Here is a 49621-nt window from a genome sequence, read left to right as displayed (position 1 = left end):
CCTCCCCCCCTCCCCCCCCCCCCCCACCCCCTCCCCCCTCCTCTCCTACCACCCCCACTTTTTCCCAGCCCCACGCGGCGCCCCCCCCTCCCCCCCCCCGCGCCGTTGCAGTCTCGCGGAACGGGTCAGGCGGTGAGGCGGGTGCGCAGGGCAGCGAGCTCGGCGTCGGTCAGGCCGCCGGACTGCAGGTACGCCGCCGAGCCGCCCTGCGCGTCGACCCACGCGAAGGCCTGCTCGATCGCGGCGGGGGGTGTCGCCGCGATGAGGTCGCGGATCTGGTCGGTCAGGGGGATCCCGAACTTCTCGACCATGGCATACATCTGCTGCGCCCACGGTCCCGCCAGGTTCTGCTGCGACGCGGCGTAGTCGGCGACGACGGCGGAGCGCTCCACGCCGACGGCATCGAGCACGAGCGCCGTGCTGACGCCCGTGCGGTCCTTGCCCGCCGTGCAGTGCACGAGCACGGCGGTCGGCGGGTCGACCGTCGCAGCGCCCACGAGGCGCGCGAGCTCCGCGAACGAGGGCGCGCCGTGCTGCAGCATGCTGATGTACATGTCGCCCAGGGCGGGGATCGCGGCGAGCATCTGCTGCATGGCCTGCGCCTTCGCGGCGGGGTCGCCCCCCTGCGCGACGGCCTGCAAGCCCTGCTGCGCGAGGCCCGTCACAGCGCCCTCGAGCAGGGGCAGCTCGACGACGTGGAACGACCTGCTCGTCGGCAGCCGGTCGGGCGCCATCTGCTGCTCGGTCGGCGTGCGGAAATCGACGATGACGCCGATGTCGCTCGCGGCGAGCTGCTCGAGCCCCTCGGGAGTGAGGGCGCTGAGAGCGTCGGATCGATAGAGGATGCCACCGGTCGACGTGCCGCCGCCGGTGAGCGGCATCCCGCCCGTGTCTCGGAAGTTGAAGGTGCCTGCCAGCGTCGTCGTCATGCGCTCAGCCTATTGAGCACGCGCCTCGATTCCGCCCTCGTCCAGGGTGAAACGGGGGTGAAACGGGGATGACTCGCGGCGGAACGGGCGTCAGGGTTCCAGGCGTGTCGGGCCCCGGAAGAGGTACGTCACTTCGCGGATCGAGTCCTGTCCGAGCAGCAGCATGAGCACGCGCGCGAGGCCCATGCCGAAGCCGCCGTGCGGCGGGGCGCCGTAGCGGAAGAAGTCGAAGTAGAACTCGAGGTGCTCGGGGTCGAGACCCTTCTCCTTCGCCTGCTCGATGAGCACGTCGACACGGTGCTCGCGCTGCGCGCCGGTCGTGATCTCGACGCCGTTGAAGAGCAGGTCGTACGACTTCGTGAGCCCCGTCTCTTCGTCGCGCATGTGGTAGAAAGCGCGGATCTCGGGGTGGTAGTCGGTGATGAAGACGAACTGGTGTCCGTAGGTCTCCTGGACGTATGCCGCGATCTGGCGCTCGCCCTCGGGGTCGAGGTCGCCGTCGGTGCGGGGGATCTCATAGCCGCGCGAGGCGACGATGTCGCGCGCCTCGGCGAGCGGGATGCGCGGGAACGGGATCGCCGGCACGGTGATCTCGAGTCCGAACAGCTGCTCGATCTCTTCGCCGTGCTTGTCCTTGACCGCCTGGATGGCGAACTGCAGGAGCTCCTCCTGCATGCGGGCGACGTCTTCGTGCGAGTCGATCCAGCTGATCTCGGCGTCCACCGACGTGAACTCCGTCGCGTGGCGCGACGTGAACGACGGGTCGGCGCGGAAGGCGGGCGCGACCTCGAAGATCTTGCCGAAGCCGGCGACCTGCGCCATCTGCTTGAAGAACTGCGGCGACTGCGCGAGGTACGCCGTCTGGTCGTCGAAGTACTCGAGGGCGAACAGTTCGGCGTTGGACTCCGACGCCGACGCCATGAGCTTCGGCGAGTGCACCTCGATGTAGTCGCGCTCGATCCAGTAGGTGCGGAAAGCGTGCTCGAGAGTCGTCTGCACGCGGAAGATCAGGTTGTTGCGGCGCTGGCGCAGGTCGAGAAAACGCCAGTCCATGCGCTTGTCCAGGCCGCTGTCGGCGGCGATGGGCGTCTCGGGCAGTGCCGCCGCCGAGATGTCGAGGGAGCCGATCTTGATCTCGACGCCGCCGAGCTTGACGCGTTCGTCGTGCTTGAGCTCGCCGTGCACTGTCAGGAAGCTGCCCGTCGCGAGGTTCGAGATCGTGTCGGTGAGCGCGAGCGCTGCCGCGTCCTGCGCGGTGCCGTCCTCGGCCGGGCGGGTCGCGGGATTGACCAGCTGCACGGCGCCGGTCTCGTCACGCAGGATGACGAATTGCACCTTCTTCTGATCGCGGACGGTCTCGACCCATCCGGACACCGAGACGGGCCCGCCTTCGCGGGCGTGGAGCTGGGAGACGAGAGTGCGTTCGGTCACGAGGGTTCAGTCTACGTGCGGGTACGTTCGAAGGATGCCGCCGCACTCGCCAGAAGAAGACGCCAGCACCGAGTCTTCGCGCTCCCGCGACCTCTCGCAGTCGGATGATCGTCCCACGGACGTCCCGCCCCTGCCCGTCGACACTCCCCGCCCGGATCGGCGGTTCCGGCCGGGCCACGTCATCCTCAACGTCATCCGCGGCGCGCTCATCGGTCTCGCCGAGCTCGTTCCCGGGATCTCCGGCGGCACCGTGGCCCTCATCACGGGGGTGTTCGAGCGTCTCATCGACGGGGCATCGCACGTCGTGTCGGCCTTCAAGCGTCTGATCGCCGGTCCTGACCGCGGCCGCGGCTTCATCGCCGAGATCCGCCGGGTGGACTGGTGGCTCGTCGTGCCCGTCCTGGCGGGGATGATCGCGATCGTCCTGACACTCGCCGGCCCGGTGGAAGCTCTCGTGAGCGGCAACGTCGAAGCCTCGCGCGGGCTGTTCTTCGGCCTCGTCGCCGTCAGCATCATCGTGCCGCTGCGACTCATCCCGAAGGAGGCCCGCGGTGCTGCGGCCCACGTCGGAGGCATCGTTCTCTTCGTCGTCGCCGCTGTGCTCGCCTTCGTCCTCGTCGGGCTCGCCGGTGCGGAGGCTGCGGTCGACCCGCCGCTGTGGGCCGTCGCGATCGCGGCCGCGATCGCGGTCTGCGCGCTCGTCGTGCCCGGCCTGTCCGGGTCGTTCTTCCTGCTCGCGGTCGGTCTCTACACGCCGACGCTGCGTGCCGTCGCCGAGCGCGACCTCGTCTACATCGGCATCTTCATGCTGGGTGCGATCGTGGGTCTGGTCAGCATCGTGCGCGTCGTCAAGTGGCTGCTCGACCGTCATCGTCGCCTGGCGCTGCTGGCGATGGCGGGACTGATGCTGGGATCCCTGCGCGCGCTGTGGCCGTGGCAGGCGACGGCGGGCGACTCCCATGGCGTGGGTGCGCTGCTGCTGCCGACCGACCCCATCGGTCTGCCGATCCTCCTCGCGGTGGTCGGCGCCGCAGCCGTCGTCGCCCTCTTGGTCGTCGAGCATCAGCTGCATCGCCGCACGTCGGCGCCGACTCGCGTGCCCAGCCTCGACATCGAGTGAGCGCGGGCGCCGACGACCCGCGCTCAGCGGCCCCACAGACGGCGCCCCCGTAGACTGGTCGGGTGCCCGCCGATCGCCTTCATCTCGTGCGCCACGGGGAGGTCCGCAATCCTCGCCGAGTGCTCTACGGTCGGCTTCCCGGATTCGGGTTGAGCGCCGACGGGCGAGGCATGGCGCGGCAGGCCGCCGAGTACGTCAGAAACCTCGAGCGCCCCGTCACGGCGCTCATCTGCTCGCCTCTGCAGCGCACGCGCGAGTCGGCCGAGCCGTTCACCGAGCTGTTCGGCATCGAACCCGTCATCGACGACCGCGTCATCGAGCCGACGAACGTCTTCGAGGGCAAGCGCATGACGCGGGCGCTGGCCAATCCGTGGAACTGGCGCCACCTGCGCAAGCCCGCCCTGCCCAGCTGGGGCGAAGCGTATGCCGAGGTCGTCGCCCGCATGGACGCCGCCATGACCGACGCGTGGAACGCCGCGCCCACCGGTGATGTCGTCATCGTCTCGCACCAGCTGCCCATCTGGATCTCGCACCTCGCTGTCGCGGGACTGCCCCTGCGCCACGACCCCCGGTCACGACGCTGTGCGCTGTCGAGCGTCACGTCGTTCGAGCTGGTGGACGGCACCTGGGCCGAAGTGTCGTACGCGGCGCCCGCGACGACGGCCGGTGCGATCGACGTGGGGGCGGTGTGATGCGCGATCTGCCGGCACGCCGACGCGGCCGACGGCTGCGAGCCGCGGCATCCGCTCTTCTGGCGCTGACGCTCACGGCGTCCTTGGCCGCGTGCACGCAGGACCCGCTCGCGGAGCAGTACCGCGAGGGCAGCAACAAGGGCTACATCTCGGGCGATTTCCGCGTCGACGAGATCCCCGTCGACGAGCGGACGGAGCCCATCGATTTCGAGGGTGTGCTCGACACGGGCGGCACGACGACATCGGACGACTACCGCGGCGACGTGCTCGTCGTGAACTTCTGGTACGCGGCGTGCGCGCCCTGCCGGGTCGAAGCGCCCGTGCTCGAAGCCGTGCACGAGGAGTTCCAGGTCGACGGGGTGAACTTCCTCGGCATCAACCTGTACGACGGCGCCGAGGCCTCGCGCGCGTTCGCCGACACGTACGGCGTCGGCTATCCGAGCGTCCTGACGACCGAAGACGGCTCGATCAAGCTCGCCTTCGCGGGGCAGACTCCGCTGAGCGCAGTGCCCGTCACCCTCGTGCTCGACCGCGAGGGTCGCGTCGCGGCACGGGTCATCGGCATCGTCGAAGAGGAATCGATCCTGCGGTCGCTCGTGCGCGACGCCATCGGAGAAGCGTGAACCCGGCCGCCGCCGTCGCCGACGGCTCGCTGCTCGTCGCCGTGCCGATCGCGATCCTCGCCGGTCTCATCTCGTTCCTCTCACCGTGCGTCCTGCCGCTCGTGCCGGGCTACCTCGGCTTCATCGCCGGCGCCGCCGCGCCGCGCCGCCCCCGCCCGACGCCTCGCGCCGAAGACGGCGCACTCCGGACGGCAACGGAGACCGAAGCGGATGCCGCACCCCCGCGCGGCCGACTGCTCGCGGGCGTGCTGCTGTTCATCGCGGGGTTCGCGGTCGTGTTCATGGCGCTGAACTTCTTCGCCGGCACGGTCGGGATCTTCTTCCTGCAGTACGCCGATGTCATCACGCGCATCCTGGGCGTCGTCGTGATCCTCCTCGGTCTCGTCTTCATCGGCGTGTTCGGATTCGCGCAGCGCATCGCGCGCCCGCAGGTGCGCGGGAACATCGGGCTCGTCGGGGCGCCGCTGCTCGGCCTCGCGCTCGGCATCGGCTGGGCGCCGTGCATCGGGCCGACGCTCGCCGTCATCCTGAACATGTCCTTCGACGCCGCGTCGGCCGGACGCGGAGCGCTCCTCGGGCTCGCGTACTCGCTCGGTCTCGGCATCCCGTTCGTGCTGCTCACGCTCGGGTTCGGCTGGGCGACGCGCTCGGTGTCGTTCCTGCGCCGCCACATCCGCACCGTCAACATCGTCGGCGGTGTCCTGCTGATCCTCGTCGGGCTGCTCATGGTGACGGGCGTGTGGTCGATGTGGATGGCTCAGCTACAGGGGGTGTTCCAGAGTGTCCCGACGATCCTCTGACGTGTCGGATTCGCCCGTCGAGGGCACGCTGCGCCCCGCCGATCACGCGGATGCCGCGTCGACCGACATCCAGCAGCCGTCGCTCGGCGTCGTCGGCTGGATGCGCTGGATCTGGCGGCAGCTGACCTCGATGCGCACGGCCCTCGTGCTGCTGCTGCTGCTCGCGATCGCCGCCGTGCCGGGCTCGCTCGTGCCGCAGCGCAGCGCCGACCCCAACGGCGTCACGCAGTACTACACCGACAATCCCGACCTCGCCCCGGTCCTTGACAACCTGAGCATGTTCGACGTGTACACGTCGCCCTGGTTCTCGGCGATCTACATCCTGCTGTTCGTCTCGCTCATCGGGTGCGTCATCCCGCGCACGAAGCACCACTGGAAGGCGATGCGCTCGCGCCCGCCGCGCACGCCCGCGCGGCTCGAGCGCCTCGCCGCGCACCGCGTGAGCACGGTCGACCTGGCTGCCGGTGCGGACGCCGCGGGTGCGGCATCCGTCGCCGTCGACCTCGCCGAAGAGCAGCTGCGCAAGAGCGGCTACCGCGTGCAGCGGTACGACACGCGCGGTGTGCCGTCGGTCTCGGCCGAACGAGGCTACCTGCGCGAGACGGGCAACCTCGTCTTCCACTCGTCTCTCGTCGGCGTGCTGCTGGCCGTCGGGATCGGGGGAGGCTTCACGTACACGGGACAGACCGTCATCATCGAGGGCCGCACCTTCGTCAACACCCTGCTGGACTACACCTCGTTCAACCCGGGACGCTTCGTCGACGCCGACGGCCTGACCCCCTACGCGCTCACGCTCGACCGGTTCGATGTGACCTACATCCCCTCGGGCGAGCAGGGCGGCGGTCAGGCCGGCGACTTCGTCGCGAACCTGACGGCGCAGCAGGTCGACGGCGACCCGCACCCCGTCGAAGTGCGGGTCAACCACCCGCTCGACATGGCCGGCGACCGCATCTACCTGATGGGCAACGGCTACGCCCCGGCCCTGACGATCCGCGACGCCGACGGCGAGGTCGTCTTCTCCGAGGCGGTGCCGTTCCTGCCGCAGGACGCCGCCATGACCTCGCTCGGCGTCATCAAGGTGCCCGACGGGCTGCCCGAGCAGATCGGCCTCGTCGGGTTCTTCTACCCGACGCAGGTGGAGCTGCTCTCGGGCGCCTTCACGTCGAGCTACCCCGCGCTGATCAACCCCGTCGTGACCCTCGAGGTCTACCAGGGAGACCTCGGCATCAACGACGGTGTCCCGCGGTCGGTGTACACGCTGGACACGTCCGAGATGGAGGAGCTCGCGGGGCGCACGAACGGCGACTCGATCGAGATCGCGCCGGGGGAGACCGTCGATCTTCCGGACGGCCTCGGCACGCTCACGTTCGAGAACGCCGCGCCCGAGGGCGCCGAAGGCTATGACGGGTCGGTGCAACGCTACGTGTCGCTGTCGATCCATCGCGACGCGTCGGCGACGTGGGTGCTCGTGTTTGCCGTCCTGGCGACGCTGGGTCTGCTCACGGCGCTGTTCGTGCCGCGCCGTCGCGTCTGGGTCAAGGTCCGTCCCGACGGTCAGACGCTGCGCATCGAGTACGCCGGTCTCGCGCGCGGCGAGGATCCGACCCTCACGACGGCGGTCGACGAGGTCGCCGAACGCCACTCCGCCGCGCTCGCACAGCGAGGCCCCGGCCGGGATGCGGCATCCGCGGCGCACGTAGACTGAGAGTCATGTCCGACGCCATGCTCAGCCTCGATTCGGTCTCGGTGCTCCTGGTCTGGACGGCCATCGCGATCTACGCTCTCGCGTTCATCGCCTACGCCGTCGACCTGGCACGCCGCTCGGCCTCGACCGTGGCATCGCACGATGCCGCACGCGAACTGGTGGGAGCGGGGTACGCCGGGTCCGGGCGCGCGTCGGCGACGGCGACCATCGAGGCGCCCGTGTCGCAGCGACCCCGCATGCTGTGGGCGCGCATCGGCACGTCGCTCACGGTGCTGGGCTTCCTCTTCCAGACGGCGGGCGCCGTGACGCGCGGCATCGCGGCCGAACGGGTGCCGTGGTCGAACATGTACGAGTTCGCGCTGACCGGCACGTGCCTCATCATCGGGGTGTACCTTGTCGCGCTGTTCCGGTACGACCTGCGCTTCCTCGGCACCTTCATCACGGGCCTCGTCGTCGTGCTGCTCGGAGGTGCGACCCTCGGGTTCTATGTCGAGGTCGTGCCGCTGATGGACCCGCTCAAGTCGGTCTGGCTCGTCATCCACGTCTTCGTCGCGTCGCTGGCGACGGCCCTGTTCGGCCTCGCCTTCGGCCTGTCGATCACGCAGCTGATGCAGGCGCGGCGCGAACGGCTCACGGCCGCTGCGGCGGCATCCGACGATCTCGGAAAGACCGGACCGGGGTTCCTGCGCACGCTGCCGAATGCCGACACGCTCGAGACGCTCGCCTACCGCTTCGCGATCCTCGGCTTCATCTTCTGGACGTTCACCCTCATCGCCGGCTCGATCTGGGCCAACGACGCGTGGGGCCGCTACTGGGGCTTCGACACGAAGGAAGTGTGGACCTTCGTCATCTGGGTGCTTTACGCGGGCTACATCCACGCGCGTGCGACGCGCGGCTGGCGCGGTACGCGGTCGGCGTGGCTGTCGATCATCGGCTTCACGGCCGTCGTGTTCAACTTCACGATCGTGAACATGTTCTTCAAGGGGCTGCACGCCTACTCCGGCCTGAGCTGACCCCCTCGGCTGTTCCCCGGCTGTTCCCCGGCTGTTCCCCGGTCGTTCGTCGAGCGGGTCGTTCGTCGAGCGGGTCGTTCGTTTGCCTCAGACTGTCGACGTCACTGGGCTGCAGCATCCATGTGAGGCAAGTGAACGAGCGGGAGTCCTGTTCATTTGCCTCGAACAGTCGGTGCATCGGGCACGCGGGAGCGATGTGGGGCAAACGAACTGATCGTGGAATGTCTGGGGCGAGCGGACTGATCGTGGAATGCCTGGGGCAAACGAACTGATCGTGGAATGTCTGGGGCGAGCGGACTGATCGTGGAATGCCTGGGGCAAACGAACTGATCGGGGGATGCCGCGGGCACGCGCGCCGTCGCGGCGGTCAGGCGATCGCGGGTGCGGCCTTCAGGAGCGCGCGAGCGCTCGTCGTGCGGCGGCGGGCGACGGCGAGGACCGTCGCACCGAAGGCCAGCACGGCCCAGACCAGGAGCCCGGCCCAGCCTGCGCCGAGCCCTTCGGCCGAGGTGAGCGCGGCGACCATGCCGTTGTATGCGGGGGCGGTCGGCAGCAGTGCGGCGATGCCCGACAGGGCACCGGGCACGGTCGAGACGACCCCGGTCGCGACGGCGAGCACGCCGACGAGAGCCGAGATCCAGCGTCCGGCTCCGCCGAACACGGCCACGAGCGCCTGGTTGACGGCGGCGAAGGCGATGCCCGCGACGACGGCGACGCCCGCGAACGCCCACCACTGACCCCAGTCGTACGAGGCGGCGAGCTGCACGACGCCCGCGACGAGGATGCCCTGCGCGGCGCCGAGCGCGGCCGCCGGAAGGAACGCCCGCAGCGCGAGCGTCGCCGACGACTCGCGAGCCGAGAGCGCCCGGCGCGAGACGGCCTGGAGGGCGATGAAGGTGCCCAGTCCGCCGAACCACAGCGCGAGCATCGCGAGCAGCGGGATCGCCGACGCGCCGAAGATCGATGTGCCCACCCCGTCGGCTCGGACGGGGTTCGCGACGACCTCGGCGAGGCTCGCCGCCTCGGCCTCGGTGTAGGTCGGAACCTCGTCGACCGTGGTCCCGAGCCCGGTCGCGAGCTCGTCGGTGCCGTCGGCGAGCTGCTGCACGCCGTCGGCGAGCGAGATCGCGCCGGTTCCCGCCTCGTCGATGCCGCCCGCGAGCTGCGAGGCGCCCGAGGCGAGCTGCCCCGCGCCTGCCGCCGACTGGTCGATGCCGCCGGCGAGCTGGGCGACGCCTCCGCCGAGCGAAGCGACGTTCGTCGAGATCGTGCGCAGCTGACCGGCGAGCTGGGCGGGCGCCTGCTGGGCGAGCTGCGCGAGACCGCCGGACGTGTACTGCGTGAGCGCGACAGCGCCGGGGTTCGCCTGCGTGCCGTCGCCGGTGAGGATCACGGATGCCGTGCCCGCGGACAGCGCGGCATCGGCGAGCTGCGCGCAGAACTCCGCGGACTGCGTGCACGAAGCCGCGAGGGTCTGCAGGCTCGCCGCCGCCTCGCCCGCGCTCGTCGCGGCCATTCCCGTCGCCGTGGCCGCGCCGTTCGCGACGCTCGTGAGTTCGGCCGGCACGATGCCCGTGGCCTCGAGCTCAGCCGCACCGGCATCGACACCGGCCGCCAGCCGGCTCGCGCCGGTCGCGGCGTCCCGGGCGCCGGTCCCGAGCTGCCCGAGCCCCTGCTGCAGTGCCGTCGCTCCCGACGCGAGTCCCGTCGCCCCGTCGGCGAGCTGCGGCATCCCGTCGGCGAGCTGGGACGCTCCGTCAGACGCCTGGGTCGCGCCGTCCGCGAGCTGCGTCGCACCCGACGCTGCGTCGCCGAGCTGGTCGCCGAGGGTCGTGAAGCCGAGCAGGACGTTCTCGAGATACACCGTCGAGAGCTGCTCTCCCATGACGGATGCCGCAGCCGAGGCCACCTGCGCCGTGATGGCGTCGTCGACGATGAGGCTGTCCGGGGGCGTCTGCACTTCGATCGTCGCTCGCTCGGGCGTCTCACCGGGGCGGGTCGAGGTCGCCGCGGCCGAGAAGTTCGACGGGATCGTGATGACGGCCGCGTACGTGCCGTCGGCGAGTCCCTCGCGGGCATCGTCGGCGTTCGAGATCGTCCAGGAGAGGTTCGAGGGCTGGTCGTCGGAGCCCTCGACGAGCCCCGCGGTCAGTTGCCGGCCGAGCGGCACGAGCTGGTCGTCGATCGTGACGGCCTGGTCCTCGTTCACGACGGCGGCCTGCAGCCCGTCGAGCCGCTCGACGGGGTTGTAGAGCGCCGCGACGAGGATGCCGCCGATGATGACGGGCAGCAGGAGCACGCCGAGCAGCGTGAGCCAGGTCACGGGGCGGCGCGAGCGAGCGCGTTCGATCGGGGCGTGGAGTGTCATGAGGTCACCTCTGCGGTCGCCGTGCGCGCTCCGGCACGCAGAGCGAGAGTGGTCAGGTCGGGCCGATGGGCGTCGGCGAGGAGGGCGAGGGCAGGACCCTCGGATCGTGCGGTCGCCACGACGGTGAGCGCCGTGCGGGCGGAGCCGGCGGCATCCCGCAGCAATGCCGCGACCTGGTCGCGCGCGGCGGCGTCGAGGGCGTCGAGCCCGTCGATGACGACCAGCTGCGTGCGTCCGCGCAGCGCGCGGCGGACCTCGCGCACGGGGTCGTCCGCGTCGGCGAGCAGTGCGACGCCGACGTGCGCGCGCACCCACGCGCCGCGGCCGGGCAGCAGATGGCCGGCGACGCGCAGGCGCCCGTCGCTCGGGGTGAGACGGCCCGCCACCGTGAGCGCGAAGGCTCGCGCCGCGCGCGGGTCGCCCGTGGCCAGCAGGGTCCCGCCGGGCTCGACGCGGAACGATGCGTCGTCGTACAGAACGACCTCGCCCGCCGTGCGGCCGGTCTCGGCGCGCACCGTGACGCGCTCGCCGACGACGGCAGCCGTCGTGGCGGGCTCGGGCCAGTCCGCGAGGGCGAGCTCGCGCTCGACCGCTTCGCCCTCGATGTCGAAGTGGGGCAGCAGCCGGTCGAGCCAGCGCGGCATCCACCAGGCCTTGTCGCCGAGCAGCGCCATGAGCGCCGGGATCAGGGTCATGCGCACGAGGAACGCGTCGACCGCGATGCCGACGGCGAGACCGAGCGCGATCGGTTTGATCGACGAGTCCCCTTCGGGCACGAATGCCGCGAAGACGGCGAACATGATGAGCGCCGCCGCGGTGACGACGCGTGCCGAGGCGGTGAACCCCGACCGCACCGCACCGACCGCGGTGAGCCGGTCGGCGCGACCCTTGCGGGCGCGCGAGGCGTGCACGTAGTCCTCGCGCATGCGCGAGACGAGGAACACCTGATAGTCCATCGCGAGGCCGAACAGCACGCCCATCAGGACGATCGGCATGAAGCTGATGACCGGGCCGACCCGGGCGACGTGCAGCAGGTCGGCGAACCAGCCCCATTCGAAGACGGCCGCGACGACGCCGAACGCGGCGAGCACGGACAGCAGGTACCCCAGGGTCGCGGTGAGCGGCACGGCGATCGAGCGGAAGACGATCATGAGCAGGATGAACGAAAGTCCGACGACGAAGATCCCGAACGGCAGGAGGGCCGCACCGAGACGGTCCGAGATGTCGATCGCGACGGCGGTGAAGCCCGTCACGGTCAGATCGATGCCGTATTCGTCGTAGAGGCGATCGGCCTCGGCGCGAATGTCGCGCACGAGCTGTGCGGTCTCGGGTGCATCGGGCGCCGTCTCGGGCACGACCTGGATGATGCCGGTGTCGGCCGTCTCGTTCGGGGTCGCCAGGGCGATCTCGGCGACGCCGGGCACCCGCTCGATCTCGGCGGCGAGATCCTCCATGAGCCCGAGGGGATCGGTCGACGTGACGATCGTGCCGGTCAGGATGAGCGGGCCGTTGAAGCCCGGCCCGAACTGCTCGGCCGTCAGGTCGTAGCTCTGCCGCGCCTGCGAGGCGGCCGGCTGCACGCCGGCGTTCGGCAGCGCGAGCGCGAGGCTTCCCGCGGGGATCGCGAGCACGCCGAGCCCGACGACGACGGCCACGGTCGTGATCACGGGATGCCGCGTCACCCCCGTGACCCAGCGGGTCGCGAATCCGCGGCGAGGCCGCGACGATCGGGCGGGTGCGCGGCGCGGCATCCGTCCCTTCACGCGACCCTTGACGAAGCCGAGCAGGGCGGGCGTGAGCGTGACCGCGACGGCGACCGAGATGGCGACGGCGACGGATGCGGCGATGCCCATCGTCGTGAGGAACGGGATGTTCGCGAAGCTCAAGCCCACGAGCGCGATGAGCACCGTGACACCGGCGAAGACGACGGCCGATCCCGCCGTGCCGGTCGCGCGGGCGACGGACTCCTCGGGATCCATGCCGCCGCGCACCTGGTCCTGATGTCGCGCGGCGATGAACAGGGCGTAGTCGATGCCGACCGCGAGTCCCAGCATGAGGGCCAGGAGCGGCGTCGTCGACGAGACCGAGGCGACGGCCGTGGCGAGCAGGATGAGGGCCATCGACAGGCCCACGCCCACGAGCGCCGTGGCGAGGGGGAGGCCCGCGACGAGGAAGGAGCGGAAGGTCACCATCAGCACGAGCAGCGCGATCAGCACGCCGACGAGCTCGGTGACGGTGAGGCCGGGCACCGACACCGAGAAGAGGTCTCCGCCCAGAGCCACCTCGGAGCCGGCGGGCAGGCCCTCCGCGAGCGCGTCGGCGACGTCGGTGAGCTGTGCCGTGGTCTCGGGTGAGACATCGGTGGCCTGGCCGTCGAACTGCAGGCGGATGATGGCGGCGCTCTCGTCGTCGTTCACGAGGCCCGAGATCATCTCGTCGAACGGATCGGTGACGCCGAGGATCTCGTCGATCGCGCCGAATTCGGTCACGGCGGCCGTGATCGCGTCGGCGTATGCGCCGTCGACGACCCGATCGCCGTCGGCGGCCACCACGACGAGCTGCGCGCTCGTGCCGCTCACCTGCGGGAAGGTGCGTTCGAGCTGCTCGAGGCCGGCTTGGGACTCGGTGCCCGGGATCGTGAAGGCGTTGTCGGTGCCCTTGCTGAACGCGAGCGCGCCACCGCCGGCGATGCCGAGCAGCAGGATCCAGGCGACGAGGACGCGCCAGGGGTGGCGGTACGACCAGCGGCCGAGCGAGTACAGAAGAGTCGACACAGCGTCTCCGGCTTCGTGGGTTCAGGCGGGGTGGATACAGTGCTGTATCGGATACACGAATGTATCGTAAGGTGTGCCGAGGCTCTCAAGCTGGGCGGCCCGTGTGAAGATGACCCGAGGAGGATGCGCATGAGCGATGTGACCGTCACGCGTCGCCGCGAGGCGACCCGGCAGAAGCTCCTCGACGCCGCCGCACAGGTGTTCGCCGAAGTCGGCGTGGATGCGGCATCCGTCGAAGTCATCTGCGAGCGCGCCGGCTTCAGCCGCGGAGCCTTCTATTCGAACTTCGAGACCAAGGACGAGCTCATGCTCGCGCTCACCGAGCGCGTCGCCGAGCAGAAGATCGACCTCGTCACGGCCCGCATCGCCGAGTTGAGCGAGACGGGCGAGCAGTTCACTCCGGCGGACATCGTGCAGCGCGTGCTCGACGTCGCGATCGACGAGAAGATGGGCATTCTGCTCACGAGCGAGATCCGCACGCGCGCCATGCGCGACGCGGCCCTCGCGACGGCGTACCTCGCGTGGCAGGCGGGCCTGGTCGAGCGCGTCGCCGGCGTCATCGCCGAACTCAGCGCCCGGTACGGACTGACGCTGCGGCTGCCCGAGCGCGATTTCGCCCAGCTGATCCTGCAGCAGTGGGAGGACACGGCGGCCTACGCCGTCATGGCCGGCCTCGACTTCACGGCGATGTGCGCACTCGTCAACGAGCGCACCGCGAACCTCGCGACAGCGCTCGTCGAACCCGCCTGACGCGGGAGCCGTCGGCGCCCTGCGCGCGTGGCGGTGCGGCCGGGGTGCGCCGGGTCAGCGCGCCTCGAGCAGGGCGTGGCAGCGCTCCACGCGATCGAGCCACCACGCCCGACGCTCGGCGGATGCCTCGTGCTCGGCGAGCAGGGCGGGGTCGGCGCTCACGCGCCCTACCGGCAGTGACCCGCCGCGCGGGGTGAGCGGGGCGGCGACCACGTCCGCCGTGAGGAGCGACGCCGTGCCGAGCCCGCAGTCGTAGTCGAGCTCGGGCAGGGCGGCGGCGAGGGCGACGCCCATCGCGAGCCCGATCGAGGTGTCGAGCGCGCTCGAGACGACGGCCGGCAGCCCCGCGGCCTCGACGATGTCGAGCGCCCGGCGCACGCCGCCGAGCGGCTGCGCCTTGACGACGAGCAGGTCCGCCGCGCCCGCGCGGGCGACGGCGAGGGGGTCGTCGGCCTTGCGGACGCTCTCGTCGGCCGCGATCGGGATGCCCATGTAGGCCACGCGCCGGCGCAGTTCCGCGAGCTCGTCCACCGTCGCGCACGGCTGCTCGGCGTACTCGAGGTCGTATTCGGCGAAGGCGTGGATCGCGCGCTCGGCTTCGTCGATGTTCCACGCGCCGTTCGCGTCGACGCGGATGCGGCCCTCGGGCCCCAGCGCCTGGCGTACGGCCGCGACGCGCGCGATGTCGTCGGCCAGTGTGCTCTCGCCGCCGACCTTGACCTTGGCGGTGCGGCAGCCGTCGAAGCGGGCGAGGACGCCGGCGACCGACGCGGCGGGAACGGCGGGCACCGTGGCGTTGACCGGCACGACGTCGCGCCGCGGCGCCGGTTGCCGCTGCCACCCGTAGTCGATCGACGCGGCGAGCCACGTCGCGGCCTCGGCGTCGTCGTACTCGGCGAAGGGCGAGAACTCCGTCCACCCCTCGGGTCCCTCGAGAACGACGGCCTCGCGCACGTCGATCCCGCGGAAGCGTGTCGCGAGCGGCAGGGATACGACGTGCGCGTTCGCAAGGATGTCGGCGAGGGGAGGCGGGGTCATGCCCCCATCCTGCCGCGAGGAGCGTCGACAACTCCGGACTTTCTTCGAGGACGCCCGGTTTGGACCCTCGATGTGCCGGTTCCTCCGGAGTCTTCGGGCCGATGTGCGGATTCATCCGGAGTTCTCGACGTCGACACCGTGAACAATGATGTGCTCTTGCCAATAGTGTGCGTCACACGGTATCGTGTCAGGCGTGAGCGAAACGGAAGCCCTCGAGACGCACCGGCAGGAGCTGCGGCGCGGCACGGTCGTGCTGGCCTGTCTGCGCCTGCTCGAACAGCCCGGCTACGGCTACGGCCTGCTCGAAGAGCTGCGATCCCGGGGCTTCGACACGGATGCGAACACGCTGTACCCGCTCCTGCGCCGGCTGGAGAAGCAGGGGCATCTGACGAGCGAGTGGAACACCGACGAGGCTCGGCCCCGCAAGTTCTACCGCACGAGCGACGCCGGCGCGCGTCTGCTCGCCACTCTCACCGACGACTTCCGCTCGATCGCCGCCGCGATCGAGGGGCTCCCTCAGGAGGACTCATGAACGCCATGACCCTGACCGACCGCTACATCGACGCCGCGATGCGCACGGTGCCCGAGAAGCAGCGCGCTGACTTGGCCGCCGAGCTCCGCGCCTCCATCGACGATCAGATCGACGCCCGCCTCGACGAAGGCCTGGCGCGCGACGCTGCGGAGCACGCCGTGCTCACCGAGCTCGGCGATCCCGACAAGCTCGCCGCCGATTACACCGACCGGCCGCTGTTCCTCATCGGGCCGCGGTACTACCTCACGTGGTGGCGCCTGCTCAAGTTCCTGTGGGCGATCGTGCCCGCGTGCGCCGTCGTCGGCACGACGCTCGGCATGTCGCTCGCGCAAGAGCCGGTCGGCGAGATCTTCGGCACGGCGTGGGCCGTGCTCATGGGCAGCATCGTGCACATCGCGTTCTGGACGACGCTCGTCTTCTTCATCGTCGAGCGCGCCGCCCGCGGCGCCGATGTCGGGTTCGTCGGCGAGTGGACCCTCGATCGGCTGCCCGAGCCCCGCGAACGCGGCGCGACGCTCAGCGATCTCGTCGCCTCGCTCGTGCTGCTCGCGGTCATGGCCGGCGCGGTGCTGTGGGACCACTTCGTCGGCGTCGTCTACTTCGCGGACGGCGGGGGCTGGGTGTCGTTCCTCGCGCCCGACCTCTGGCCGGTGGGGATCGCCGTGCTTCTGCTGCTGATCGCCCTCGAGGCCCTGCTCGCGATCGCGGTCTACGCGCGGGGCCGATGGGACACGCGACTGGCGACGATCAACGTCGTGCTCAACCTCGCGATCGTCGTGCCGGCGGTGTGGCTGCTGCTCACCGATCGCCTGCTCAACCCCGAGTTCTTCCCGACCTTCGTGCCCGATGACGGCGAGACCGTCACGACGATCATCGCGGTGATCTTCGGCTTCGGAATCGTCGGCATCGCGGTGTGGGATGCGATCGACGCCTTCCTCAAGGCCCGTCGCTCGCGCTGACCTCGCCCGTGAGGCGGCGGACGTAGGCTGAGGCACATGCTCTTCGACACTCCGGTCCGGCTGGGCGTGCAGTTGCAGCCCCAGCACGTCACCTACCCCGACCTGCGCGACGCGGTCCGCCGCCTCGAGGACATGGGCGTGGACGTCCTGTTCAACTGGGATCACTTCTTCCCCCTGCGCGGGGAGCCCGACGGCCTGCACTTCGAATCGTGGACGATGCTCGGCGCGTGGGCCGAGCAGACCGAGCGCGTCGAGTTCGGGTCGCTGGTCAACTGCAACAGCTACCGCAACCCCGATCTGCAGGCGGACATGGCCCGCACGATCGACCACATCTCGGCCAAGGGCGGCGAGGGCCGGTTCATCTTCGGGACGGGCGCGGGATGGTTCCAGCGCGATTACGACGAGTACGGCTACGAGTTCGGCACCCCCGGCACGCGCCTGAACGACCTCGCCGACGGGCTCGCCCGCATCGAGGCGCGCTGGGCGAAGCTCAACCCGGCGCCGACGCGGCGCATCCCGATCATGATCGGCGGGAAGGGCGAGCAGAAGACCCTGCGCCTCGTCGCCCGGCACGCCGACATCTGGCACAGCTTCGTCGCGCCCGAAGAGATGCCGCACAAGCTCTCCGTCATCGATCGGTGGGCCGAGGAGGAGGGCCGGGACACGTCGAACCTCGTCGTCTCCAACGAATTGGAGCGCCGCGATGAGGACGTCGCCGACGCCCTCTACGACGCCGGCACGCGCATGTTCACGCTCGGATTCGCCGGGCCCGACTACGACTTCGGCCTCGTCCGGTCGTGGCTGCGCTGGCGTGACGCCAAGAACGGCGCGTGAGTCGCGGCATCCGTCGCCGTAAGGTGAAACCCATGGTCTCTGAGCTGTTCGACGAGCGTGAATGGATGCCGGCACCCGGCGCCGACGCTTACACCGATGTCACGGCGCATGTGTCGAAAGACGGGCGCATCGCGCGGATCGCCTTCGATCGTCCCGAGGTTCGCAACGCGTTCCGGCCGCACACGGTCGACGAGCTGTACCGGGCGCTGGACACGGCACGGCAGGATCCGCGCATCGGCGCCGTTCTGCTGACCGGCAACGGGCCGAGCCCGAAAGACGGCGGGTGGGCGTTCTGCTCGGGCGGTGATCAGCGCATCCGCGGCAAGGACGGATACAAGTACTCCGACGACGAGGCCGCCGTCGCCGACCCCGGTCGCGCGGGGCGGCTGCACATCCTCGAGGTGCAGCGGCTCATCCGCTTCATGCCGAAGGTCGTCATGGCGGTCATCCCGGGGTGGGCGGCCGGCGGCGGGCACTCCCTGCACATCGTGTGCGACCTGTCGATCGCATCGGCCGAGCACGGCCGCTTCAAGCAGACCGACGCCGACGTGGGCTCGTTCGACGCCGGATACGGCTCGGCCTACATGGCCCGGCAGGTCGGGCAGAAGATCGCCCGTGAGGTGTTCTTCCTCGCCGAGGAGTACTCCGCCGCGCGCGCCTACGAGATGGGCGCCGTCAACCGCGTCGTGCCGCACGCCGAGCTCGAGCGCGAGGCGATCGCGATGGCGCGCACGATCCTGTCGAAGTCGCCCACGGCGATCCGCATGCTCAAGTACGCCTTCAACCTGCCCGACGACGGGCTCGTCGGGCAGCAGCTGTTCGCCGGTGAGACGACGCGCTTCGCGTACGGCACCGACGAGGGAGCCGAAGGCCGCGACGCGTTCCTCGAGAAGCGCGAACCCGACTGGTCGCCGTACCCGTATCACTACTGATGCGACTCGAACCCGTCACCGGTGACGACCCGCGCGATCTGATGCGGGCGCTGCGTGTCGCGCTGCACGGGGCAGGACCCGCGCTCGGGATCGGGCACGTGGGGGCGATGCCCATCGATGTGCGGGCGGGCACCGCCGTCGTCGTGACGACCTCAGGATCCACGGGCGTGCCCAAGAGCGTCGCGCTGAGCCGCGACGCCCTCACGGCGAGCGCGCTCGCGACCGCCGACCGGATCGGAGACGGGGCGTGGCTGCTGGCGCTGCCGGCCGGCTACGTCGCGGGGCTGCAGGTGCTCGTGCGGTCGATCGTCGCCGACCGCGAACCGGCGATCCTCTCGGGCACGTTCTCGCCGCGCGCGTTCGCCGCGGCCGCCCTCACGATGGCCTCGAGCGAGGGCGGCCGGCGGGTGCCGACCTTCACCTCGCTCGTGCCGGCGCAGCTGACGACGCTGCTCGACGCCGCCGAGCACGACGCCGATGTGCTCGCGGCGCTGCGCTCGTTCGAGCGGATCCTCGTGGGCGGGCAGGCGCTCCCGCCCGTCACGCTCGAACGCGCCGAGACGGCGGGCGCGCGCATCACTCGCACGTACGGCTCGACCGAGACGAGCGGCGGATGCGTCTACGACGGCCGGCGCCTGCGCGGTGTGGCGCTGCGGATCGAGCGCGGCGAAGTGCAGGTGGCCGGACCGACCCTCGCCGACGGGTACCTGGGCGACTCCGAGCTGACCGACGCCGTCTTCGTGCGGGACGACGCCGGCACCCGGTGGTACCGGACAGGCGACGCGGGCGTCCTCGACGACGGCGTGCTGCGCGTGCGCGGCCGCATCGACAACGTCATCGTCTCGGGGGGTCTGAACATCTCGCTCGATCGGGTCGAGCGGATCGTGCGGACCGTGCCCGGCCTCGCTTCAGCCGTCGTCGTCGGGGTTCCCGACGAGCGCTGGGGTGAGGCATCCGTCATCGTCACCGCGCGCGGTGAGGCCTTGCGGCGCAGCGAGTCGACACAGCTCGACGAAGCGCGTGCCGCGGTCGGCGCCGAGATCGGCGCGCACGCGCGACCGGCGCGGCTCGTGCTCGTCGACGAGATCGCGGCGCTGCCGTCGGGCAAGCCCGATCGAGAGGCGATCCGCCGCGCCGTCGCCGCGCTCGGCTGACTAGGATGGCCAGTCGTGGCAGGCACCTCGAGCAAGAAGCGCAAGCGTCCGGCATCCAAGAAGCAGAACGTGCGCGGCAACCCGCAGAAGTCGCGTGAGCAGGGCGACCCCCGCAAGGTCGAGCCGGCGACGCTTCGCGATTGGATCGGTGCCGCACGCCTGCGCACCCTGCCGCTCGCGATCACCCCGATCCTCATCGGCACGGGGGCGGCGATGCTCGTCGTCGACGAATTCCACTGGGTCATCGCCCTGTGCTGCCTCATCGTCGCGGTGTCGCTGCAGATCGGCGTCAACTACGCCAACGACTACAGCGACGGCATCCGCGGGACCGACGACCACCGCGTGGGTCCCGCCCGACTGACCGCTGCCCGCAAGGCGAAGCCGCGCACCGTGCTCACGGTCGCACTCGTCTTCTTCGCGATCGCCGCGATCGCGGGCCTGGCCGTGACGATCCGCACGCAGCAGTGGTGGCTCCTCGCCGTGGGCGTGGCGTGCATCGTCGCGGCGTGGTTCTACACGGGGGGCAAACGGCCGTACGGCTACGCGGCGCTGGGCGAGGTCTTCGTCTTCGTCTTCTTCGGCCTCGTCGCGACGCTCGGCACGACCTGGGTGCAGGCCCTGGCGCTGCCCCAAGAGGCCTGGTTCGGCGCCGTCGCGGCGGGCCTGCTCGCGTGTGCCGTGCTGCTGGCGAACAATCTGCGCGACATCGACCAGGACCGGGCGGCCGGCAAGCGCACGCTCACGGTGCTCATCGGGCGGACGGCGACGCGGGTGCTGTTCACCGTCTTCGTGATCGCGCCGTTCCTCATCGCGGCGTTCCTCGCGCTGTTCTACCCGATCGCGTGGCTCTCGCTGCTCGCACTGCTCGCGGCGCTGCCCGCGATCCTGATCGTGTGGACCTATCGCGATCCGCGCGAACTCGTCGTCGCCCTCGCGCTGACGTCGCTCACGTCGGTCGGCTACGGCGCCTTCCTGATGTGGGCGTTCCTCGGCTGAGGCTCAGCGCTCGGGATCGTCGTCGATCGCGGCGTCTTCGATCTCTTCGTCGGTCGTGCCGGTCTGCCGTTCGGCGCGCCGCTGCGCGAGATCGGAAGTGACGTCGGCGAGCGGCCGGCGCAGGAACAGCACCGACAGGCTGAGCCCGATGAGCGCGGCGAAGATGGCCGCGAGCCAGTAGTACTCGCGGAACAGCGGAATGAGCATGAGCAGGCCGAAGGGCACGAGGAAGGCGAGCAGCCTGAGCACCGTGTAGAGGACGATCGACCGTGCTTTCACGCCTTCCATCGTAGGCGAGGCCGTATCCAGCCCTCCTCCAGAGAGCACGCCTAGGATGGAGACGTGGTCCGGGCCCTGTTCATTCTCATCCCGGTGGTGGCGGCCTTCTGGATCTTCACCATCGTGGATTGTGCTGTGCAGCCGCCGACCCGCCACCGCGGAGTGAGCAAGCCCGCCTGGATCGCGATCGTCGTGCTGATCCCCGTGCTCGGCGGCATCCTGTGGCTCGCCGTCGGCCGCGTGCGCCGCTCGGCGGTCCGGGTCTACCAGGCACCCGATGACGATCCCGAGTTCCTCGGCCGCCTCGGCGCGGTCAGCGATCAGGACGAGCGCATCCGCCGCCTCGAGGAAGAGCTCGCTCTGCTCGACTCCGAGGACGACGACCCGCGGTGGCAGCAGCCGCCGACGATCGGCGGCACCGCCGACCCGACGACCGAGCCGCCCGCTTCCGACGGAGACGACGACTCGCTCGGTCAGCGCGGGGCCGTCGGCTGACCGTGGCGTCGGCCGACGAGACGCCGGTGGCGTCTGGTTCGACGCCTTGTGCGACGTCTTGTGCGACGGATGCCGCGGCGGCGCTGCTGTGCGGACTGATCGACCAGGGCGTGCGCCATGTCGTACTGAGCCCCGGCTCGCGCTCGCAGGCGCTCGCCCTCGTCGCGGCCGATCTCGAACAGCGCGGCGTCCTCCGGCTGCACGTGCGGATCGACGAGCGGGTGGCGGGCTTCACCGCGCTCGGGATCGGGCGCGAGACCGGGATCCCCGCGGCTGTCGTCTGCACGTCGGGAACCGCGGTCGCCAACCTGCTGCCGGCCGTCCTCGAGGCCGACCACGCCGGTGTGCCACTGCTGCTGCTCACGGCCGACCGGCCCCCTGAGCTGCGCGGCATCGGCGCCAACCAGACCACGCGCCAGCCCGGCATGTTCGCGCACCACGTGCGCCTGGAAGCCGACCTGCCGACGCCCGACGCGCTCGATCCGGTCGGAGACGCACCGCAGACCCGCATGCTGAGCGCCCTCGCGGCCGAAGCCGTCGCCGCGGCGCGCGGTGCGGGCGAGCAGTCCGCGGGACCGGTGCACCTGAACCTGCCGTACCGCGAACCCCTCTCCGGCACGCTGCCCGCGTGGGTCGATTCGGTCGTCGCCGCCGGCGAGCCGCGCGCCGCTGCGGCGGCGAGCCCGGTCGCCGTGCCCGCCGGTGAGCCGCGCGTCATCGAGCACGGACGCCGCACGATCGTCGTGGCGGGCGCCGACGCGGGGCACGCCGCCGAGCAGCTCGCGCACGAGGGGGGATGGCCTCTCGTCGCCGAGATCGTCAGCGGCGCGAGGTTCGGGCGGCACCTCGTGCACGGGTACCGCGCTCTGCTCGCCGACCCTGACCTCGGCGGACGCGTGCAGCGCGCCATCGTCTTCGGGCACCCGACCCTGTCGCGCGAGGTCGGCGCGCTGCTGTCCCGCGACGATGTCGAGGTGCTCGCCGTGCGCGGCCCGGGTGAAGCGCTCGACCTCAACGGCGCCACCGTCGCCGTCGACGGCATCACCCTCGCGCCCGGAGAGACCGACCGCGAATGGCTCGGAAGATGGATGCGGGCATCGCGGGCGGCATCCGTCGATCTGACCCCGCCCGCACCCGACGCCGAGGGTCTCGCGTCGGCCGAGCCCGCATCCCGGCTCGGGGCGATCGCCGCGGAGCTCGAGGTCATCCGCACGCCGGTCGACCGCGAGGCCCTCGTCGACGCCGTCTGGCGCGCGACGTGGCCGCACGACCGGCTCGTGTTCGGATCGTCGCGGCTCGTGCGCGTCGCCGATGCGGTGCTGGGCGGCAAGCGCGTTCCCGTGCACGCCAATCGCGGGCTCGCCGGAATCGACGGCACCGTCGCGACCGCGACGGGGATCGCACTGGCGAGCCAGGACACGGGAGCGACGGGCGTCACGCGCGTGCTGCTGGGCGACCTGGCGCTGCTGCACGACGTCGGCGCGCTGCTGCTGCCGCCCGAGGAAGACGAGCCGCGCATCCAGGTCATCGTCGGAAACGACGGCGGCGGCACGATCTTCGATCGGCTCGAGGTCGCGGCCGTCGCGTCGCCCGGCGCCATGAATCGCGTGCTCTACACGCCGCACACGACGCGCCTCGAGCACCTCGCGCTCGCGTACGGCTGGGAGTACCAGCGGATCACGACCCGCTCGGCCCTGGATCAGGCGCTCACGGCACCGGCAGGCGGCCGCCAGCTCATCGAGGTTCCGCTGGCTCGCTGAGCGATTCCCGGCGGGGCGCGCCACAATGGCTGCATGACCGCGAAGAGCCAGCAGTACTGGACCTCGGATGCCCGCGAAATCCTGCGGGCCGGTGCCGGATTCCGGCTTACCGACATGGATACGGCCTCGACCCCCGGGCATCCGGGGGGAAAATCCGCCGGCGAACGCGATCTCGCCGCGGGCGCCGACCAGCTCGACGAGTACCAGGAGCGGCTGTATGCGCAGAGCCGGTCGAATGCCACCGCCCCCACGCCCTCCGGGCGCGTGCGCCCCGCGAGCGTGCTGCTCGTGCTGCAGGCCATGGACACGGCCGGCAAGGGCGGAATCATCCGGCACGTCGTCGGCTCGGTCGACCCGCAGGGCGTGCAGCTCGCGGCATTCAAGAAGCCGACGCCGGAAGAGCTCGCGCACGACTTCCTGTGGCGGATCGAGAAGCGTGCGCCCCAACCGGGCATGATCGGCGTGTTCGATCGTTCACACTACGAGGACGTGCTCGTCGGGCGGGTGCGCGAACTCGCGCCGGCCGACGAGATCGAGCGGCGCTACGGCGCGATCGTCGACTTCGAGAAGCGACTGACGGCTGCGGGCACGCGCGTCGTCAAGGTCATGCTGCACCTGTCGCCCGACGAGCAGAAGGCACGGCTCGCCGAGCGGCTCGAGCGGCCCGACAAGCACTGGAAATTCAACCCCGGCGACATCGACGAACGCGAGCTGTGGCCGGCGTACATGGACGCGTACCAGGTCGCGATCGAGCGCACCTCGACCGCCGAGGCGCCGTGGTTCGTCGTCCCCGCCGATCGCAAGTGGTACGCGCGGCTTGCAGTGCAGGCGCTGCTCCTCGAGACGCTCGAGGAGATCGATCCGCAGTGGCCGGCCGCGACCTTCGACGTCGAAGCCGAGCAAGCCCGGCTCGCCGCGAGCTGACCTCCCCGCCCGCGCGCCCCCGCGCCCCCGCGCCCCCGCGCGGCCCCTCGGGAACCCCTGCCCTGTCGACTTGCGCCTTGTGCGCGAAACGCCCGGCGTGTTGCGTGCACGAGCCGCAAGTCGGCCGGGGGGAGGCCGGGGGAGACCGGGGGAGGGCGGGGGGAGGCCGGGGGCGCGGGGCGGGGCGGGGGTCAGGCCAGCGCGTCCACGATCGGGCGGAACTTCACCCGGGTCTCGAGCAGCTCGGCCTCGGGGTCGCTGCCGGCGACGATGCCCGCGCCCGCGTAGGCGATGATCGGGATCGTGTCGCTGTACGCCGCGAACCGGCGATCGGGCGCCGAGCCGATCTGCGCGCAGCGCAGTGCGATCGCCCACTCGCCGTCGCCGTTCGCGTCGACCCAGCCGACGGGGCCGGCGTAGCGGCCGCGGTCGAACGGCTCGATCCGGTGGATGGCATCGAGGGCGGCATCGGTCGGGGTCCCCGCCACGGCCGCCGTCGGGTGCAGCGCCGCGACGAGATCGAGCGCCGACGCGTGATCGGCGATCTCGCCCGCGACGTCGGTCGCGAGGTGCCACAGGTTGGGCAGCTCGAGAGTGAACGGATCGGGGTCGGAGCGCAGCGCCGAGGTGTGCGGCGCGAGCGTCTCGAGGACGCTCCGCACGGCGTAGCGGTGCTCGTCGAGGTCTTTCGCGCTCGCCGCCAGCGCGCCTCGGGCCGTGGCATCCTCGGTCGCATCGGCGCCCCGCGGCGTCGTGCCAGCGAGCACGCGCGCCGTGACGGTGCCGCCCGACACCGTCACCAGGGTCTCGGGGCTCGCGCCGATCATGCCGTCGACGGCATACGTCCAGGTGTCGGGGTAATCGGTCGCGAGAGCGCGCACGAGGCGGCGCAGATCCGCACCGGCGGGAACCGTGCCCACGAGGTCGCGGGCGAGCACGACCTTCGCGACCTCGCCCGTCGAGATGGCGTCGAGACCCGCGCGCACGGCGGCCTGGTATCCGGCGCGGTCGAGCGCGCCGGGGCCGAGAGTGGCCGACCAGTGCGGACCGAAGGGGATCGGTTCGGGCGCGCGCTCGGGCACATCGGACCCCACAGTGCGGATGCGTGTCACCCATGCCCGACCGTCGCGACGGCCGACCACGACTTCCGGCACGGTCAGAAGGCTCGTCGCCTGCGAACGGGCGTCGAAGACGAGGGTCCCGAAGGCGACGAGGCCCGTGCCGGGCACGCCCACCGCGTCGTCGATCTCGGCTTCGGCCGCGATCAGCCGCCACGCCGTCGCAGGGGAGGGGGTGTCGGGGGGAGTCTGCGGCCCGTGCTCGTAGCCCGTGACCTGTCCGAGGCCGATGATCCCGTCGCCCCGGCGCAGCCACGCGAGGGGCTCGCGCGGGTCGGCGAAGGGCACGAGGTCGTCGATCGGGTCGATCTCACGGGTCTCGACCACCAGCTTCGGCGGGCGAGGCGCAGGTGTCACGCCTCAACTCTAGACTCGCTGCATGGCCACTCCGCGTCCCGCACCCGGCACGCGTGTGCTGTTCCGCTGGCGCAAGTGGAACGGCGACCCGCACTGGGTGCACGAGTGCCTCTATCTCGGCGCCGACACGTGGGGCGAGTGGTTCGGACAGCCGGTCGGCTCGCGCAGCACCCGCCCCGGACGCGAGATCGTCACGACCGCCCCGAATGTCACGCTGCTGCCGCCGAGCGGCGACTACGCGCTCACGGTCAATACGGCGCCGCCCGCGAGCTACCGCGTGTACATCGACCTCGCGTGGGATGCACGGTGGGATGCCGCCGAGCCTGAGGGCATCGATATGGACCTCGACGTCGTGCGCGCGATCGACGAGCGCGGCGTGTGGATCGACGACCGCGACGAGTGGGACGAGCACCGCGTCGCGTACGGCTACCCGCTCGACATCGTCGCGCGGCTCGAGGAGCTCGCGGTCGACTTGGAGCGCCGCGTCTCAAGGCGGATCGCGCCGTTCGACGAGGCGACCGCCGACGCATGGCTCACGCGGCTCGCCGCGATCGCGCCGCATAGACTCGACGGGTGAGCGACAACGAGCCCAACCGCGCGGATCTGCACAAGGACCCCGCCCGAGTGAGCGGGATGTTCGACCAGGTCGCACAGCGCTACGACCTCACGAACGACGTGCTGAGCCTCGGCAACGACCGGCTCTGGCGCGTCGCGACGACACGGGCCGTCGCCCCGCGACCGGGTCAGCGCATCCTCGACCTCGCCGCTGGCACGGGTGCATCCAGCGTCGCGTTCGCGCGCAGCGGCGCCGATGTCGTCGCGGCCGACTTCTCGCCGGGCATGATCGCCGAGGGGCGGCGCCGGCACGGCGGCATCCGGAATCTCACCTTCCGCGAAGCCGACGCGACGGATCTGCCCTTCGACGACGACGAGTTCGACACCGTCACGATGTCGTTCGGACTGCGCAACGTCAACGAGCCGAAGAAGGCTCTGCAGGAGCTGCTGCGGGTCGCCAAGCCCGGTGGACGCCTCGTCGTCTGCGAGTTCTCGCACCCGCCCTCGCGCGCCTTCGCGGGGCTGTATCGCTTCTACAACGACCGCGTGCTGCCCGTCGTCGCGCGCGCGATGAGCTCGAACGCCGACGCGTACGACTACCTCAACGAATCGATCAGGGACTGGCCCGATCAGGCGCGCCTGGCGGCGTGGATCCGCGAAGCCGGCTGGACCGATGTCGCGCACCGCAATCTGTCGATGGGCATCGTGGCGCTGCACCGCGCCGTCAAGCCCCGCTGAGGGCCGCGAGCCCACCCCATCCGACGGGTAGGCTTGACCCCGTGAATCCCTCAGCATCGGGCTCGCGCCTCGCGGGCAAGCTGGGCCTCACCGACCGCATCTTCGCCGGCCCGCGCTCGCGCCGCCTGCTCGCCGAAGTCGAGAGGGGGCTCCAGAAGGTCGACGAGGTTCTCGCGTCCGAGCTTCGGATGGCCGATCCGCTCGTCGACGCGGCGAGTCGATACCTCTATGAGGCGGGCGGCAAGCGCCTGCGCCCCATGCTCACGCTGCTCACCGCCCAGCTCGGTGACGGCGCGACCGATGAAGTCATCCAGGCGGCCACAGCCCTCGAGCTGACGCACCTCGGCTCGCTCTATCACGATGACGTCATGGATGCTGCAGACAAGCGCCGCGGAGTGCCCAGCGCCCACGCGGTGTGGGGCAACAGCGTCGCGATCCTCGCGGGCGACCTGCTGTTCTCCCGGGCCAGCCAGATCATGGCGCGCCACGGCGACGAGGCGATCCAGCTGCAGGCGGACACGTTCGAGCGCCTCGTGCTCGGGCAGATGCACGAGACGATCGGGCCGCGTGAAGACGACGACCCCGTCGCGTTCTACCTGCAGGTGCTCTCGGACAAGACCGGCTCGCTCATCGCGGCGGCAGCGCAAGCGGGCGTCGTGTTCTCGAACGGACCGGTCGAGCTGAAGGATGCGCTCGTCGTCTTCGGCGAGAAGAGCGGCGTCGCCTTCCAGCTGCTCGACGACGTCATCGACCTGTCCGACGACCCCGAAGAGACCGGAAAGGTGCCCGGCACCGATCTGCGCGCGGGGGTGCCCACCATGCCGTACCTGCTGCTCACGCAGCGCGACGACGCCGCATCGCGTGCGCTCCAGGGCGCGATCGACGACGGCGTCGAGCGCATCGCCGCGGGCGCCGATCCGATGATCCTCGACGAGCCGCTCGCCCGACTGCGCGAGCACGAGGCGACGCAGGCGACCCTCGACCTGGCCAACACGTGGTCGCGCGACGCGATCGACGCCCTCGCTCCCGTGCCGGACGGCCCCGTCCGCGAAGCGCTCACACGCTTCGCGCGCGCCGTCGCCGACCGTTCGAGCTGACGCTGCGGCGTTTTCTGACCGACGTACCGGAAGGACTCCTATGACCAAGCTCCGTCTCGCCATCGTCGGTGCAGGGCCCGCGGGCATCTATGCCGCGGACATCCTCTTGAAGGCCGAGCGCAAGTTCGACGTCTCGATCGACCTGTTCGAGCAGCTGCCCGCGCCGTACGGCCTCGTGCGCTACGGCGTGGCCCCCGACCACCCGCGCATCAAGGGCATCGTCACGGCTCTGCGCGATGTGCTCGATCGTGGCGACATCCGTCTCTTCGGCAATGTGCGCTTCGGCCAGGACATCACGCTCGACGACTTGAAGCAGCACTACCACGCCGTCATCTTCGCCACGGGAGCGATCCGCGACACCGACCTCGGCATCCCCGGCATCGACGCGGACGGCTCGTACGGTGCGGCGGAGTTCGTGAGCTGGTTCGACGGACACCCCGATGTGCCGCGGGAATGGCCGCTGGAGGCGGCATCCGTCGCCGTGCTCGGAAACGGCAACGTCGCGCTCGATGTCTCGCGGATCCTCGCGAAGCACCCCGAGGACCTGCTGTCGACCGAGATCCCCGACAACGTCTACGAGGGCCTCGCGGCCTCGCCGGTCACGGATGTGCACGTGTTCGGGCGTCGCGGGCCCGCGCAGGTGAAGTTCACGCCCCTCGAACTGCGCGAGCTCGGCGAGCTGCGCGACGTCGACATCGTCGTCTACGACGAGGATTTCGACTACGACGACGCGTCGAAGGCCGCCATCGCGAGCAACAAGCAGGTCATGGTGATCGACCGCGTGCTGCAGTCCTGGCGGCAGCGGCCCGCGGTCAACAACACCGGCGGCGAGGCATCCCGGCGACTTCACCTGCACTTCTACGCCCGACCGGTGGAGGTTCGCAAGGATGCCGGCGGGAAGGTCGCCGCGCTCGTGTACGAGCGCACGCGTCCCGACGGCGAGGGAGGCGTCGAGGGCACGGGCGAACTGCGCGAGCTGCCGATCCAGGCGCTGTACCGTGCCGTCGGATACTTCGGGTCGCCGCTTCCCGGCGTGCCGTTCGACAAGCGCCACGGCGTCATCCCGAACCACGAAGGCCAGGTGCTGCACAAGGACTCCAACGAGCGCGTGCCGGGCGTGTACGCCACGGGCTGGATCAAGCGCGGTCCCGTCGGGCTCATCGGGCACACCAAGTCCGACGCGATGGAGACCGTGCGCCACCTCATCAACGACCAGGGCTCGTGGTGGGACCCGGCCGACCCGTCCGATGCGGCGATTCCGGCGCTCCTCGCCGAACGCGGCGTGCGGTGGACCGACCTCGACGGCTGGCACCGCCTCGACGAGCACGAGATCGCGCTCGGAGCGCCCCGGGATCGCGCACGCATCAAGGTCGTGGCGCGCGATGAGATGCTCCGCGTATCGCGCGGCGAGTGAGGGTGCGTCGGTAGGCTGAGCGGATGTCGCACGAGTGGGTCCCCGATGTGCTGGGGGAGCCGTTCGAGCAGCTGACGCTGCCGCTCGACGACGATGAGGAGGGTCCGGTCGTCGCGACCCTCGTGCGGCTGCGGGCGAAGGCTCCGGCGCTGGGCGGGCTGTTCGGCGATCACCGCCCGTTCGCCGACGTCGACGTGCTCTACGTGCACGGCTGGTCGGACTACTTCTTCCAGGCGCGGCTCGCCCGTTATTGGGCCGATCGCGGTGCGAACTTCTACGCGCTCGATCTGCGCAAGTACGGACGCAGCATCCGCGAGGGGCAGACGCCCGGGTACATCTCCGATCTCTCCGACTACGACGCCGACGTCGCCGCCGCCCTCGAGGCGATGGGCCGCGGTGCCGATGGGTCGGGCCAGCGGCGTCTCGTGCTCTTCGGTCACTCGACGGGCGGGCTCACCCTGAGCCTGTGGGCGAGCAGGAACCCGGGCGCGGCGGCCGCCGTCATCTTGAACAGTCCGTGGCTCGAGTTCCAGCTGAGCGCCGTGACGCGTGCCGCGATCGCGCCCGTGCTGGGTCTGCACTCCAAGCTGCGCCCGTTCGATCTGTGGCCGCAGATGGATGCCGGTTTCTACGCCCGTGCACAGCGTGAGGTCGCTGATGCCGAAGACCCGCTGACGATCGAGGCCCTGTGGCGTCCCGAGCACACGATGCCGGTTCACGTCGGTTGGATGCACGCCGTCATCGCGGGGCACACGAAGGTCTCGGCGGGCCTGGCGATACCGGTGCCCGTCTGCGTCCTGCTGTCGGCGCGCACGGCGATCCCCACGAAGTGGAGCGAGGACCTCACGAGCGCCGACACGGTTCTCATCGTCGACGACATCGCGCGCGCTTCGCTCAAGCTCGGCCCGTCGGTGACCGTCGAGCGGATCGACGGCGCCCTGCACGACGTGTTCCTCTCACGCCGTGACGCGCGCGACGAGGCCTACGCCCGCCTCGACCGGTGGGCGACGGCGATGCTCGCCCGCCGCTGACCCGACCGCCATCTGTCGGACGCAGACGCGACGTTCGACGCTCGCCGGAAGCAGCCGGACGCCGATACAGTGGCGATCGACCCGACTTCTGGGGCGTCGGATCCGTTCGAACCGATCCGTTCGAACCATCGGCACCTGGGTCACCGGTTCCCCGGCGCGTCATTCCCCCTGTGCGCGCGCCGGGGGGCCGCCCCGGGCCTCAGCAGCAGGACGAGGCGTGACGGTCTGTGCGGCCGGTGCTACCGGTAGTTGACGTACTGCAGGTCGACGTCGAGGTCGGCGGCCTTCAAGAGGCGCTGAACCTCCTGCAGGTCGTCGCGGCTCTTGGACTGCACCCGCAGCTCGTCGCCCTGGATCTGAGACTTCACCGACTTCGGTCCCTCATCGCGGATGATCTTCGAGATCTTCTTGGCGTTCTCCGACGAGATGCCCTCTTTGAGCGTCGAGACGATGCGGTACTCCTTGCCGCTCGCCGTCGGCTCACCGGTCTCGAGGCTCTTCAGCGAGATGCCGCGCTTGATGAGCTTGGACTGGAAGACATCGAGCACGGCCTTCGCGCGCTCTTCGCTGTTCGCCTTGATGAGGATCGACTCGCCGCTCCACGCGATCGAGGCGTCGGTGCCCTTGAAGTCGTAACGCTGCTCGACCTCTTTGCGCGCCTGGTTGAGGGCGTTGTCGGCCTCTTGCTGGTCGATTTTCGAAACGATGTCGAACGAGGAATCTGCCATGCCGCGAGTCTAGCCGCGGCTTCCTCCTCGCAGCGCGTGTGCAAACGCTTACAGCGATGGGGTGGATGCCGCCCGTCGAGCCCGCGCATGAGGTCACGAACGTGTATCGAGATCGCCGGGCGAGGTTGCACGTTGGGGGGATCGAGATGACAATGTAAGCGCTTACATTCCTTGTGAGCGGGAGACCGGTCTCCGTTCGCGCTCTGCGTCGGCTCGTCCGGTACACCCCTACAGCACGTGAGAGAGGCACACCGATGACGGTGAAGAAGAAGGGCGTTCTCGCATTCGGCGCGCTCATCGCAGGCGGCGCCATGCTGCTTGCCGGCTGCTCCGGCGACAGCGGCGGCGACGAAGGAAACGGCGGCGGCGAATCGACCGCCGGCGCACTGACCGTCTGGGTCGACGCCGAGCGCATCGACGCACTGAAGGACGTCGCCGCCGAGTACACCGACAAGACGGGCGTCACGGTGAACCTCGTGTCGAAGGACACCGACGTCATCAAGGACGACTTCATCCAGCAGGTGCCCACGGGCCGCGGTCCCGACATCGCGATGGGTGCGCACGACTGGGTCGGCGAGCTGTCGACGAACGGCGTCGTCGCTCCGATCGAGCTCGGCGACACCTCGGGCGACTACTTGCCGGTCGCCGTGCAGGCCTCCACCTACGAGGGCACTACGTACCTCCTGCCGTACGCCGTCGAGAACATCGCGGTGCTGCGCAACGCCGATCTCGTGCCCGACGCGGCCACGGGCTTCGACGACATGATCGCGAAGGGTCAGGCCGCGGGCCTGGACCACCCGTTCGTCGTCGAGCAGGGTGCTGAGGGCAACCCCTACCACCTGTACCCGTTCCAGACGGCGTTCGGTGCACCGGTCTTCGGGCTCGACGCCGAAGGCAACTACGACCCCGCTCAGCTCGAGCTCGGCAGCCCCGGCGGCTTCGAGTTCGCGACCTGGCTGTCCGGGCAGGGCGCCAACGGCACCGGCGCCTTCAACACCGACATCGACGGTGACATCGCCAAGCAGTCGTTCCTCGACGGCACGGCGGCGTTCTGGCTGACGGGCCCGTGGAACGTCGGGGCCGCCGTCGACGCGGGCATCAACGTCGCGATCGACACCGTCCCCAGCCCGACCGCCGAGCCCGCTGCTCCGTTCGCGGGCGTCAAGGGCTTCTACCTCAGTGCCGAGTCCGAGAACAAGGTCGCCGCGAACGACTTCCTCGTCAACTACCTCGGCACCGAAGAGGTGCAGCTGAAGCTCTTCGAATCCGGCAACGTGCTGCCCGCCCTGACGGCGGCCGCCGACACCGCTTCGGCGGACCCGATCGTGGGCGGCTTCGCCGCCGTGGGTGAAGAGGCCGTGGCCATGCCCGCCATCCCGCAGATGGGCTCCGTGTGGGAGTTCTGGGGCATCGCACAGGCCGAGATCATCAACGGTGCCGACCCGGCGGCGACGTGGCAGAAGCTCGTCGACGACGTGACGGCCGCCATCGGCTGACGACCCACGGATGCCGGGGCCCGATCTTCGCACGAGGATCGAGCCCCGGCATCCCGCTACGATCACGCTAGAACGGCAGAGTCGCCACGTCGGACTGCCCGCACGCAACGGAGGCTGCGAGTGACGAGCAACACGCTCGAAGAGCGCACGGAGGACCCCGCGGCCGACCCGCGACGACGCAAGCGGTCGAAGCAGGCGGCGCGCATCGCCGATGCCGCATCGCTCGGCGTCAAGGGATGGATCATCAAGATCGTCCTGCTCGGGATCCTGGACGCGCTCGCCGTCTTCGCGCTGTTCGTGCTGCTGAGCAACCGGGAATGGCTCGTGGCCGGACTGGTCGCGGCCACCACGGCGCTCCTCAACTGGATCTACCTCTCGCGGCGCCGGCTGCCCGCCAAATACCTCGCTCCGGGCGTCATCTTCCTGCTGATCTTCCAGGTGTTCGCGCTCGTGTACACGGGCTACATCGGCTTCACCAACTACGGCACCGGCCACAACGGCTCCAAGGAGCAGGCCGTCTCGTCGCTCATGGCGTCTGCGCTCGAGCGCGTGCCGGACTCGCCGACGTACGACGTCACCGTCGTGTCGCAGCTCGGGCAGTACGGCGTGCTCGTGACGGACCCCGACGGGGAGGCGTTCTTCGGCACGAACGAGCAGCCCCTCGAGCCCGCCCCCGGCGCCCGGTTCGAGGGCGGCAAAGCCGTCGGACTGGACGGCTGGACGACGCTGACCTTCGCCGATGTGCTCGCCAACCAGAGCGTCATCGGAGACCTCGCGGTCCCCGTGTCCGACGATCCGAACGACGGGACTCTTCTCACCCCGGACGGTCAGCGCGGATACCTGTACACCTCCGCGCTCGTGTACGACGAAGCCGCGGGAACCATGACGGACACCCGCAACGGCACGGTCTACAGCGACACCGGCGTGGGCGCGTTCACCGCCGACGACGGATCGCAGCTCATGCCGGGCTGGACGATCGTCGTCGGGTTCGACAACTTCGTGCGCGCCGTGACCGACGAGAGCATCCGCGGCCCGCTGTTCTACGTGACGCTGTGGACGTTCGTCTTCGCGATCGTGTCGGTGGCCACGACCTTCTTCCTCGGACTGTTCCTCGCGATCGTCTTCAACGACATGCGGATGCGGGGGCGCAAGTTCTACCGCATCCTGATGATCCTCCCGTATGCGTTCCCGTCGTTCCTGTCGGCGCTCGTGTGGGCGGGCATGATGAACGAGAGCTTCGGATTCATCAATCAGGTGCTCCTCGGCGGGGCGTCGGTGCCCTGGCTGACCGATCCCTGGCTTGCGAAGGTCTCGGTCCTGCTCGTGAACCTCTGGCTCGGGTATCCGTACATGTTCCTCGTGTGCATGGGGGCGCTGCAGTCCATCCCCGACGACGTCATCGAGGCGGCGAAGGTCGACGGTGCGAGACCCTGGGGGATCTTCCGGCTGATCAAGCTGCCGCTGCTCCTCGTGACGGTCGCGCCCCTGCTGATCGCGTCCTTCGCGTTCAACTTCAACAACTTCAACCTGATCTACATGCTCACCAACGGCGGGCCGCGCGACTCGTCCGCCGCGATCAACGTGGGCCACACCGACATCCTGATCTCGATGGTCTACAAGGTGGCCTTCACGGGGCAGAACCGTGACTACGGTCTGGCATCCGCCTTCACGATCCTCATCTTCATCGTCGTCGCGGTGATCTCGATCATCAGCTTCCGACGGACCAAGGCACTGGAGGAGCTGAACTGATGCCCGATTCCTTCCCCGGCAGCTCCAGCGGTCTCCTGGCCGGCGAGGCCGAAGTCCTGGACGACACCCGTCGCCGCGGTCGGCGACCCAAGCGTCGCGCCGACGCGGACTTCTACGAACGACCGAAGACCTTCGGGCAGTGGTTCCGCGCGACCGGCTGGCGTCACCTGGTGGGTGTCGTGATGATCGTCTTCTCGACGTTCCCGCTGCTGTTCGTGCTGTCGTCGTCGCTCAACCCCCGCGGCACGCTCACGGGATCCAACGCGCTCTTCTCGACCGTCGGCATCGAGAGCTACGTGCGGATGCTGACCGATCCGAACAACCCGTACGCCAACTGGTTCGTCAACACGCTCGTCGTGGCCAGCGTCACGGCGGTCGCGACGGTGTTCCTGGGCGGGCTCGCGGCATACTCCTTCTCGCGCATGCGGTTCACCGGGCGCCGGATCGGCCTCGTCTCGATCGTCATCGTACAGATGTTCCCGCAGCTGCTCGCGGTCGTCGCGCTCTTCCTGCTGATGTCGGCGATCGGCGACTGGTTCCCCGCGCTCGGGCTCGACACGCACCTGGGCCTCATCATGGTGTACCTCGGCGGCGCCCTCGGCGTGAACACCTATCTCATGTACGGGTTCTTCAACACGATCCCCGCGTCGATCGACGAAGCGGCCAAGATCGACGGTGCGGGGCACGCGCGGATCTTCTTCACGATCATCCTGCGCCTGGCAGCCCCGATCCTCGCGGTCGTGGCGCTGCTGTCGTTCATCGCGTCGTTCAGCGAATTCGTCATCGCCAGCGTCATCCTCATCGAACCCGAGAAGCAGACGCTCGCCGTCGGCCTGACGAAGATGGTCTCCAACCCGCGCTACGCGGATTGGAGCGCGTTCTCGGCCGGTGCCGTCCTGGCCGCGCTCCCGGTCATGGCGCTGTTCCTCATCCTGCAGAAGTACATCGTCGGCGGACTGACCGCCGGCGCCGTCAAGTGAGCATGACCTTGCTCACGCCGCACCACGACGGCTCACCGCTGTACGTCTCGAACGACGCGCCGCAGCTCGGCGAGACCGTGCGGGTGCGGGTGCGCGTGCCGCAGGGGTACGGGCCGCTGCGCGCCGTGCGCACACGCTCGAACCCCGACCACGAGCCGAGCTGGACGGATGCCGCGTTCGTCGGCTCGTCGGACGGGTGGGACTGGTGGGAGGCGCCGGTCGCGGTGCACAACCCGCGACACGGCTACCGCTGGCTGTTCGTGCACGCCGACGGCCGTGCGCACTGGCTCAACCAGACCGGTCTGCACGACATCGAGACACTCGACGCCGACGACTTCGCCCTCGTCGCCCGCCCCGCCCCGCCCGCGTGGCTGTACGACGCCGTGATGTACCAGGTGTTCCCCGACCGGTTCGCCCGGTCGGCGCAGGCCGATGCCCGTCCGGTGCCGGAGTGGGCTCTGCCGGCCGCGTGGGATGACCCCGTCGACCCCGTCTCGCCCGGCCGTTCGCAGCAGTTCTACGGCGGCGATCTCGACGGTGTCACCAAGAAGCTCGACCACCTCGTCGAGCTCGGGGTGAACGTGCTGTACCTGACGCCGGTCTTCCCCGCGGCATCCAACCACCGCTACGACGCGTCGAGCTTCCTCTCGGTCGATCCCCTGCTGGGCGGTGATGAGGCGTACGTCCGGCTCATCGAGGCGGCGCATGCCCGCGGCATCCGGGTCATCGGAGACCTCACGAGCAACCACTCGGGGGACCGGCACGAATGGTTCACGTCGGCGCTCGGCCGGCCGGGCGCCGAGACCGAGGACTTCTACTACTTCCGCGACGGCAACACGCGATACGAGTCATGGCTCGGCGTGCCGAGTCTGCCGAAGTTCAACTGGGCCTCGCAGAAGCTGCGGGCGGCGTTCGTCGACGGGCCGGACTCCGTCGTCGCGCGGTGGCTCGAGCCGCCGTATTCGACCGACGGGTGGCGCATCGACGTCGCGAACATGACGGGGCGCCTGGGCGACATCGACCTCAACGCCGAGGTACGACAGCTGCTGCAGGAGACGATGCGGCGGATCAACCCCGACGCGATCCTCCTCGGCGAGTCGACGAACGACGCCGCGAGCGACCTGCAGGGCGACGGCTGGCACGGGGCGATGACGTACCCCTCGTTCACGCGCCCGCTGTGGGGCTGGCTGTCCGAACCGACGGGGCGGGCCTATCTCACGGCCGAAGGCGAGGAGCGCACCGAGCCGTGGTTCTTCACGCAGCCGGTGGGCGGCATCCCGCGCTATACGGCGCGTCAGTTCGTCGACGCGGTCGTGCGGTTCACGGCGGGGATCCCGTGGCGGGTGCGCCTGGGCAACATGCAGCCGCTGGACACCCACGACACGGCCCGGTTCGCGACGAACGCGGCGCCGGGCAGCATCCCCGTCGCGGTGGGGCTGTCGATGACCCTGCCGGGTCTGCCGGTCGTGTTCGCGGGCGACGAGTACGGGCTGGTCGGAGCCGACGGCGAGTCCAGCCGCACGCCCATGCCATGGGGGAGCGAGGACGAACCCGCCGTCGCCGAACGGCTCGAGCTCTACCGCTCGCTCATCGCGCTGCGGCGCGAGCACGCCGTGCTCGGCAGCGGCGGGCTGCGGTGGCTGCACGTCGACGACGAGACCGTCGTGTTCGCGCGCGAGTCGGCTGACGAGACGATCGTCGTGCTCGCGACGCGCGGAGACGCCGACGTCGAGCTCGTGCCCGGCGCTCTCGCCGGAGCGGAGAGCGCGCGGGCGCTCGTCGGCGACGCGACGCTCGCGACAGCGGTCGACGGCGCCGTCGTGCTCTCGGCCGAGGGCCCGGCCTTCGCCGCCTGGTCGCTCCCCGGCGTGCGCGTCCCCTCCTGACACGGCCTCTTGACCGCGAGACTGCAACGGGAGGCCGAAACCGTGGGCTTTACCCGCTGGTTCGGCGTGCCGTTGCAGTCTCGCGGGTAGAGGGTCGGGCACGCGACGTGTGGAGAACGCGTGACACCGGATCGCGGTATCGGGCACACTGAGTGCCATGTCAGCGTTGACCACCGTCGGATTGCCCGTCGCCCTCGGCATCATCATGTTCGGCCTCGGGCTGAGCCTCACCCTCGGCGACTTCGCCCGAGTCCTGAAGCAGCCCAAAGCGGTGATCGTCGCCCTCGCCTGCCAGCTCCTGCTGCTGCCGGCGATCTGCTTCGGGCTCGTGATCGCCTTCCAGCTGCCGCCGGTCCTCGCCGTCGGCATGATGATGCTCGCCGCGTCTCCCGGCGGCACGACGGCGAACCTGTACAGCCACCTGTTCCGCGGCGACATCGCGCTGAACATCTCGCTCACCGCCGTGAACTCGGTCATCGCCGTCATCACGCTGCCGCTCATCACGAACTTCGCGATCTGGTACTTCGAGCCGTTCGACGATCAGCTCGGCATGCAGTGGTCCAAGGCGCTCGAGGTGTTCGCGATCGTGCTGCTGCCCGTCGCGGGCGGCATGCTCGTGCGCCGTTTCTGGCCGCGTTTCGCCGCGGGCATGGACAAGCCCGTGCGCATCGCGTCGGTCATCATCCTGGTCGTCGTGATCGCCGGCGCCGTCGCGTCGAACTGGGCGCTGCTGGTCGAGAACTTCGCGCGGCTGTCGCTCATCACGATCGTGTTCTGCCTCGTGAGCCTCGCCATCGGATACCTCGTACCCCGCTGGCTGCGCGTCGGCAAGCGCCAGGCGATCGCCTCGTCGTTCGAGATCGGCATTCACAACGCGACCCTCGCGATCGTCATCGCGCAGACGGTCCTCGGCTCGGTGGAGCTGTCGCTGCCGGCAGCCGTCTACGGAGTGCTGATGTTCTTCGTCGCCTTCGGGTTCGGCTTCCTCATCCGCGGACGCGACCGAGCGGATGCCGCCACCCCACCCCGCCCAGACCGTGAGACCGCATCGGGCGGCCGAGACCGTGGGTAAACCCCGCATCCTCGGCGCGCAGATGCAGTCTCGCGGGTCCGGGGCGGAGGGGCGTTCGTAGACTGAGGGGATGCGCCCGCTCACGGAAGACGTTCTCCGAGCCGCCATGGCCAACGCCTCGCCCGACGATGTGCGACTGCTCGCCGTGCCGGTCGACTTCGTCATCACCGACTGGGACCACCTCGACTTCTACGCGTGGCGCGACCCGCGCACGCGCTCCCGCGGCTACATCGTCGCCGAGCTCGACGGCGAGCCGCACGGGGTCGTGCTGCGCGCCGCCGACGGGTCCTCCCGGGCCCGGTCGGCGATGTGCAACCTGTGTCACACGATGCAGCCGTCCGACCAGGTGACGCTCTTCACGGCGCGCAAGGCCGGCGACGCCGGAGAGCACGGCGACAGCGTCGGCACCTACATCTGCTCCGACCTGTCGTGCCACGAGAACGTGCGACTGGCGGCTCCGCTCGCGCCCAGCGAGATCCGCGCGAGCGTCGACCGCCGCATCGACGGCACCCGCGCGCGCGTCGAAGCGTTCGTCACGCGCGTGCTCGAGACAGCGGGCTCGCGCCGGTGACGGTCGTCGTCATCGGCGACGCGCTGATCGACGAGCTGCGCGACCCCCGCGGCATCCGCGAATTCGTCGGCGGAGCCGCGCTCAACGTCGCGGTCGGCCTCGTCCGGCTCGGCGTGCCGGCGACCCTCATCGCGATGGTGGGCGATGATGACGCGGGCTCGCGCATCCGCCGATACCTCGGCGACCTCGGCGTCGGGCTGATCGCGACCCCCGCACCGCACGGCTCCGCGCGCGCCGTGAGCACGCGCACGCGAGGGGAACCGCAGTACGAGTTCAACGAGGCGGCCCGGCGTCGCCGCATCCGGCTGGGCGAACGCGAGCGCGCCGTCATCGCGGCGGCCGATCTCGTCGCCGTCAGCTGCGTCGCCTTCGACGACCCCGAGCAGGCGGATGAGCTGCGCGACGCGCTCGCCGACGCAGCATCCGTCGCGATCGACCCGAACCCCAGACTCGGGATGCTGCGCGACCGAGCCGCATTCGTGCAGGGATTCGAGCGCGTCGTGCCCGGCGCTCGGCTGATCAAGGTTGGCGACGACGACGCGCGGCTGCTCTACCGCGAGCCGCTCGACGCCGTGCGGGCGCGGATGGTCGAGCTCGGCGCGCACGCCGTGCTCGCGACCCGCGGATCGGCGGGCGCCACGATCGAAGCGGGCGACGTGGTCCTGACCCGGCCGGCGCCGCGACTGCCCGGCCGGATCGTCGACACGATGGGTGCCGGCGACGCCGCCTTCGCCGCCGCGCTCGCCGGGCTCGTGGACCATCCGCCGATGCACGCGGACGGCTGGGACGCGGTGCTTCGCGACGCGATGGATATGGCCGCCGCCACGTGCCGTTTCGAGGGCGCGCTGCTGCGCACACCGAGGGCTCTGGACGGCATGGATCTGGGTCGTATCGGCACCTGAGCGGTTCGATTTCGAACACCGGCAAGATGCGCGTAAGATTGTGGATCGCGCCTCCGGTCGACTGAAAAAGCTGGGCGGGTGCGCACCCGGCGAGTTACCCAAGCGGCCAAAGGGATCTGACTGTAAATCAGACTGCTCAGCATTCGGGGGTTCGAATCCCTCACTCGCCACCACACTCCCCCCGCGATCCGCGCGCCTGCGCCCGCCTTCTGCGTATGCCCTCGCCGCCCCCTGCCGCCCGAGCGGCGGCATCCCTCTCACGTCAGCCCGTCCCCGTTCGCCGACTTGCGCCCTGTGTCGGCGACACGCCGGGCGTGTCCGACATAGGGCGCAAGTCGACGATGCGCGGGCTGCGTGCGGGCGGCGCACCTCAACGATGCGCGGGCTGCGTGCGGGGCGCCGCACCTCGACGATGCGGGCGGCGCACGTCGACGATGCGCGGGCTGCGTGCGGGCGGCGCGCATCGATGTTGGGGCCGGCGACGTCGAGAGATCAACCCCGCAGGTTGTCGCGGAGCGTCGGTCCCGCGTACTCGGTGCGAAACACACCGCGACGCTGCAGTTCGGGCACGACGCCGTTCACGAACTCTTCGAACGACGAGTGGTACAGCGCCGGCATGATGATGAACCCGTCGGCGGCCTCGCCGCGGAACAGGTGCTCGAGCTCGTCGGCGACGCTCGCCGGCGAGCCCACGATCTGAGGATGCAGCTGATTCAGCGCCTGCTCGATCGCGAGGTCGGCGACGGTGTAGCCCCGCTGCGCGCTCACCGCGGCGAGCATGTCCTCGAACGCGACGCTCCCCGTCGCACCCCGGTGCGCCTCGAGTGTCGTGACGGCGGATGCGGCGGGGTCGAGCGACTCGGCATGCAGCAGCCGAGCGAGCTTGACCAGGGCGTCGTCGAGCGAGATCTGCGCGCGCAGCTGCTCCAGCCGCGACTGCGCATCGGCGTCCGTCCGCCCGAGCACCGGCTGCAGACCCTGCAGGACACGGATGCTGTCCGGATCCCTGCCGTGATCTCGCTCGGCGCGCCCGCGCAGCTCTTGGCGGAAGGCCCGCATCTGGTCTTCGGAGTCTCCGATCGCGAAGACCACCTCCGCCCATCGCGCCGCGAAATCGCGTCCGCGCGGCGAAGCTCCCGCCTGCATGAGCACGGGGTGCCTCTGCGGACTCGCCGGCACCGTGAGGGGTCCGCGCGCCAGGTCGGCGTTCCGCGCCGGCACTCGGTGCACGCGGTCCGGATCCGCGAACCGGCGCGCTTCGCGGTCGAGCACGAGTGCGTCCGCATCCCAGCTCTTCCACAGATCCACGACCGTCTCGGCGACCCGGTCGGCGTTGTCGTACCGAGCGGCCGACCCCGCGATGCTCTCACGCCCGTGATTGCGGGCCTCGGCGTTCGTCGTGGAGGTCACGATGTTCCACGCGACGCGTCCACCCGACAGCTGGTCGACGGTCAGGAGCTGCCGCGCGATCGTGTACGGCGGCGCGAAGCTCGTGGACACGGTCGCGCCGAGCCCGATCCGGCTCGTCACTCCCGCGACGAGCGAGATGAGCGAGATCGGATCGAGGTAGATGCTGCCCTTCCCGCCGGTCGCCAGGGTCGTGTCGACCGTGCCGTCCGCGGCTTCGGGCACCGCCAGTGCGTCGGCGAAGAAGATCATGTCGAACCGGCCGCGCTCCAGCATCCGCCCCAGGTCAGCGAAGAATTCGCCGCGCAGCCAGTCGGCCCGCCCGAGCGGGTTGCGCCAGTTCTCGGCATACTGGCTCGTCGGCGGATTCACCATCGCGACGAGGTGCATCTGCCTCGCCACGTCAGCTCGCCGCGAGGGTCGGACTGTTGATCGAGATCGTGACGTGGGTCGTCACGTGCTGCACGGTTCGTCCCACCGCGATCCAGGCGTTCGCGACGGTCGTCAGCACGTCGGCGAGGTCGCCGTCCAGGCGCGTCGCGTAGTGGTCCGAACCCGCATACACCCCGATCTCTTTCGCGTGCTCGATCGCGTCGTAGATCGCCGTCATGTGATCGCCGTCGGCGCCGCCGTCGAGCAGGGGATACAGCGACCAGTGGGCGCGTGCACGGATGCCGGTGGCCGCGAGCTGCACCGGTTCGGCGCCGATCGCATCCACCCCCGCGCGAAGCTCGCACTGCAGCTCGCCGGGGCAGCCTCGGGAGAGCAGGATCGCCGCGGACACGTGCGCTCCACCCGAGGACGCGGCGGCGATGACGTCGCGCAGATAGCGCAGCACGTCGTTCTCGGCGCCGCCCACGAAGGTGGAGATGTCGGTCGTGTCGACGGTCACGGCGCTCGCGTCGGCGGTCGCGAGCGCACCCAGGATGATGTCGACGTAGGCGGAGTCGTAGACCGAGAGGGTGAAGCGCGCGCCCACCCCGTACTCGGTCGGAGTGAGCGCGTTCTGATGTGTCACGGGGGGCATGACGCACCACGATAGCCCTTCTGCGGATCTCGGCTACGCTCGTCGGTACACGGGAGCTCGGTAGACCGGGCTGAGAGGAAGGTCCCAACCTTCGACCGTCGAACCTGATCTGGATAATGCCAGCGCAGGGAGGCATCTCTCCTTCACCCGTGCCCGATCAGAGGGGCACACCCATGCGAAAACTCCACGCCCTCGCGGCATCCATCTCCATCGTCGCGTTCGGTCTCACCGGCTGCGCAGCCGGGTCGGCGGACTCGCCCGACGACCTCGAGAAGGTCACGTTCGCCCTGGACTGGGCGCCGAACACGAACCACATCGGCGTCTACGTCGCCGATGCGCTCGGATACTTCGACGAGGCGGGGATCGACGTCGAGATCCTGCCCTACGCCTCGACCTCGGTGCCCGAACTGGTCTCTGCCGGGTCGGCGGACTTCGGGCTGGCCGGTCAAGCGGGCGTGCAGCTGGCTCGCACGGCGGGTCGAGACGTCGTATCGGTCTTCCAGGTGACGCAGTCCGATACGGGCCAACTGGTGCTCCTCGGCGACCGCGACGACATCGAGCGCCCCGCGGACCTCGACGGCGGGGTCTTCGGCGGCTTCGGCTCGCCGCTCTACGGCGCGCTCGCGCGTGCCGTGATCCAGGGCGACGGCGGCGACGGCGACTTCGAAGAGGTCGTGCTCGACACCGGCGCCTATGAGGCGCTGAGTCAGCAGCGCATCGACTTCACGCTCTCGGTCTCGACGTGGCAGGACATCCAGGCCGACATCGACGGTCACCCCTACCGCGCGTTCCGCTACCAGGACTACGGCGTGCCCGACCTGCAGTCGACGGGGATCGTCTCGAGCGACGCCTACCTGGAGGTGAACCCCGAGACGGCTCGGGCGTTCGTCTCAGCCGTGCAGCGCGGTTACGCGTATGCCGCCGCCGAGCCCGAGAACGCGGCCCGCATCCTCATCGAGGCCAATTCCGACACGTTGGGCGCCGCGGAAGAGCTCGTGACGCGCAGCGCGACCCTGCTCGCGGAGGAGTACTTCGTCGCCGACGGCGTCGCGATCGGCGAGGCCGTGCCCCAGAAGTGGGAGGACTTCGGCGCGTTCCTCATCGCCCACGGTGTGCTGACGGATGCCGCGGGGGCGGTCGTGACCGAGGCGCCCGACTGGTCGGAGTACTACTCGACCGACTACCTCGAGTGAGCAGGATGCGCGGCACCGTCGGCGTCGTCCTGCCCCCGATCGCCGCCGCACTGACGATCCTCGTTCTGTGGGAGGTCGTGGCGAACGCGGGCCTCGTCGCGGCCGGCGTCCTGCCTTCGCCGACCCGGATCCTCGAGCAGGGGTTCGGCGAGCGGGAGGTGCTGCTGCGCCACACGATCCCCACGCTCACCGCGACCGCACTGGGCTTCACGCTGTCGATCGCGGTCGCATTCCTCACCGCGACCGCGCTCGACTTCTTCGCGCTCGGACGGCGGGCGGTGATGCCGCTGCTCATCGTGAGCCAGACCCTGCCGCTCATCGCGCTCGCGCCGCTGGTCGTGCTGTGGTTCGGGTTCGGTCTGCTGCCGAAGGTGCTGCTCGTCGCGTTCGTCACGTTCTTCCCGATGGTGGTGGGACTCATGCGCGGCTTCGCCTCCGCCGATCCCGACGCCGAGCACCTGCTGCGCTCGATGGGGGCGGGCACACGCACCGTGTTCCGCATGGTCCGGCTGCCCACGGCGATGCCGTCGTTCTTCTCCTCGCTGCGCATCTCGATCACCTACGCCGTCGTGGGCGCGATCTTCGCGGAGTACGCCGGCGCCGTCTCGGGCCTGGGCGTCTACATGCAGAGCGCGAAGAACGTGTTCCGAACGGATCTGGTGCTCGCGGCCGTCGCGGTCAGCTCGGTGCTGACACTCCTTCTCTACGGGCTCGTCGGTCTGGTGGAACGCCTCGTACTGCCCTGGCTGCGCGTCGAGAAGGGTGCACTGCGATGAACGTCGGCGGCCTGGAACTCACCGGCATCCGCAAAGGCTTCGACGGGATGCCGGTGCTCGATGACCTCACTCTGTCGGTCGCGCCCGGTGAGATCGTGAGCCTGATCGGCCCGAGCGGCAGCGGCAAGTCGACGCTCCTCTCGCTGCTCACGGGTGAGCTCGTCGCCGATGCCGGCCGGATCCTCTTCGACGGCGCCCCCGTGCCGGAACGAGAGCGGCCCTTCGCGTTCATGCCGCAGCGAGACGTGCTGCTGCCGTGGCGTCGCGCTCTCGACAACGCCGCGATCGGGCTCGAGATCGCGGGCGTGCCACGGCGTGAAGCGCGGCGCCGCGCCGGCGAGCTGTTCGACGCCTTCGGGCTGTCCGGCAGTGAGCGGCGCTACCCGCGCCAGCTGTCCGGAGGGATGCGGCAGCGGGTGTCGCTGGCTCGTACGGTCGTGCAGGGCAAGCCGCTGCTCCTGCTCGACGAGCCGTTCGGTGCGCTCGACGCGATCACCCGCGACGAGATGCAGGAGTGGCTGCTGACCGTCTGGGCGCAGCACCGGTGGAGTGTGCTGCTCGTGACGCACGACATCCGCGAGGCGGTCCGGCTGTCGGACCGCGTCTACGTGATCTCGCGCCGTCCCGCCCGGATCGTCGGTGAGGCCGTGGTGACGAGGGACATCCCGCGGGGGGAGGGGTTCGTCACCGATCCGCGAGTGCCCGCCCTGGAAGAGCGGCTGCGCGACCTGCTGCGTGCCGGCTAGACGCGCGCGGCTGGCCCCGCTGAGGGACTCGCCGATCGGCGCATCAGGTCGCCGTCAGGCGACGGCCCGGTGCAGCGCGGCACGGACGGCCGCGATCGCGGGTGAGGTCTCGCTGCCGGCGCGCACCGAGCTTTCGATCGTCCGGCTCCGTCCCGTGTCGTGCAGGCGGATGCCGCCGGCCCGGGCGGCCACGAGATCGGGCAGGAACCCGGCAGCGAGCCCGCGATCGATGAGCTGCGCGTGCAGCAGGACATCCGCCGTCTCGAAGGCGACGCGCGGCTCGAAGCCCGCGCCGCGGCACATCGCGTCCGACCAGGCCCGCGCGTTCGTGCCGACGTGCTCCATGATCCACGGGGCATCCGCCAGATCGGACAGGGCCTCGCCCGACCAGGAGTCCGGCACCGCGAGGCGCAGCGCATCCCGCGCGAGTTCGTCGGTGAGAACGCCCGCGCGAGGTGTCGCCGGCTCGCCCGGATAGCGCTCCGACAGGACGACGTCGAACTCGCGCGCGACCAGGCCGGGGATCGCGGCCGGGGCGTCGATGTGCGAGAAGCGCACATCGAGACTCGGATGCTGCGCCGTGAGCGCGGCCAGCGCGCGGGGCACGATCGTGTGCGCGGCCGTCTGGAAGGTCGCGATGCGTACGGTTCCCATGACGGCGCCGCGACTCGCCGCAACTCCCGCTTCGGCACGCTCGAGCTCGCGCAGGACCGCTTCGGCGTGACCCACGAGCACATCGGCGGTCGCCGTGAGCCGCACGCCGCGTCCCACCGGCTCCAGCAGAGGCACGCCGACTTCGCGCTCGAGCACGGCGAGCTGGTGGGAGATCGCCGACGGACTGTAGCCGAGTGCGGCCCCCACGGCGGCAAGCGTCCCGCGCAGCCGGAGCTCGCGGAGCAGTCTCAGCCGGTGCACGTCGTACATGGCTTCCTCTCATGAAGAGAACTCATCAGTACCGATGAGAAGCATGCTATCGATTCGTCGGTACGGACGCGGGATGCTGGCATCCACCGACCCGGGAGACGCACATGACCGACACGACTCACGCCCCCGCTTCCGTCGCGATCGATGGACAGCACCTGTGGGACCGCCTCATGGAGCTCGCGCGCATCGGCGCCTATCAGGACGACGCGACAGGACTCGTCGGTGTCGACCGACAGTCGCTCACGGACGAGGATGCCGCCGGTCGGCGCCTTCTCGTGGAATGGATGCGGGAGGCCGGTCTCGACGTCACGATCGACGAGATGGGCAACATCTTCGGTCGCAGAGAGGGGACCGAGCCCGGCCTCGCGCCGGTCATCGCCGGATCTCACATCGACAGTGTCGGAACGGCGGGCGCCTTCGACGGATGCCTCGGCGTGCTGGGCGCGCTCGAGACGGTGCGCGCTCTCGACGAGCAGGCGATCCGCACGCGCCGCCCCATCGTCGTCGCCGCATGGACCGAGGAGGAAGGTGTGCGGTTCGGCACCGACATGCTGGGGTCCGCCGTCGCGGCGGGCCGCATCCGGCTGGAGGAGGCGTACGCGCTGACCGATGCGCGCGGCCTCCGCTTCGGAGACGAGCTCGCGCGCATCGGCTTCCGCGGTCAGCGCTCCGTGCGTATCGAGCCTGTGCACGCATACGTCGAATGCCACATCGAGCAGGGGCCCGTTCTGCTGCGCGAAGGCGTCCCGATCGGCGTCGTGACCGGTGTGCAGGCCATCTCGTGGCAGCGGATCACCGTGCACGGCCGCGCCGCGCACGCCGGCACGACGCCGACCGAGCTGCGCGCCGACGCCGGACTTGCCGCGGCCCAGATCGTCGTGAAGGTCCGCGAGATGGTGGACTCGGGCGCCCATGGCCGGCTACGCGGCACCGTCGGGCTCATCTCGACGTCGCCCGGACTGCCGAGCGTCGTCCCCGACCGCGCCGAACTGACGGTGGACCTGCGCAATCCGGACGATGCGCACCTGGCCGCCGCCGAACGCGATCTCGCGGCGCACCTCGAGACGCTTCCCGGCACGCAGCCCGGCCTGCGTGTCGAGTCCGCCCGCATGGCGAGGACGACGAGCGTGCCGTTCGACACGGGCATCCAGGAGACGATCGCCCAGGTCGCGACCGACCTCGGGTACGACACGATGCCGCTCATGTCCGGCGCCGGACACGACGCGCAGGAGATGGCGGTGATCGCCCCGACCGCGATGGTCTTCGTGCGCGGCCAGTACGACGGCATCAGCCACAATCCGCGCGAGTACTCGACGCCCGAGGACTGCGCAGCGGGCATCGCGGTGCTCGCGGACACGGTCCGTAGGCTCGCGTCATGAGCGTCGACGCCTACCTGAACCCTGCCGCCCGTCGCTGGCGGACCGACCGCTCGCCCGATGTCCTCGGCTTCCACGCCTCGCTCCCGGGATACGCTCCGACGAGGCTCGTCGAGCTTCCCGGGATCGCCCGTGAGCTCGGCGTCGCGCGCGTGTTCGTGAAGGAGGAGGCTTCGCGGCTCGGGCTTCCCGCGTTCAAGATCCTCGGGGCGTCGTACGCCGTTTCGCGCGCGCTCACGGAACGAGTCGGAGACAGCGGGGCACTCGCCGTCGATGAGCTGCGCGAGCGGCTGCGGGCCACGGGGCCCGTCCGGCTCGTCGCGGCTACCGACGGCAACCACGGCCGTGCCGTCGCCCACATGGCGCGGCTGCTCGGCATCCCCGCCCGTATCTATACGCCGGCCGACATCACGCCCGAAGCGAAGGCCGGGATCGAATCCGAAGGGGCGAACCGCATCGAGGTGGATGCGCCGTACGACGACGTCGTCGCCGAAGCCGCGGAATCCGCGGGCGATGCCGACGTGCTCATCCAGGACACGTCCTGGGAGGGTTACGAGCGCATCCCGCAGTGGATCGTCGAGGGCTACACGACGCTCGTCGTGGAGGCCGATCAGCAGCTGTCCGAAGCCGGTGCACGCGCGGAGGTCGTCGTCGTGCCGGTCGGCGTCGGCTCGCTCGCCGAAGCCGTCGTGCGGCACTATCGCTCGGGCGGCACGGCGCCCACCGTGCTCAGCGTCGAGCCCACGGCGGCGCCGACGCTGCGGGAGTCGCTGCGCGCGGGCAGGCCCGTCACGGTCGAGGCGTCGTCGACCATCATGGCGGGCCTCAACTGCGGCACTCCCACCGCCGGCGGCTGGCCCACACTGCACCGCGGCATCGATGCGGCGGTGACGGTGACGGATGCCGCGACCGCACGCGCCGTGCACGATCTCGAAGCCCTCGGCATCGATGCCGGACCCTGCGGGGCGGCGACGCTCGCCGGCATCCGCTCTCTCGCCGAGGTCGCACCGCTCGCCCCCGAGGCGACCGTGCTGCTGCTCAGCACCGAGAGTCGCGCCGCCAACCCGCTCCCGACGGACCTGTCGTGAGCGATGTCGTCGATCTCCTGAAGGAGCTCATCGCGATCGACTCGGTCAATCCCGAGCTCGTGGCCGGGGGAGCGGGCGAGGCCGAGATCGCCGCGTTCGCCCACGCGTGGCTCGACGCCCGCGGGTTCACCTGCCGGCTCGTCGAGCGTGCGCCGGGGCGCACCTCGGTCCTCGCCGTCTCACCCGGATCGGGCGGCGGGCGCAGCATCATGCTCAACGGGCACATCGACACGGTCGCCCTCAGCAGCTACGACGGTGAGGGGCTGCGTCCCGTCGTGCGCGACGGGAGCCTGTTCGGTCGCGGTTCGTACGACATGAAATCCGGCGTCGCCGCGATCATGGTGGCTGCCGCGACGGTCGCCGCGGAGCCCCACGCGGGCGACATCGTCGTTGCACTCGTCGCCGACGAGGAATGGGCCAGCGCCGGCACGGAGGACGTGCTGCGCCACGTCGTGACCGACACGGCCGTCGTCGTCGAGCCCAGTGGGCTCGACCTCGTCATCGCGCACCGGGGATTCGTGTGGGCCGAGGTGACGGTCCACGGCCGCGCGGCGCACGGGTCCCGCCCGGACCTCGGAATCGACGCGATCGCGAAGGCGGGGCGCTTCCTCGTCGAGCTGGACGAACTCGGTGCGCGGCTCGCGGCGGGGGTGCGGCATCCGCTGCTCGCGACCGGAAGCGTGCACGCATCGACGATCGAGGGCGGCACGGAGGCGTCGTCGTACCCGGATCGCTGCCGGATCGTCCTCGAGCGCCGCACGGTGCCGGGCGAGGACGTCGCGTTCGTGGAGGACGAGCTACGCGGCATCCTCGACCGGATCGCGAGTGCCGATGCCGACTTCTCCTACGACCTCGCGATCACGGGGGATCGTCCGCCGTTCGCAGCGGACGAGGGGTCGCAGATCGCCGCGGCGCTCGCCGCATCGTTCGCGGAGGTGACCGGGATGCCGCCCCGCACCCGGGGTGAGCCCTTCTGGACCGATTGCGCGCTGCTGAGCGAGGCGGGGATCGACACCGTGCTGTTCGGGGTCGACGGCGGCGGCGCGCACGCGGCGACCGAATGGGTCACGATCTCATCGCTGGACACCGTGGTCCGCACGCTCGAGCTCGGGATCCGCGCGATCGTCGGCTGAGGTCACGCGGCCCCCTTCCCCGCGCCCTCTTCTCCTGTCGACTTGGGCCCTTTGGAGCGCGGTGGGGGCGGGGCGGAGACAAAGGGGGGAGGGTGACGAGGGGGGGAAGGGGTCGAGGAGGGGCGGGGGGGAGGCGTCCACGAGGCTGG

The 49621-nt window shown here is 70.5% G+C and carries 45 protein-coding genes, 1 tRNA gene and 1 riboswitch; of the genes, 35 read left to right on the top strand and 11 right to left on the bottom strand.

Annotated features, from left to right (window positions below; translation table 11 throughout):
• Nucleotides 1-125 precede the first annotated feature (125 nt).
• Nucleotides 126-929 (bottom strand): tyrosine-protein phosphatase, encoded by an 804-nt coding sequence (locus ACWICD_RS10770; protein WP_454140138.1) that lies wholly within the window; start codon nucleotides 927-929, stop codon nucleotides 126-128.
• A gap of 90 nt (nucleotides 930-1019) precedes the next feature.
• Nucleotides 1020-2360, bottom strand: coding sequence for an aspartate--tRNA(Asn) ligase (gene aspS / locus ACWICD_RS10765; RefSeq protein ID WP_454140137.1), 1341 nt, complete (start codon nucleotides 2358-2360; stop codon nucleotides 1020-1022).
• Nucleotides 2361-2394: 34 nt separating this feature from the next.
• On the opposite strand from aspS, the gene ACWICD_RS10760 reads away from it, so the two are divergent.
• The 6 genes from ACWICD_RS10760 to ccsB all read left to right on the top strand — a co-directional run bounded on the left by ACWICD_RS10760 (nucleotide 2395) and on the right by ccsB (nucleotide 8313).
• On the top strand, nucleotides 2395-3480 hold the full coding sequence (locus tag ACWICD_RS10760; protein WP_454140136.1) for a DUF368 domain-containing protein: 1086 nt from the start codon (nucleotides 2395-2397) through the stop codon (nucleotides 3478-3480).
• A gap of 62 nt (nucleotides 3481-3542) precedes the next feature.
• Complete coding sequence (locus ACWICD_RS10755) at nucleotides 3543-4172, top strand: histidine phosphatase family protein (protein WP_454140135.1); 630 nt, start codon at nucleotides 3543-3545, stop codon at nucleotides 4170-4172.
• Nucleotides 4172-4795 carry a TlpA family protein disulfide reductase gene (locus ACWICD_RS10750; RefSeq protein WP_376124975.1) on the top strand — a complete coding sequence of 208 codons (624 nt, stop codon included), beginning with the start codon at nucleotides 4172-4174 and terminating at the stop codon, nucleotides 4793-4795. Before ACWICD_RS10755 ends, ACWICD_RS10750 begins: the two co-directional genes overlap by 1 nt.
• On the top strand, nucleotides 4792-5595 hold the full coding sequence (locus ACWICD_RS10745; protein WP_454140134.1) for a cytochrome c biogenesis CcdA family protein: 804 nt from the start codon (nucleotides 4792-4794) through the stop codon (nucleotides 5593-5595). Before ACWICD_RS10750 ends, ACWICD_RS10745 begins: the two co-directional genes overlap by 4 nt.
• A gap of 1 nt (nucleotide 5596) precedes the next feature.
• On the top strand, nucleotides 5597-7300 hold the full coding sequence (resB, locus tag ACWICD_RS10740; protein WP_454140133.1) for a cytochrome c biogenesis protein ResB: 1704 nt from the start codon (nucleotides 5597-5599) through the stop codon (nucleotides 7298-7300).
• 5 nt (nucleotides 7301-7305) lie between these two features.
• Nucleotides 7306-8313, top strand: coding sequence for a c-type cytochrome biogenesis protein CcsB (gene ccsB / locus ACWICD_RS10735; RefSeq protein ID WP_454140132.1), 1008 nt, complete (start codon nucleotides 7306-7308; stop codon nucleotides 8311-8313).
• A gap of 367 nt (nucleotides 8314-8680) precedes the next feature.
• Here ccsB and ACWICD_RS10730 read toward each other — a convergent pair whose 3' ends face one another.
• Nucleotides 8681-10681 carry a YhgE/Pip family protein gene (locus tag ACWICD_RS10730; RefSeq protein ID WP_454140131.1) on the bottom strand — a complete coding sequence of 667 codons (2001 nt, stop codon included), beginning with the start codon at nucleotides 10679-10681 and terminating at the stop codon, nucleotides 8681-8683.
• Nucleotides 10678-13455, bottom strand: a complete 2778-nt coding sequence (locus ACWICD_RS10725) for an MMPL family transporter (protein ID WP_376124988.1) — start codon at nucleotides 13453-13455, stop codon at nucleotides 10678-10680. The genes ACWICD_RS10730 and ACWICD_RS10725 overlap by 4 nt, the downstream gene beginning before the upstream one ends.
• Nucleotides 13456-13584: 129 nt before the next feature.
• Between ACWICD_RS10725 and ACWICD_RS10720 the strand changes: the two genes are divergently transcribed.
• Nucleotides 13585-14205 (top strand): TetR/AcrR family transcriptional regulator, encoded by a 621-nt coding sequence (locus ACWICD_RS10720; RefSeq protein WP_376124990.1) that lies wholly within the window; start codon nucleotides 13585-13587, stop codon nucleotides 14203-14205.
• A gap of 54 nt (nucleotides 14206-14259) precedes the next feature.
• On the opposite strand, the gene ACWICD_RS10715 is transcribed toward ACWICD_RS10720, so the two are convergent.
• A complete protein-coding gene (locus ACWICD_RS10715; RefSeq protein ID WP_454140130.1) occupies nucleotides 14260-15243 on the bottom strand; it encodes an o-succinylbenzoate synthase in 984 nt (327 codons plus the stop codon).
• Nucleotides 15244-15436: 193 nt separating this feature from the next.
• Between ACWICD_RS10715 and ACWICD_RS10710 the strand changes: the two genes are divergently transcribed.
• The 6 genes from ACWICD_RS10710 to ACWICD_RS10685 are packed head-to-tail and all read left to right on the top strand — an operon-like array spanning nucleotide 15437 to nucleotide 20650.
• Nucleotides 15437-15775, top strand: coding sequence for a PadR family transcriptional regulator (locus ACWICD_RS10710; protein ID WP_376124994.1), 339 nt, complete (start codon nucleotides 15437-15439; stop codon nucleotides 15773-15775).
• Complete coding sequence (locus tag ACWICD_RS10705; RefSeq protein WP_454140129.1) at nucleotides 15772-16734, top strand: permease prefix domain 1-containing protein; 963 nt, start codon at nucleotides 15772-15774, stop codon at nucleotides 16732-16734. The genes ACWICD_RS10710 and ACWICD_RS10705 overlap by 4 nt, the downstream gene beginning before the upstream one ends.
• A 36-nt stretch (nucleotides 16735-16770) precedes the next feature.
• Nucleotides 16771-17568: an LLM class F420-dependent oxidoreductase gene (locus tag ACWICD_RS10700; RefSeq protein ID WP_376124998.1), complete on the top strand. Its 798-nt coding sequence runs from the start codon at nucleotides 16771-16773 to the stop codon at nucleotides 17566-17568.
• Between the two features lie 32 nt (nucleotides 17569-17600).
• Nucleotides 17601-18500 (top strand): 1,4-dihydroxy-2-naphthoyl-CoA synthase, encoded by a 900-nt coding sequence (locus ACWICD_RS10695; protein ID WP_454140128.1) that lies wholly within the window; start codon nucleotides 17601-17603, stop codon nucleotides 18498-18500.
• Complete coding sequence (locus ACWICD_RS10690; RefSeq protein WP_454140127.1) at nucleotides 18500-19654, top strand: AMP-binding protein; 1155 nt, start codon at nucleotides 18500-18502, stop codon at nucleotides 19652-19654. The genes ACWICD_RS10695 and ACWICD_RS10690 overlap by 1 nt, the downstream gene beginning before the upstream one ends.
• A 15-nt stretch (nucleotides 19655-19669) precedes the next feature.
• The gene (locus ACWICD_RS10685) at nucleotides 19670-20650 is read left to right on the top strand and encodes a 1,4-dihydroxy-2-naphthoate polyprenyltransferase (protein ID WP_376125005.1); all 981 of its coding nucleotides are present in this window, start codon (nucleotides 19670-19672) and stop codon (nucleotides 20648-20650) included.
• Between the two features lie 3 nt (nucleotides 20651-20653).
• On the opposite strand, the gene ACWICD_RS10680 is transcribed toward ACWICD_RS10685, so the two are convergent.
• Complete coding sequence (locus ACWICD_RS10680; protein WP_454136474.1) at nucleotides 20654-20929, bottom strand: DUF4229 domain-containing protein; 276 nt, start codon at nucleotides 20927-20929, stop codon at nucleotides 20654-20656.
• 63 nt (nucleotides 20930-20992) lie between these two features.
• Here ACWICD_RS10680 and ACWICD_RS10675 point away from each other — a divergent pair, with 63 nt between their 5' ends.
• From ACWICD_RS10675 to ACWICD_RS10665, 3 genes are read left to right on the top strand one after another with little or no spacing between them, the layout of a single operon-like run.
• A complete protein-coding gene (locus ACWICD_RS10675; RefSeq protein WP_376125012.1) occupies nucleotides 20993-21424 on the top strand; it encodes a PLD nuclease N-terminal domain-containing protein in 432 nt (143 codons plus the stop codon).
• Nucleotides 21425-21450: 26 nt separating this feature from the next.
• The gene (menD, locus tag ACWICD_RS10670) at nucleotides 21451-23184 is read left to right on the top strand and encodes a 2-succinyl-5-enolpyruvyl-6-hydroxy-3-cyclohexene-1-carboxylic-acid synthase (protein ID WP_454140126.1); all 1734 of its coding nucleotides are present in this window, start codon (nucleotides 21451-21453) and stop codon (nucleotides 23182-23184) included.
• Between the two features lie 33 nt (nucleotides 23185-23217).
• A complete protein-coding gene (locus ACWICD_RS10665) occupies nucleotides 23218-24108 on the top strand; it encodes a polyphosphate kinase 2 family protein (RefSeq protein ID WP_376125018.1) in 891 nt (296 codons plus the stop codon).
• A 191-nt stretch (nucleotides 24109-24299) separates the two neighbouring features.
• On the opposite strand, the gene ACWICD_RS10660 is transcribed toward ACWICD_RS10665, so the two are convergent.
• The gene (locus tag ACWICD_RS10660) at nucleotides 24300-25583 is read right to left on the bottom strand and encodes an isochorismate synthase (protein ID WP_454140125.1); all 1284 of its coding nucleotides are present in this window, start codon (nucleotides 25581-25583) and stop codon (nucleotides 24300-24302) included.
• Between the two features lie 22 nt (nucleotides 25584-25605).
• Here ACWICD_RS10660 and ACWICD_RS10655 point away from each other — a divergent pair, with 22 nt between their 5' ends.
• The 5 genes from ACWICD_RS10655 to ACWICD_RS10635 are packed head-to-tail and all read left to right on the top strand — an operon-like array spanning nucleotide 25606 to nucleotide 30418.
• Nucleotides 25606-26160 (top strand): DUF402 domain-containing protein, encoded by a 555-nt coding sequence (locus tag ACWICD_RS10655; RefSeq protein WP_454140124.1) that lies wholly within the window; start codon nucleotides 25606-25608, stop codon nucleotides 26158-26160.
• A 56-nt stretch (nucleotides 26161-26216) separates the two neighbouring features.
• The gene (locus ACWICD_RS10650; protein ID WP_376125611.1) at nucleotides 26217-26876 is read left to right on the top strand and encodes a class I SAM-dependent methyltransferase; all 660 of its coding nucleotides are present in this window, start codon (nucleotides 26217-26219) and stop codon (nucleotides 26874-26876) included.
• Nucleotides 26877-26917: 41 nt separating this feature from the next.
• Nucleotides 26918-27973 carry a polyprenyl synthetase family protein gene (locus tag ACWICD_RS10645; protein WP_454140123.1) on the top strand — a complete coding sequence of 352 codons (1056 nt, stop codon included), beginning with the start codon at nucleotides 26918-26920 and terminating at the stop codon, nucleotides 27971-27973.
• Nucleotides 27974-28013: 40 nt separating this feature from the next.
• Nucleotides 28014-29387: an FAD-dependent oxidoreductase gene (locus tag ACWICD_RS10640; protein ID WP_454140122.1), complete on the top strand. Its 1374-nt coding sequence runs from the start codon at nucleotides 28014-28016 to the stop codon at nucleotides 29385-29387.
• Between the two features lie 23 nt (nucleotides 29388-29410).
• Nucleotides 29411-30418, top strand: coding sequence for an alpha/beta hydrolase (locus tag ACWICD_RS10635; protein ID WP_454140121.1), 1008 nt, complete (start codon nucleotides 29411-29413; stop codon nucleotides 30416-30418).
• 239 nt (nucleotides 30419-30657) lie between these two features.
• Here ACWICD_RS10635 and ACWICD_RS10630 read toward each other — a convergent pair whose 3' ends face one another.
• Nucleotides 30658-31146 (bottom strand): YajQ family cyclic di-GMP-binding protein, encoded by a 489-nt coding sequence (locus tag ACWICD_RS10630; protein WP_376125032.1) that lies wholly within the window; start codon nucleotides 31144-31146, stop codon nucleotides 30658-30660.
• Between the two features lie 254 nt (nucleotides 31147-31400).
• Here ACWICD_RS10630 and ACWICD_RS10625 point away from each other — a divergent pair, with 254 nt between their 5' ends.
• The 8 genes from ACWICD_RS10625 to ACWICD_RS10590 all read left to right on the top strand — a co-directional run bounded on the left by ACWICD_RS10625 (nucleotide 31401) and on the right by ACWICD_RS10590 (nucleotide 39975).
• Entirely contained in the window at nucleotides 31401-32642 is a 1242-nt protein-coding gene (locus ACWICD_RS10625) for a sugar ABC transporter substrate-binding protein (protein WP_454140120.1), read from the top strand.
• Nucleotides 32643-32762: 120 nt separating this feature from the next.
• Entirely contained in the window at nucleotides 32763-34391 is a 1629-nt protein-coding gene (locus ACWICD_RS10620) for an ABC transporter permease subunit (protein ID WP_454140119.1), read from the top strand.
• On the top strand, nucleotides 34391-35371 hold the full coding sequence (locus ACWICD_RS10615) for a sugar ABC transporter permease (protein ID WP_376125040.1): 981 nt from the start codon (nucleotides 34391-34393) through the stop codon (nucleotides 35369-35371). Before ACWICD_RS10620 ends, ACWICD_RS10615 begins: the two co-directional genes overlap by 1 nt.
• Before the next feature lie 2 nt (nucleotides 35372-35373).
• Nucleotides 35374-37257, top strand: a complete 1884-nt coding sequence (locus ACWICD_RS10610; protein WP_454140118.1) for a glycoside hydrolase family 13 protein — start codon at nucleotides 35374-35376, stop codon at nucleotides 37255-37257.
• A gap of 157 nt (nucleotides 37258-37414) precedes the next feature.
• Entirely contained in the window at nucleotides 37415-38329 is a 915-nt protein-coding gene (locus ACWICD_RS10605) for a bile acid:sodium symporter family protein (RefSeq protein WP_376125044.1), read from the top strand.
• A gap of 70 nt (nucleotides 38330-38399) precedes the next feature.
• Nucleotides 38400-38900: an FBP domain-containing protein gene (locus tag ACWICD_RS10600; RefSeq protein ID WP_454140117.1), complete on the top strand. Its 501-nt coding sequence runs from the start codon at nucleotides 38400-38402 to the stop codon at nucleotides 38898-38900.
• On the top strand, nucleotides 38897-39802 hold the full coding sequence (locus ACWICD_RS10595) for a PfkB family carbohydrate kinase (RefSeq protein ID WP_454140116.1): 906 nt from the start codon (nucleotides 38897-38899) through the stop codon (nucleotides 39800-39802). The genes ACWICD_RS10600 and ACWICD_RS10595 overlap by 4 nt, the downstream gene beginning before the upstream one ends.
• Before the next feature lie 88 nt (nucleotides 39803-39890).
• Nucleotides 39891-39975 (top strand) — tRNA-Tyr (locus ACWICD_RS10590).
• A gap of 319 nt (nucleotides 39976-40294) precedes the next feature.
• Here the strand turns inward: ACWICD_RS10590 and ACWICD_RS10585 are convergent.
• Both ACWICD_RS10585 and ACWICD_RS10580 read right to left on the bottom strand, forming a co-directional pair.
• Complete coding sequence (locus ACWICD_RS10585) at nucleotides 40295-41611, bottom strand: NtaA/DmoA family FMN-dependent monooxygenase (RefSeq protein ID WP_454140115.1); 1317 nt, start codon at nucleotides 41609-41611, stop codon at nucleotides 40295-40297.
• A 1-nt stretch (nucleotide 41612) separates the two neighbouring features.
• The gene (locus ACWICD_RS10580) at nucleotides 41613-42236 is read right to left on the bottom strand and encodes a YkoF family thiamine/hydroxymethylpyrimidine-binding protein (RefSeq protein ID WP_454140114.1); all 624 of its coding nucleotides are present in this window, start codon (nucleotides 42234-42236) and stop codon (nucleotides 41613-41615) included.
• A 39-nt stretch (nucleotides 42237-42275) separates the two neighbouring features.
• Nucleotides 42276-42385: riboswitch (TPP riboswitch) on the top strand.
• A 24-nt stretch (nucleotides 42386-42409) separates the two neighbouring features.
• On the opposite strand from ACWICD_RS10580, the gene ACWICD_RS10575 reads away from it, so the two are divergent.
• The 3 genes from ACWICD_RS10575 to ACWICD_RS10565 are packed head-to-tail and all read left to right on the top strand — an operon-like array spanning nucleotide 42410 to nucleotide 44951.
• Complete coding sequence (locus ACWICD_RS10575) at nucleotides 42410-43429, top strand: ABC transporter substrate-binding protein (protein WP_454140113.1); 1020 nt, start codon at nucleotides 42410-42412, stop codon at nucleotides 43427-43429.
• A gap of 5 nt (nucleotides 43430-43434) precedes the next feature.
• The gene (locus ACWICD_RS10570; protein ID WP_376125059.1) at nucleotides 43435-44205 is read left to right on the top strand and encodes an ABC transporter permease; all 771 of its coding nucleotides are present in this window, start codon (nucleotides 43435-43437) and stop codon (nucleotides 44203-44205) included.
• Nucleotides 44202-44951 carry an ABC transporter ATP-binding protein gene (locus tag ACWICD_RS10565; protein WP_454140112.1) on the top strand — a complete coding sequence of 250 codons (750 nt, stop codon included), beginning with the start codon at nucleotides 44202-44204 and terminating at the stop codon, nucleotides 44949-44951. The genes ACWICD_RS10570 and ACWICD_RS10565 overlap by 4 nt, the downstream gene beginning before the upstream one ends.
• Before the next feature lie 54 nt (nucleotides 44952-45005).
• Here ACWICD_RS10565 and ACWICD_RS10560 read toward each other — a convergent pair whose 3' ends face one another.
• Complete coding sequence (locus ACWICD_RS10560; RefSeq protein WP_454140111.1) at nucleotides 45006-45875, bottom strand: LysR family transcriptional regulator; 870 nt, start codon at nucleotides 45873-45875, stop codon at nucleotides 45006-45008.
• Between the two features lie 104 nt (nucleotides 45876-45979).
• On the opposite strand from ACWICD_RS10560, the gene ACWICD_RS10555 reads away from it, so the two are divergent.
• From ACWICD_RS10555 to ACWICD_RS10545, 3 genes are read left to right on the top strand one after another with little or no spacing between them, the layout of a single operon-like run.
• Complete coding sequence (locus tag ACWICD_RS10555) at nucleotides 45980-47254, top strand: M20 family metallo-hydrolase (RefSeq protein WP_454140110.1); 1275 nt, start codon at nucleotides 45980-45982, stop codon at nucleotides 47252-47254.
• Nucleotides 47251-48339: a diaminopropionate ammonia-lyase gene (locus tag ACWICD_RS10550; RefSeq protein ID WP_454140109.1), complete on the top strand. Its 1089-nt coding sequence runs from the start codon at nucleotides 47251-47253 to the stop codon at nucleotides 48337-48339. The genes ACWICD_RS10555 and ACWICD_RS10550 overlap by 4 nt, the downstream gene beginning before the upstream one ends.
• Complete coding sequence (locus tag ACWICD_RS10545) at nucleotides 48336-49472, top strand: ArgE/DapE family deacylase (RefSeq protein WP_376125072.1); 1137 nt, start codon at nucleotides 48336-48338, stop codon at nucleotides 49470-49472. The genes ACWICD_RS10550 and ACWICD_RS10545 overlap by 4 nt, the downstream gene beginning before the upstream one ends.
• The last annotated feature ends 149 nt before the right edge of the window (nucleotides 49473-49621 follow it).

The sequence above is a fragment of the Microbacterium sp. NPDC055357 genome (assembly GCF_053644835.1).
The sequence above is the reverse complement of the archived record's forward strand: the minus strand, read 5'-3'. Positions and strand labels throughout refer to the sequence as shown.

What these genes read in the sequence shown, in the direction of transcription:
- ACWICD_RS10610 (WP_454140118.1), top strand. Translation starts at nt 35,374, where the DNA reads ATGACCTTGCTCACGCCGCACCACGACGGCTCACCGCTGTACGTCTCG.
- ACWICD_RS10650 (WP_376125611.1), top strand. Translation starts at nt 26,217, where the DNA reads ATGTTCGACCAGGTCGCACAGCGCTACGACCTCACGAACGACGTGCTG.
- ACWICD_RS10690 (WP_454140127.1), top strand. Translation starts at nt 18,500, where the DNA reads ATGCGACTCGAACCCGTCACCGGTGACGACCCGCGCGATCTGATGCGG.
- ACWICD_RS10715 (WP_454140130.1), bottom strand. Translation starts at nt 15,243, where the DNA reads ATGACCCCGCCTCCCCTCGCCGACATCCTTGCGAACGCGCACGTCGTA.
- ACWICD_RS10750 (WP_376124975.1), top strand. Translation starts at nt 4,172, where the DNA reads ATGCGCGATCTGCCGGCACGCCGACGCGGCCGACGGCTGCGAGCCGCG.
- ACWICD_RS10570 (WP_376125059.1), top strand. Translation starts at nt 43,435, where the DNA reads ATGCGCGGCACCGTCGGCGTCGTCCTGCCCCCGATCGCCGCCGCACTG.
- ACWICD_RS10560 (WP_454140111.1), bottom strand. Translation starts at nt 45,875, where the DNA reads ATGTACGACGTGCACCGGCTGAGACTGCTCCGCGAGCTCCGGCTGCGC.
- ACWICD_RS10655 (WP_454140124.1), top strand. Translation starts at nt 25,606, where the DNA reads ATGGCCACTCCGCGTCCCGCACCCGGCACGCGTGTGCTGTTCCGCTGG.
- ACWICD_RS10580 (WP_454140114.1), bottom strand. Translation starts at nt 42,236, where the DNA reads ATGCCCCCCGTGACACATCAGAACGCGCTCACTCCGACCGAGTACGGG.
- ACWICD_RS10635 (WP_454140121.1), top strand. Translation starts at nt 29,411, where the DNA reads ATGTCGCACGAGTGGGTCCCCGATGTGCTGGGGGAGCCGTTCGAGCAG.
- ACWICD_RS10600 (WP_454140117.1), top strand. Translation starts at nt 38,400, where the DNA reads ATGCGCCCGCTCACGGAAGACGTTCTCCGAGCCGCCATGGCCAACGCC.
- ACWICD_RS10695 (WP_454140128.1), top strand. Translation starts at nt 17,601, where the DNA reads ATGGTCTCTGAGCTGTTCGACGAGCGTGAATGGATGCCGGCACCCGGC.
- ACWICD_RS10720 (WP_376124990.1), top strand. Translation starts at nt 13,585, where the DNA reads ATGAGCGATGTGACCGTCACGCGTCGCCGCGAGGCGACCCGGCAGAAG.
- ACWICD_RS10665 (WP_376125018.1), top strand. Translation starts at nt 23,218, where the DNA reads ATGACCGCGAAGAGCCAGCAGTACTGGACCTCGGATGCCCGCGAAATC.
- ACWICD_RS10630 (WP_376125032.1), bottom strand. Translation starts at nt 31,146, where the DNA reads ATGGCAGATTCCTCGTTCGACATCGTTTCGAAAATCGACCAGCAAGAG.
- ACWICD_RS10575 (WP_454140113.1), top strand. Translation starts at nt 42,410, where the DNA reads ATGCGAAAACTCCACGCCCTCGCGGCATCCATCTCCATCGTCGCGTTC.
- ACWICD_RS10760 (WP_454140136.1), top strand. Translation starts at nt 2,395, where the DNA reads ATGCCGCCGCACTCGCCAGAAGAAGACGCCAGCACCGAGTCTTCGCGC.
- ACWICD_RS10550 (WP_454140109.1), top strand. Translation starts at nt 47,251, where the DNA reads ATGAGCGTCGACGCCTACCTGAACCCTGCCGCCCGTCGCTGGCGGACC.
- ACWICD_RS10640 (WP_454140122.1), top strand. Translation starts at nt 28,014, where the DNA reads ATGACCAAGCTCCGTCTCGCCATCGTCGGTGCAGGGCCCGCGGGCATC.
- ACWICD_RS10730 (WP_454140131.1), bottom strand. Translation starts at nt 10,681, where the DNA reads ATGACACTCCACGCCCCGATCGAACGCGCTCGCTCGCGCCGCCCCGTG.
- ACWICD_RS10615 (WP_376125040.1), top strand. Translation starts at nt 34,391, where the DNA reads ATGCCCGATTCCTTCCCCGGCAGCTCCAGCGGTCTCCTGGCCGGCGAG.
- ACWICD_RS10555 (WP_454140110.1), top strand. Translation starts at nt 45,980, where the DNA reads ATGACCGACACGACTCACGCCCCCGCTTCCGTCGCGATCGATGGACAG.
- ACWICD_RS10565 (WP_454140112.1), top strand. Translation starts at nt 44,202, where the DNA reads ATGAACGTCGGCGGCCTGGAACTCACCGGCATCCGCAAAGGCTTCGAC.
- ccsB (WP_454140132.1), top strand. Translation starts at nt 7,306, where the DNA reads ATGTCCGACGCCATGCTCAGCCTCGATTCGGTCTCGGTGCTCCTGGTC.
- ACWICD_RS10605 (WP_376125044.1), top strand. Translation starts at nt 37,415, where the DNA reads ATGTCAGCGTTGACCACCGTCGGATTGCCCGTCGCCCTCGGCATCATC.
- ACWICD_RS10770 (WP_454140138.1), bottom strand. Translation starts at nt 929, where the DNA reads ATGACGACGACGCTGGCAGGCACCTTCAACTTCCGAGACACGGGCGGG.
- ACWICD_RS10700 (WP_376124998.1), top strand. Translation starts at nt 16,771, where the DNA reads ATGCTCTTCGACACTCCGGTCCGGCTGGGCGTGCAGTTGCAGCCCCAG.
- ACWICD_RS10705 (WP_454140129.1), top strand. Translation starts at nt 15,772, where the DNA reads ATGAACGCCATGACCCTGACCGACCGCTACATCGACGCCGCGATGCGC.
- ACWICD_RS10625 (WP_454140120.1), top strand. Translation starts at nt 31,401, where the DNA reads ATGACGGTGAAGAAGAAGGGCGTTCTCGCATTCGGCGCGCTCATCGCA.